50 protein-coding genes and 4 pseudogenes (1 of these 54 cut by a window edge) are annotated in these 57,073 nt (G+C 64.1%); 11 read left to right on the top strand and 43 right to left on the bottom strand.

All coding sequences use genetic code 11. From position 1 onward, the window contains the following. The 11 genes from CV770_RS05035 to CV770_RS04985 all read right to left on the bottom strand — a co-directional run. Positions 1 to 144: the beginning of a phosphatidate cytidylyltransferase gene (locus CV770_RS05035; protein ID WP_104461533.1), read on the bottom strand. Its footprint begins 699 nt before the window's first position; the window shows 144 of its 843 coding nt (coding positions 1-144); the start codon lies at positions 142 to 144; its stop codon lies beyond the left edge, outside the window. Beyond that, positions 141 to 899, bottom strand: coding sequence for an isoprenyl transferase (locus CV770_RS05030; protein WP_104461532.1), 759 nt, complete (start codon positions 897 to 899; stop codon positions 141 to 143). The genes CV770_RS05035 and CV770_RS05030 overlap by 4 nt, the downstream gene beginning before the upstream one ends. A gap of 101 nt (positions 900 to 1,000) precedes the next feature. Beyond that, positions 1,001 to 1,564 (bottom strand): ribosome recycling factor, encoded by a 564-nt coding sequence (gene frr / locus CV770_RS05025; protein ID WP_091965781.1) that lies wholly within the window; start codon positions 1,562 to 1,564, stop codon positions 1,001 to 1,003. Between the two features lie 70 nt (positions 1,565 to 1,634). Then, positions 1,635 to 2,351 carry a UMP kinase gene (gene pyrH, locus CV770_RS05020; RefSeq protein WP_104461531.1) on the bottom strand — a complete coding sequence of 239 codons (717 nt, stop codon included), beginning with the start codon at positions 2,349 to 2,351 and terminating at the stop codon, positions 1,635 to 1,637. Positions 2,352 to 2,411: 60 nt separating this feature from the next. Next, positions 2,412 to 3,335 (bottom strand): translation elongation factor Ts, encoded by a 924-nt coding sequence (gene tsf / locus CV770_RS05015; protein WP_104461530.1) that lies wholly within the window; start codon positions 3,333 to 3,335, stop codon positions 2,412 to 2,414. Positions 3,336 to 3,471: 136 nt separating this feature from the next. Further along, positions 3,472 to 4,467, bottom strand: a complete 996-nt coding sequence (locus CV770_RS05010) for a 30S ribosomal protein S2 (protein WP_091965784.1) — start codon at positions 4,465 to 4,467, stop codon at positions 3,472 to 3,474. 245 nt (positions 4,468 to 4,712) lie between these two features. After that, positions 4,713 to 7,256: a caspase family protein gene (locus tag CV770_RS05005; RefSeq protein WP_104461529.1), complete on the bottom strand. Its 2,544-nt coding sequence runs from the start codon at positions 7,254 to 7,256 to the stop codon at positions 4,713 to 4,715. Between the two features lie 153 nt (positions 7,257 to 7,409). Then, the gene (locus CV770_RS05000; RefSeq protein WP_104461528.1) at positions 7,410 to 7,604 is read right to left on the bottom strand and encodes a hypothetical protein; all 195 of its coding nucleotides are present in this window, start codon (positions 7,602 to 7,604) and stop codon (positions 7,410 to 7,412) included. Positions 7,605 to 7,631: 27 nt separating this feature from the next. Continuing rightward, complete coding sequence (locus tag CV770_RS04995) at positions 7,632 to 8,375, bottom strand: carbonic anhydrase (RefSeq protein ID WP_104461527.1); 744 nt, start codon at positions 8,373 to 8,375, stop codon at positions 7,632 to 7,634. Positions 8,376 to 8,500: 125 nt separating this feature from the next. Beyond that, positions 8,501 to 12,004 carry a DNA polymerase III subunit alpha gene (dnaE, locus tag CV770_RS04990; protein WP_104461526.1) on the bottom strand — a complete coding sequence of 1,168 codons (3,504 nt, stop codon included), beginning with the start codon at positions 12,002 to 12,004 and terminating at the stop codon, positions 8,501 to 8,503. Positions 12,005 to 12,488: 484 nt separating this feature from the next. Further along, entirely contained in the window at positions 12,489 to 13,211 is a 723-nt protein-coding gene (locus CV770_RS04985) for an outer membrane protein (RefSeq protein WP_091965788.1), read from the bottom strand. A 253-nt stretch (positions 13,212 to 13,464) separates the two neighbouring features. Between CV770_RS04985 and CV770_RS04980 the strand changes: the two genes are divergently transcribed. Together CV770_RS04980 and CV770_RS04975 are read left to right on the top strand one after the other, a co-directional pair. Further along, a complete protein-coding gene (locus tag CV770_RS04980) occupies positions 13,465 to 13,782 on the top strand; it encodes a DUF3551 domain-containing protein (protein ID WP_104461525.1) in 318 nt (105 codons plus the stop codon). A gap of 1 nt (position 13,783) precedes the next feature. Further along, a complete protein-coding gene (locus tag CV770_RS04975; protein ID WP_104461524.1) occupies positions 13,784 to 14,050 on the top strand; it encodes a DUF3551 domain-containing protein in 267 nt (88 codons plus the stop codon). A 59-nt stretch (positions 14,051 to 14,109) separates the two neighbouring features. Here the strand turns inward: CV770_RS04975 and CV770_RS04970 are convergent, their stop codons facing one another. Further along, positions 14,110 to 14,748: an HD domain-containing protein gene (locus CV770_RS04970; RefSeq protein ID WP_104461597.1), complete on the bottom strand. Its 639-nt coding sequence runs from the start codon at positions 14,746 to 14,748 to the stop codon at positions 14,110 to 14,112. Between the two features lie 44 nt (positions 14,749 to 14,792). Continuing rightward, the gene (locus CV770_RS04965) at positions 14,793 to 15,254 is read right to left on the bottom strand and encodes a carboxymuconolactone decarboxylase family protein (RefSeq protein ID WP_104461523.1); all 462 of its coding nucleotides are present in this window, start codon (positions 15,252 to 15,254) and stop codon (positions 14,793 to 14,795) included. 109 nt (positions 15,255 to 15,363) lie between these two features. On the opposite strand from CV770_RS04965, the gene pdxR reads away from it, so the two are divergent. Next, positions 15,364 to 16,773, top strand: a complete 1,410-nt coding sequence (gene pdxR / locus CV770_RS04960) for a MocR-like pyridoxine biosynthesis transcription factor PdxR (RefSeq protein ID WP_091965791.1) — start codon at positions 15,364 to 15,366, stop codon at positions 16,771 to 16,773. Positions 16,774 to 16,795: 22 nt separating this feature from the next. Here pdxR and map read toward each other — a convergent pair whose 3' ends face one another. The 3 genes from map to CV770_RS04945 form a co-directional block, all read right to left on the bottom strand. Next, positions 16,796 to 17,545, bottom strand: a complete 750-nt coding sequence (gene map / locus CV770_RS04955) for a type I methionyl aminopeptidase (RefSeq protein ID WP_038948700.1) — start codon at positions 17,543 to 17,545, stop codon at positions 16,796 to 16,798. A gap of 132 nt (positions 17,546 to 17,677) precedes the next feature. Beyond that, on the bottom strand, positions 17,678 to 18,577 hold the full coding sequence (locus tag CV770_RS04950; RefSeq protein ID WP_201759701.1) for a GNAT family N-acetyltransferase: 900 nt from the start codon (positions 18,575 to 18,577) through the stop codon (positions 17,678 to 17,680). Between the two features lie 62 nt (positions 18,578 to 18,639). After that, positions 18,640 to 20,016, bottom strand: a complete 1,377-nt coding sequence (locus CV770_RS04945) for an FAD-binding oxidoreductase (RefSeq protein WP_104461521.1) — start codon at positions 20,014 to 20,016, stop codon at positions 18,640 to 18,642. Between the two features lie 109 nt (positions 20,017 to 20,125). Between CV770_RS04945 and CV770_RS04940 the strand changes: the two genes are divergently transcribed. Further along, on the top strand, positions 20,126 to 21,034 hold the full coding sequence (locus tag CV770_RS04940) for a LysR substrate-binding domain-containing protein (protein ID WP_104461520.1): 909 nt from the start codon (positions 20,126 to 20,128) through the stop codon (positions 21,032 to 21,034). A 141-nt stretch (positions 21,035 to 21,175) separates the two neighbouring features. Continuing rightward, a complete protein-coding gene (locus CV770_RS04935; protein WP_104461519.1) occupies positions 21,176 to 22,483 on the top strand; it encodes a COG3904 family protein in 1,308 nt (435 codons plus the stop codon). A gap of 49 nt (positions 22,484 to 22,532) precedes the next feature. On the opposite strand, the pseudogene CV770_RS04930 reads toward CV770_RS04935, so the two are convergent. The 10 genes and pseudogenes from CV770_RS04930 to CV770_RS04885 form a co-directional block, all read right to left on the bottom strand. Further along, positions 22,533 to 22,694: pseudogene (locus CV770_RS04930) on the bottom strand (MmyB family transcriptional regulator); the annotation flags it as partial. Between the two features lie 24 nt (positions 22,695 to 22,718). Then, positions 22,719 to 23,606 carry an ABC transporter substrate-binding protein gene (locus CV770_RS04925; RefSeq protein ID WP_161499976.1) on the bottom strand — a complete coding sequence of 296 codons (888 nt, stop codon included), beginning with the start codon at positions 23,604 to 23,606 and terminating at the stop codon, positions 22,719 to 22,721. Between the two features lie 215 nt (positions 23,607 to 23,821). Then, positions 23,822 to 24,200: pseudogene (locus CV770_RS04920) on the bottom strand (response regulator). Next, positions 24,197 to 24,472: a PAS domain-containing protein gene (locus tag CV770_RS43165; RefSeq protein WP_245453678.1), complete on the bottom strand. Its 276-nt coding sequence runs from the start codon at positions 24,470 to 24,472 to the stop codon at positions 24,197 to 24,199. The pseudogene CV770_RS04920 and the gene CV770_RS43165 overlap by 4 nt, the downstream one beginning before the upstream one ends. A 59-nt stretch (positions 24,473 to 24,531) precedes the next feature. Further along, positions 24,532 to 25,044 (bottom strand): hypothetical protein, encoded by a 513-nt coding sequence (locus CV770_RS04910; RefSeq protein WP_104461516.1) that lies wholly within the window; start codon positions 25,042 to 25,044, stop codon positions 24,532 to 24,534. A 59-nt stretch (positions 25,045 to 25,103) separates the two neighbouring features. Further along, positions 25,104 to 26,381: pseudogene (locus tag CV770_RS04905) on the bottom strand (DUF1254 domain-containing protein). 267 nt (positions 26,382 to 26,648) lie between these two features. Then, positions 26,649 to 28,175, bottom strand: a complete 1,527-nt coding sequence (locus CV770_RS04900) for a DUF1254 domain-containing protein (RefSeq protein WP_104461515.1) — start codon at positions 28,173 to 28,175, stop codon at positions 26,649 to 26,651. Positions 28,176 to 28,314: 139 nt separating this feature from the next. Next, positions 28,315 to 29,996: pseudogene (locus CV770_RS04895) on the bottom strand (arylsulfatase). Further along, entirely contained in the window at positions 29,993 to 30,970 is a 978-nt protein-coding gene (locus CV770_RS04890; protein ID WP_104461514.1) for a formylglycine-generating enzyme family protein, read from the bottom strand. Before CV770_RS04890 ends, CV770_RS04895 begins: the two are co-directional and overlap by 4 nt. Positions 30,971 to 31,219: 249 nt before the next feature. Then, positions 31,220 to 31,993: a helix-turn-helix transcriptional regulator gene (locus CV770_RS04885; RefSeq protein WP_104461513.1), complete on the bottom strand. Its 774-nt coding sequence runs from the start codon at positions 31,991 to 31,993 to the stop codon at positions 31,220 to 31,222. Positions 31,994 to 32,105: 112 nt separating this feature from the next. On the opposite strand from CV770_RS04885, the gene CV770_RS04880 reads away from it, so the two are divergent. After that, positions 32,106 to 33,185 (top strand): quinone oxidoreductase family protein, encoded by a 1,080-nt coding sequence (locus CV770_RS04880; RefSeq protein WP_104461512.1) that lies wholly within the window; start codon positions 32,106 to 32,108, stop codon positions 33,183 to 33,185. A 226-nt stretch (positions 33,186 to 33,411) separates the two neighbouring features. Here the strand turns inward: CV770_RS04880 and CV770_RS04875 are convergent, their stop codons facing one another. The 11 genes from CV770_RS04875 to CV770_RS04825 all read right to left on the bottom strand — a co-directional run bounded on the left by CV770_RS04875 (position 33,412) and on the right by CV770_RS04825 (position 44,985). Then, positions 33,412 to 34,053: a glutathione S-transferase family protein gene (locus CV770_RS04875; protein ID WP_091967125.1), complete on the bottom strand. Its 642-nt coding sequence runs from the start codon at positions 34,051 to 34,053 to the stop codon at positions 33,412 to 33,414. A 96-nt stretch (positions 34,054 to 34,149) separates the two neighbouring features. Further along, entirely contained in the window at positions 34,150 to 34,854 is a 705-nt protein-coding gene (locus CV770_RS04870; protein WP_018320184.1) for an ABC transporter ATP-binding protein, read from the bottom strand. 7 nt (positions 34,855 to 34,861) lie between these two features. Then, positions 34,862 to 36,142, bottom strand: coding sequence for a lipoprotein-releasing ABC transporter permease subunit (locus CV770_RS04865; protein ID WP_018320183.1), 1,281 nt, complete (start codon positions 36,140 to 36,142; stop codon positions 34,862 to 34,864). Positions 36,143 to 36,232: 90 nt separating this feature from the next. Beyond that, on the bottom strand, positions 36,233 to 37,552 hold the full coding sequence (proS, locus tag CV770_RS04860; RefSeq protein ID WP_104461511.1) for a proline--tRNA ligase: 1,320 nt from the start codon (positions 37,550 to 37,552) through the stop codon (positions 36,233 to 36,235). A 144-nt stretch (positions 37,553 to 37,696) separates the two neighbouring features. Continuing rightward, entirely contained in the window at positions 37,697 to 39,259 is a 1,563-nt protein-coding gene (locus CV770_RS04855; RefSeq protein ID WP_104461510.1) for a copper resistance CopC/CopD family protein, read from the bottom strand. Then, positions 39,259 to 39,789 carry a YcnI family copper-binding membrane protein gene (locus CV770_RS04850; protein WP_091967129.1) on the bottom strand — a complete coding sequence of 177 codons (531 nt, stop codon included), beginning with the start codon at positions 39,787 to 39,789 and terminating at the stop codon, positions 39,259 to 39,261. Before CV770_RS04850 ends, CV770_RS04855 begins: the two co-directional genes overlap by 1 nt. Before the next feature lie 29 nt (positions 39,790 to 39,818). Continuing rightward, entirely contained in the window at positions 39,819 to 40,355 is a 537-nt protein-coding gene (locus CV770_RS04845) for a copper chaperone PCu(A)C (RefSeq protein WP_104461509.1), read from the bottom strand. Between the two features lie 27 nt (positions 40,356 to 40,382). Further along, positions 40,383 to 40,880, bottom strand: a complete 498-nt coding sequence (locus tag CV770_RS04840) for a TlpA disulfide reductase family protein (protein WP_091967131.1) — start codon at positions 40,878 to 40,880, stop codon at positions 40,383 to 40,385. After that, complete coding sequence (locus CV770_RS04835; protein ID WP_104461508.1) at positions 40,877 to 42,088, bottom strand: sialidase family protein; 1,212 nt, start codon at positions 42,086 to 42,088, stop codon at positions 40,877 to 40,879. Before CV770_RS04835 ends, CV770_RS04840 begins: the two co-directional genes overlap by 4 nt. A 26-nt stretch (positions 42,089 to 42,114) precedes the next feature. Beyond that, positions 42,115 to 44,268, bottom strand: coding sequence for a TonB-dependent receptor family protein (locus tag CV770_RS04830; protein WP_104461595.1), 2,154 nt, complete (start codon positions 44,266 to 44,268; stop codon positions 42,115 to 42,117). Between the two features lie 342 nt (positions 44,269 to 44,610). Next, complete coding sequence (locus CV770_RS04825; protein ID WP_091967135.1) at positions 44,611 to 44,985, bottom strand: DUF2946 family protein; 375 nt, start codon at positions 44,983 to 44,985, stop codon at positions 44,611 to 44,613. A 481-nt stretch (positions 44,986 to 45,466) separates the two neighbouring features. Between CV770_RS04825 and CV770_RS04815 the strand changes: the two genes are divergently transcribed. The 4 genes from CV770_RS04815 to CV770_RS04800 all read left to right on the top strand — a co-directional run bounded on the left by CV770_RS04815 (position 45,467) and on the right by CV770_RS04800 (position 49,582). Continuing rightward, complete coding sequence (locus CV770_RS04815; RefSeq protein WP_201759700.1) at positions 45,467 to 45,871, top strand: globin; 405 nt, start codon at positions 45,467 to 45,469, stop codon at positions 45,869 to 45,871. Between the two features lie 138 nt (positions 45,872 to 46,009). Then, positions 46,010 to 47,032 carry a sugar ABC transporter substrate-binding protein gene (locus CV770_RS04810; protein ID WP_018320172.1) on the top strand — a complete coding sequence of 341 codons (1,023 nt, stop codon included), beginning with the start codon at positions 46,010 to 46,012 and terminating at the stop codon, positions 47,030 to 47,032. A 6-nt stretch (positions 47,033 to 47,038) separates the two neighbouring features. Then, complete coding sequence (locus tag CV770_RS04805) at positions 47,039 to 48,541, top strand: sugar ABC transporter ATP-binding protein (RefSeq protein WP_104461506.1); 1,503 nt, start codon at positions 47,039 to 47,041, stop codon at positions 48,539 to 48,541. Between the two features lie 12 nt (positions 48,542 to 48,553). Beyond that, the gene (locus CV770_RS04800) at positions 48,554 to 49,582 is read left to right on the top strand and encodes an ABC transporter permease (RefSeq protein WP_104461505.1); all 1,029 of its coding nucleotides are present in this window, start codon (positions 48,554 to 48,556) and stop codon (positions 49,580 to 49,582) included. A gap of 226 nt (positions 49,583 to 49,808) precedes the next feature. Here the strand turns inward: CV770_RS04800 and CV770_RS04795 are convergent, their stop codons facing one another. The 6 genes from CV770_RS04795 to CV770_RS04770 form a co-directional block, all read right to left on the bottom strand. Further along, on the bottom strand, positions 49,809 to 50,042 hold the full coding sequence (locus CV770_RS04795) for a hypothetical protein (protein WP_146101248.1): 234 nt from the start codon (positions 50,040 to 50,042) through the stop codon (positions 49,809 to 49,811). Between the two features lie 322 nt (positions 50,043 to 50,364). Beyond that, positions 50,365 to 51,399, bottom strand: coding sequence for an ABC transporter ATP-binding protein (locus CV770_RS04790; protein ID WP_104461503.1), 1,035 nt, complete (start codon positions 51,397 to 51,399; stop codon positions 50,365 to 50,367). Beyond that, positions 51,392 to 52,372, bottom strand: a complete 981-nt coding sequence (locus CV770_RS04785; RefSeq protein ID WP_104461502.1) for an ABC transporter ATP-binding protein — start codon at positions 52,370 to 52,372, stop codon at positions 51,392 to 51,394. The genes CV770_RS04790 and CV770_RS04785 overlap by 8 nt, the downstream gene beginning before the upstream one ends. Continuing rightward, on the bottom strand, positions 52,369 to 53,190 hold the full coding sequence (locus tag CV770_RS04780) for an ABC transporter permease (protein WP_018320167.1): 822 nt from the start codon (positions 53,188 to 53,190) through the stop codon (positions 52,369 to 52,371). Before CV770_RS04780 ends, CV770_RS04785 begins: the two co-directional genes overlap by 4 nt. Further along, entirely contained in the window at positions 53,187 to 54,110 is a 924-nt protein-coding gene (locus CV770_RS04775; RefSeq protein WP_104461501.1) for an ABC transporter permease, read from the bottom strand. Before CV770_RS04775 ends, CV770_RS04780 begins: the two co-directional genes overlap by 4 nt. A 60-nt stretch (positions 54,111 to 54,170) precedes the next feature. After that, entirely contained in the window at positions 54,171 to 55,760 is a 1,590-nt protein-coding gene (locus CV770_RS04770) for an ABC transporter substrate-binding protein (protein ID WP_091967155.1), read from the bottom strand. Positions 55,761 to 56,036: 276 nt separating this feature from the next. On the opposite strand from CV770_RS04770, the gene CV770_RS04765 reads away from it, so the two are divergent. Continuing rightward, positions 56,037 to 56,921 carry a hypothetical protein gene (locus CV770_RS04765; protein WP_104461500.1) on the top strand — a complete coding sequence of 295 codons (885 nt, stop codon included), beginning with the start codon at positions 56,037 to 56,039 and terminating at the stop codon, positions 56,919 to 56,921. Positions 56,922 to 57,073 lie beyond the last annotated feature (152 nt).

The raw sequence follows: 57,073 nt of genomic DNA, 5'->3' as shown, positions 1-57,073 counted from the left end.
GGTGACGAGCAGCGCCCACAACCAGCCACCGGCATAAGCGACCGCGATGGTCAGCGGCGCCAGCACCAGCGCTGCGAGGACCCGCATCACCAGATTGTTCGGGGCAGGCTTGGCGCCCGCCGGTGCGGCGTCTTGTTCGCTCACGAGGCAGTTTTCGCGACCAGGCCGCCGAAACGGCGCTCGCGCCTGGCGAATTCGGCGATCGCGCTTTCCAGCGCCGCCTTGTCGAAATCGGGCCAGTGGATCGGCACGAACACGAGTTCGCTATAGGCGGCCTGCCACATCAGGAAGTTGGACAGGCGCTGCTCGCCGCTAGTGCGGATGATGAGATCGGGATCGGGAATGTCGGGCGCATCGAGATGGGCTCCGAGCGTCTCGGCGTCGATCGAGGCAGGATCGCGCCTGCCTTCCGCGACTTCGCGCGCGAGCTTCTGCGCCGCCTTCGCGATCTCCTGCCGCGAGCCGTAATTGAAGGCGACGACGAGCGTGAGGCGCGTGTTGTCGCGCGTCAGATCTTCCGCCTCGTTGAGCAGCGCGCAGATGTCGCCCTCGAGCCCGTCGCGCTCGCCGATGATGCGGACCTTGACGCCGTCGCGATGCAGGCTGGCGAGATCGTTGCGGATGAAGCGGCGGAGCAGACCGAAGAGATCGCCGATCTCGCTCGCCGGACGCGACCAGTTCTCCGACGAGAAGGAGAAGATGGTGAGGTAGCGGATGCCGAGCTCGTGCGAGGCGCGCACCACGCGGCGCAACGCCTCGACGCCGCGGCGATGCCCCTCCGCACGCGGCAGACCGCGTGCGGCCGCCCAGCGCCCATTGCCATCCATGATGATGGCGACATGCGCGGGCGCCTCGGACCGATCGGGTCCTTCCGTTGCAGGCGCGGCGGCGTTGGACATTGAAGGTGGCCTTAAAGCATGATCCGGAAAAGTGCGAAGCGGTTTTCCGAAAAGATCATGCGCTTACAATAACCTGAAGCGCGATGACAATTCATCGCGCTTCAGACGGTGAGGATTTCTTTTTCCTTGGCGGCCAGCAACTGGTCGATTTCGGAGATCGTACCGTCGGTCGCCTTCTGCACCTCGTCGGCGTGGCGCTTCTGGTCGTCCTCGGACATCTCGTGATTCTTCTCGAGCTTCTTGAGCACGTCGAGGCCATCGCGGCGGACGTGGCGCGCGGCGACCTTGGCGGCTTCCGCATATTTATGCGCGACCTTCACCAGTTCCTTGCGCCGTTCCTCGTTCAGCTCGGGGATGCGCAGGCGCAGCACCTGGCCTTCGGTCGCGGGCGACAGGCCGAGGTTGGAATCGACGATCGCCTTCTCCACCGCCTTGACCATCGACTTGTCCCAGACCTGCACCGAGATCAGGCGCGGCTCCGGCACGCTGACGGTGGCGAGCTGGTTGAGCGGCATGTGGCTGCCATAGGCGTCGACCTGCACCGGATCGAGCATCGAGGCGGAGGCGCGCCCCGTCCGCAGGCCGCCGAGCTCGTGCTTGAGGGACTGGACGGCGCCCTGCATGCGACGCTTCACTTCGTTGAGGTCGAAAGTACCCGTGGACATCACGTTTCTCCTTCAAAATCCCGGCGACCGCTCCCGCGATTTTCCCTAAAGGCGCGCGACAGATGAGCGGTCAGCCGGCGACAATGGTTCCGTGGCCGACGCCACGTAGAATCGCGCCGATCGAACCCGGCTCCGCGATCGAGAATACGATGATAGGCAGAGACGTCTCGCGAGCAAGCGCGAAGGCGGTCGCATCCATCACCTTGTAGCCGCCCTCGATCGCCTGCGAATGGGTCAGCCGGTCAAACCGCGTGGCGGCCGGATCCTTCTTCGGATCGGCCGAGTAGACGCCGTCGACATTGGTGGCCTTCAGGACCACCTGGGCGCCAATCTCGGCGGCCCGCAGCACTGCGGTCGTATCTGTCGTGAAGAACGGATTTCCGGTCCCGCCGCCAAGCAGCACGATCCGGCCCTCGGCGAGATATTTGTGCGCCGCAGCACGGGTGAACAGCTCGGAAATCTCGGGCATGACGAAGGCCGACAGCGTGCGCGCCGGCGTGCCCTTGCGCTCGATCGCCGATTCCAGCGCGAGGCAGTTCATCATGGTGGCGAGCATGCCCATGGTGTCGCCGGTCGGGCGCGACACACCGCGGGCGGAGACCTCGACGCCGCGCACGATGTTGCCGCCGCCGATCACGACCGCAACCTCGGTACCGAGCTTGCGGGCCGCGATCAGATCGTCCGCAACCCGGTCGACGGTCGGCTGATCGATGCCAAAGCCTTGCTGTCCCGCGAGATATTCGCCGGACAGCTTGATCACGACGCGACGATAGACCGGATCAGACATGAGCACTTTCCTTGTCCGAGCGCCGCTTCCGGCGGCACGCCGGAAGGAACGTTCCGGCGCTTACTTCTTGCCGCTGGCCGCAGCGACCTCGGCCGCGAAGTCGCTTTCCTGCTTCTCGATTCCCTCACCGAGAGCATAGCGCACAAAGCCGGCGATCTTCAGGGCACCGCCGACCTTGCCTTCGGCTTCCTTCAACGCCTGCGCCACCGACTTGCCGGTGTCGTGGATGAAGGCCTGCTCGAGCAGGCAGACTTCCTTGTAGTAGGTCTTGAGGCCGGACTCGACGATCTTCTCGATCACGTTCTCCGGCTTGCCCTGCTGGCGATATTTGTCGGCGAGCACGTCCTTCTCGCGCTTGACGACCGCCGGATCGAGACCGGACGGATCGAGCGCGAGCGGGTTGGCGGCGGCGATGTGCATCGCGATCTGGCGGCCGAGCGCTGCGAGCTCATCGGCCTTGCCCGGCGATTCCAGCGCCACGATCACGCCCATCTTGCCGGCGCCCTCGACGACCGCGCCGTGGACGTAGCTCGACACCACGCCCTGGCTCACTTCGAGCGAAGCTGCGCGGCGCAGCGTCATGTTCTCGCCGATGGTGGCGATCGCGTCATTGATGGCGGCTTCGACCGTGACGTCGCCGACCTTGGCGGCCTTGATCTTCTCGACATCGGAGCCGGCGTCGAATGCGACCTGGGCGACCATCTTGACGAGGCCCTGGAACTGGCCGTTGCGCGCGACGAAGTCGGTTTCGGAGTTGACCTCGACCACGACACCCTTGGTGCCCTTGGTGAGGGCGCCGATCAGGCCCTCGGCCGCGACGCGGCCCGACTTCTTGGCGGCCTTGGACAGGCCCTTCTTGCGCAGCCAATCCTGCGCCGCTTCCATGTTACCGTCGTTTTCGGTCAGCGCGGCCTTGCAGTCCATCATGCCCGCGCCGGTCGACTCGCGCAGGTCCTTGACCATCGCAGCTGTGATCGTTGCCATCGTTGAAAATCCTTTGTGCCTGCTGGTTCGCCGCGGCGTGGCATCGAAGCGCCCCGCCGCGGTCCATCTCAGGGATTCGCGTCAACTGAATGAAATGGTGGCCGGATCTTGTCCAGCCAACCCATCGCTCTCTTGACTATTCCGCTTCCGCGGTCAGCGCCTTGGCCTTGGCCACCCAGGCATCCGCGCGGCTCGGCAGACCGACTTCTTCGCCGATCTTGTGCGCGGTGTCGTGATCGAGCTCGGCGAGCTGCCAGAAGTGGAAGATGCCGAGGTCGTTGAACTTCTTCTCGATCGCACCCGACACGCCCGGGAGCTTCTTGAGGTCGTCGGCGGTGCCGCGCGGGCCGGCAAGGCCCTGGAAACCGCTCGTCGAGGCGGCCGGCAGCTCTTCGGCGACCGGGCGAACCGAGGCACCGACGTCGATGCCGGAATCGCCCTGGGCGCGCCCGATGCCGTCGATCGCGGCGCGCGCGATCAGGTCGCAATAGAGCGCGATCGCACGGCCGGCGTCGTCATTGCCCGGCACCACATAGGTGATGCCCTTCGGGTCCGAATTGGTGTCGACGATCGCGGCGACTGGAATGTTGAGGCGCTGGGCCTCCTGGATCGCGATGTCTTCCTTGTTGGTGTCGATCACGAAGATCAGGTCGGGCAGACCGCCCATGTCCTTGATGCCGCCGAGCGAGCGGTCGAGCTTGTCGCGCTCGCGCTGAAGCGTCAGGCGCTCCTTCTTGGTGTAGGAGCTGGCATCGCCGCCCGCCAGCACGTCGTCGAGGTGACGCAGGCGCTTGATCGAGGCCGAGATCGTCTTCCAGTTGGTCAGCGTGCCGCCGAGCCAGCGCGAATTGACGAAATACTGCGCGCAACGCTTGGCAGCGTCCGCGACGCCGTCCTGCGCCTGGCGCTTGGTGCCGACGAACAGGATGCGGCCGCCCTTGGCGACGGTGTCGCTGACCGCCTGCAAGGCGTTGTGCAGCAACGGCACGGTCTGCGCGAGATCGACGATGTGGATGTTGTTGCGGGCACCGAAAATGAACGGCGCCATTTTCGGATTCCAGCGGTGAGACTGGTGACCAAAGTGCACGCCGGCTTCGAGCAGCTGACGCATAGTGAAATCGGGTAGTGCCATCGTTCTAATTCTCCGGTTGGTTCCTCCGGAAGCGTGTGAGCAAAACGGAGCGTTGTCGCCCCGGCTGCCACCGGACGGCCTTGTGAGCCATGCTTCCGTGTGAGATGCGGCGCTGTATAGCGCCATTTCGGCCAGAAGCAAGGAAATAAGGGCCTTTCGGGGGCGGATTTCGCCCGCGAGAGGCCCCTTCCCTGAAGACCGGGCCGCTCCCTAGCGCCCCGACCAGCCACTCGACTGGCACTTGACTAGCACCTGGGCTGGTTCGGCGGGCACTTCTTGGCCGCCGGCGGCGGGGGTGCGGGACGCGGCGGAGGCGCGGCCGGGCGCGGCGGAGGTGGTGGCGCAACGGCCATACGCGGCGGCGGCGGCGGTGCCGGTCGAGCCACCGGCGGCGGTGGAGCGGGCCGCGCCATGGGCGGAGGCGCCGGCCGCGCGACGGCAACCGGAGGAGCCGGGCGTGGCGGCGGAGGTGCGGCCATCCGCGGCGGCGGTGCCGTCACCCGTGGCGGGGGTGGCGGCGTGGGCCGCGCCACAGCCTGGGGCCGCGGCGGCGGTGCAGCCGGTCTGGCCGCCTGCGGCGGGGCCGCCGATGGCAGATGCTGGGGCCTGATCGGCTCACGTGCCGCCGAAGGCGGCGGCACGATCGGCCTCCCGGCCGCGGCCGGAGGCGTCGCCGGGGCGCCCGCAGCGGCGGGCGGCGAGCCAGCAGGCTCACGGGTCGCGGACTTGGGGTGATCCGCAGGCCCGGTGCCGGGCGGCGTCTGTGCCACCGGCGGCTTGGGGGGCTGACCGGGCACAGCAGTCGGATTTGTCACGGTGGGCGCAGCCGTTGCCGGCGCGGCAGCCGTTGGCGCATTGGAATGGGCAGGCAGCGTTGTGCCCGGAGCAGCCGTCGTGCCGGGAGCAGCCGTGGTCGGCGCCCCCGGACGAGCCAGCGGAGTCGCACCGGGTGCGGTCGCCGTCGGCGGCACGGGCCTTCCGCCCGGCAAAGGCCCCGCCCCCGCTGGCGGCGCCGGCGGCCCGCCATGGGCGCCAGGAACCGGCAGCGTGTTGGCCTGGGGCAGCCTGGTCTGCGGGGCAGGTGTTGGCGCCGTCTGTGGCGCGATGGATGGCGCCGCCGTCGGCGCGACTGCCGTCGGCGTCGCCGGAGGCGTCCCGGGCCTCGCCGTCGGCTGGATCGTCGCGCTCGGCGGCATCGGCGCCTTGCCCTGCTGGATCAGCGCGGCGCGCTGCACGACCGCCTGCGGCACGGCAGGTCCGGCCGGGTTGGCACGGCCGGCGATCGCTGGCGCCAGATTGCCCGGTCCTGCCCCTGCCCCCGCAGCGGGTGCTGGTGCAGGCGGGCGGTTGATCACGGTGTTGATCACCGTCGTATTATGGATGTTCTGGTAGATGATGTTGTTCGGCGGCGGCGCGACATAGACCGGCGGCCTGACGAACACCGGGATCGGCACGAACACCGGCTGCGGCAGCACGAACAGGCCGACCACGGGCAGTGGCGGCGGCAGCACGACGAAATCCGGCGGCGGCGGCGGCAGATAATAGACCGGCGGCGGCGGAGGCGGTGCGAAGCCGAAGTCGGGATCGCTGAAATACAGCACCGGACGGTCGACATAGACCACCTCCTCCGGCGGCGGTGGCGGCACGTCGTAGTCGATCATCGCAAAGCTCGGCGGCGGCTCGGCCGGCGCGGTGAGGATCGCGAGGCGCCGACGCGCGTCCGCCGCATGCGGCCCGCGCGGATAGCGGCGCAGATACGACCAATAAGCTTCCGGCGTGTCGTTCCGGAAGGTGCGCCGCCAGGTGATCGCCTCGCGGCGCGCCGCGACGATCGCCATCACGCGCTTGGCCATGGGATCGCCGGGATAGGCCGCAAGAAACTCCTCATAGGCCGGCAGCGTGTCGCGCTCGAGTGCGGCGGCATAGGCATCCCGCACGCCGAGATCGCGGATCGGCTTGCTCCGGATCGCGGCGACCTGGTCGGGCGCGGACTCCGGCGGCGGCGCGTCGGGCCCGCGCTCGAAGAACGAGAATGGCGCCGATATCTTCTGCTCGTTCCAGGGCACTTGCGCGCCCTTAGAGGCCTCGTTGACGCGCAGGCGAACGCGGTCGAACACCTCAGGCAGCGGCAGGCCGCCGGTCCGGATCATCTCGGCCAGCGACTGGGCGTAGATGCCGTAAGGCCCCGCCTCCTCCGGCGCGACCGTGCCGGGTGCGGCGTTGAACGCGATCAGCATGTTCGGCTCGGGCTCGACCAGCGCCAGACCGCTCGCGATCGGCTGGCCGCCCTCGATGAAGGGCTGCGCGCGGGCCGCGTCGAGCACGATGATGTTGGCCTTGAGCGGGATCGAAGCGAGTTGGCGCACGTAGTCGCTGATCCGCAAGGCCTCGGTCGGAACGTCGGTGTCGCGGGTGATGTTGGATTCGACCGGGATGAAATAGTTCTCGCCGGCAAGCTGCATGCCGTAGCCGCCGAGATAGATCATCGCGACCGTGCCCGGCCCCGAGGCCTGGGCCTTCTGGATGAAGTCGCGAAAGCTCTTGCGCAGCGTGTCGCCGTCGAGATCGCGGGCACCGACGACGTCGAAGCCGGCCGCCTGCAGCGTCTGCGCGATCAGGCCGGCGTCGTTCGCAGTCGTTGCCAGCGGCGACTTGGCATAGGCGCCGTTGCCGACCACGAGCGCGATGCGCTTCTCCTGCTGCTGCGCGTTTGCTGCGCCCGGCATACCGGCGGCAAGGGCCACGATCGGCAGGAGAAGGCAAATGAAGGTTCGAAACGTCCCACGCATGGCTTGCTTGCCCGCTACTGTAGTTGAGGTGCCACCACGCATGAGGCGCGCAGCCGGCTGAACGGCGGTTGAACGAAATGCTCGGATTGAGGCAGTGGCGTGGCCACGCGGCTGCTGGCGTCAGCTTCAGGTCAGCCTCAAGTCGGCCTCACCTTACTCCACAGCTTGCAGCTCGGCGAGCTTCGTTCGCGCGGTCGCCTCGTCCAGCGCAACGAGCTCGGCCGGCCCGGGATTCGCCTCTCCTGCCGTCGCGATGGAAACGGCTACAAGCCCGACCAGGCCGCCGAGGACCGCGCCGCCCGTCGCGGCATCGTGCTGGCGCGATCGGGCCTCGGAGCTGCTGCACACGACGCCCGATGCTCCAAACGCCGGGCTTTAGCCCTGGGCGATCAACTCGACGGTCCCCGTGTTCAGCCGGTAGATGCCGCCGACCACCTTGAGCTTGCCCTGTTCGACCGCTGCGTTGAGAAGCGGGGCGGCCGATTTCAGCTTGGCAACGTTGTCGATGACGTTCTGGCGAATGGCGTTGTCGAGCGCGTTCCCGCTCTGCTTGGCCGCCGTCTTCACCGAAGGTGCGATCGCGGAGACCAGTGTGGGGATGTGTCCGGGCAGCGGCTTGTCGTCCTTCAGCGACTTGATGGTCGCATCGACCGCGCCGCAATTGTCATGGCCGAGCACCAGGATGAGGGGTGTGCCGAGCACGGCAACGGTATATTCCATGCTCGCGACCGTCTCGTCGCCGGCAAAGTTTCCGGCGACGCGGCACACGAACAGATCGCCGCGTCCGCTGTCGAAGGCATATTCGGGCGCGATGCGCGAATCGGCGCAGCTCAAGACCGCCGCGTAGGGATTCTGGCCGCTGACCAGAGCCTCGCGCTCATGCTTGAAATCGTGGCGGCGCGACACACCCGACACGTAGCGCGAATTGCCCTCCATCAGCCGCTTGAGCGCAGCATCGGGTGACAGCACGTTCTGGGGTTTGGGTGGCGCCTTCGCCTCCTTGGCCCACGCGGTCCCGCCAAACGCCGCCGCCCCGAGCGCCGAGGCGGCAAGAAGCATCATTGAGCGCCGGGAGGGAGCAACCGATTGATGCAGATTTTCAGAGCATTTGTCGCACATGGCTGTCTCCTGGCTTCCCGCCGAACGAGATTGTCGAAACAACAACTTATAGCTGCGTGCCAGCGACTTCGAAACCGCGCGCGGGCCAAATAGTTAAGCTTTGGTTTGCGGCGGTGCCGACAGTATCAGAGCTGCTGCACGTCCACCACGCCCGCGACCGCCTTGATCGCGCCGGCAATCTGCGGCGAAACCTTGAAACGACCGGGCAGCTTCATCTCGACCTCGGTCTCGAGGTCAAGCATCATCACCAGCGAGACCTCGCCGTCGCCGTTGGAGCGCGGTGCGATGCCCGGACTGCCGACCTTCGGCGCAGCGCCATTCGAGGCGGCCATATCGGGCCCGGCCAAACGCTTGGCGATCGAGTCCAGCGGCTTGGTATCGCGCACGAAGATGCGCAGGCCCTTCTGCGTCTTGGCGGCGGCGTCATCCAGCGGCTCGGCATGCAGCACGCGGGCGCGAACGTCCTCGCCCTGCAGCTCGGCGCCGAGCTGCAGCAGCACGGCAGCGCCCGGCTCCAGCACGTCGCGATATTGCGCGAGACCTTCGGAGAACAGCACCGCCTCGAAGTGGCCCGTGGGATCGGAGAGCCCCATGATGCCCATCTTGTTGCCGGTCTTGGTGCGCCGCTCCATGCGCGAGACCACGGTGGCCGCGACCTTGCCGGCGGTGGCACCGGTCTTCACCGCGCGCGAGAATTCCGCCCAGCTCTGCACCCGCAGCCGCTTCAGCACGGTGGCGTAATCGTCGAGCGGATGGCCCGACAGGAAGAAGCCGACGGCGTCGTATTCGCGGCGGAGCTTTTCGGCCGGCAGCCAGGGCTCGATCTGCGGCAGCATGATGGTCGGCGCATCCGCCGACATCCCGAACATGTCGTTCTGACCGATGGTCTCGGCCTGATGCGCGCGCTGGCAGGCGGCCAGGATCGAATCCGCGCCGGCGAAGACACGGGCGCGGTTCGGCTCCAGCGTGTCGAAGGCGCCGGCGGCCGCGAGACTTTCGATGATGCGCTTGTTGATCGCGCGCGGATTGACCCGCGCGGCGAAGTCGGCGAGCGAGGTGAACAGCCCGCGCTTGGTCCGCTCCTCGATGATCTGCTCGATCGCCTGGATGCCGACGCCCTTGAGCGCTGCGAGCGCGTAGTAAATGACCTTGTCGCCGACCTCGAAGGTCGCGCCGGAACGGTTGATGTTCGGCGGCTCGACCTTGATGCCGAGGCGCTGCGCCTCGGAGCGGAATTCGGAGAGCTTGTCGGTGTTGTTCAGATCGAGGGTCATCGACGCCGCGATGAACTCCACCGGATAATGCGCCTTCATATAGGCGGTGTGATAGGACACCAGCGCATAAGCCGCCGCGTGGCTCTTGTTGAAGCCGTAGTCGGCGAACTTCGCCAAGAGCTCGAAGATGGTCTCGGCCTGCGCCTTCGGCACGCCGTTCTTCACCGCGCCCGCGACGAAAATGTCGCGCTGCTTGTCCATCTCGGCGCGGATCTTCTTGCCCATGGCGCGGCGCAGCAGGTCGGCGTCGCCGAGCGAATAGCCCGACATCACCTGCGCGATCTGCATCACCTGTTCCTGGTAGATGATGACGCCGAACGTCTCCTTCAGGATCGGCTCCAGCACGGGATGCAGATATTCCGGCTCCTCGTCGCCGTGCTTGCGCGCGCAATAGGTCGGGATGTTCGCCATCGGACCCGGGCGATACAGCGCCACCAGCGCGATGATGTCCTCGAAACGGTCAGGCCGCATGTCGACCAGCGCGCGCCGCATACCCTGGCTTTCAACCTGGAACACGCCGACCACCTCGCCGCGCGCCAGCATCTGGTAGCTCTCGGCATCGTCGATCGGCAGCGTCGCGAGATCGACGTCGATGTTGCGCGGTTTGAGCAGCTTACAGGCGACATCGAGCACGGTCAGCGTCTTCAGGCCGAGAAAGTCGAACTTCACGAGGCCCGCCGGCTCGACCCATTTCATGTTGAACTGGGTCACCGGCATGTCGGATTTGGGATCGCGGTAGAGCGGCACGAGCTCGCTCAAGGGACGATCGCCGATCACGATGCCGGCAGCATGGGTCGAGGCGTGGCGGGTCAGGCCTTCCAAGCGCTGGGCGATGTCGAAGGCACGCGCCACGATCGGATCTTCGTCGCGGAACGCCTGGAGTTTTGGCTCGCTCTCGATTGCGGCCGCGAGCGTGACGGGCGCGGCCGGATTCTGCGGCACCAGCTTGGTCAGCTTGTCGACCTGGCCATAGGGCATCTGCAGCACGCGGCCGACGTCGCGCAGCACGCCGCGCGCCTGCAGCGTTCCGAAGGTGATGATCTGCGCGACCTGGTCGCGGCCGTAGCGCTCCTGGACGTACCTGATCACCTCGCCGCGGCGGTCCTGGCAGAAGTCGATGTCGAAGTCCGGCATCGAGACACGTTCGGGATTGAGGAAGCGCTCGAACAGCAGGCCGAATTTGATCGGGTCGAGATCGGTGATGGTCAGCGCCCACGCCACCAGCGAGCCTGCGCCGGAGCCGCGGCCCGGCCCGACCGGAATGCCCTGGCCCTTTGCCCATTTGATGAAGTCGGACACGATCAGGAAGTAGCCCGCGTATTTCATGCGCATGATGACGTCGAGCTCTAACGCCAGGCGCTTGCTGTAATCCTCGTCCGTCATGCCCTGCGACAGGCCGTGGACCCGCAGGCGATTGGCGAGCCCCTCCTCCGCCTGGCGCTTCAGTTCCGCCGCCTCGACTGCGGCGGCATCCGAGCTCGACGCGGCACCGACGGTGAAGAACGGCAGGATCGGCTTGCGCGTCATCGGGCGGAACGAGCAGCGCTCGGCGATCTCCACCGTCGAGGCCAGCGCCTCCGGAATGTCGGCGAACAGCACCGCCATCTCGGCGCGCGTCTTGAAGCGATGATCCGGCGTCAGCTGCTCGCGCTCGGTCTCGGCGATCAGCCGCCCGCCGGCGATGCACAGCAGCGCGTCATGCGCTTCGTAATCGTCGGTCGCAGCGAAATACGGCTCGTTGGTCGCGACCAGCGGCAGTCCCTTGGCGTAGGCGAGGTCGATCAGGCCGCTTTCGACCCGCCGCTCCTTCTCGGTGTTGTGACGCTGCAATTCGATGTAGAGGCGGTCGCCGAACAGGCCGGCCAGACGCTCGCAGCGCAGGGCGGCGAGCTCGGCATGACCGCCTGCAAGCGCCAGCGAGATCGGCCCGTCGGGTCCGCCCGTCAGTGCGATCAGCCCGTCGGTCTCGCCCTCGAACCAGTCGAACTTGACGAACGGAGCGTGGCTATCCGGCGATTCGAGGAAGGCGCGCGAGTTGAGCCGCATCAGGCTGCGATAGCCGCGCTCCTGCGCGGCCAGCAGCACCACGCGCGACGGCCCCATCGCGTTGCGCGCATTCGGGTCCTGGTCGCCGAAATCGATCGCCAGCTCGCAGCCGACAATCGGCTGGATACCGGAGCCCGCCATCTTGTCCGAAAACTCCAGCGCACCGAACAGATTGTCGGTGTCGGTCAGCGCCAGCGCCGGCTGGTGGTCCTTCTTGGCAAGCTCGGCGAGCTTGGCGATCTTGATCGAGCCCTTGAGCAGCGAATAGGCCGAGTGAACGTGAAGGTGGACAAATCCGGCGCTCGGCATGGTCGCGTGACGGCCTCTTGTAGATGGAATGGAGCGGTCGCCGGCTCCTCAAGGCATCACTCGCCGTTTGCCTTCGTTTGCCGACTCGCCTCGCAATGGTGAGGTGTCGCAGCTTCAGAGTCCACGCCGGAGCGGCCAATTGGCCGCGTCGTCCTGCTTTTCCCCAAGGGGGTACCGGTAAAGGGGAGCAGCGGTTTACAAAACCGCTGCTCCTAGAGCTGCGGTATGACCTGCGCCCAGATCGCGATCATCCCGACGAACAGCGTGATCGACGCCAGTGCGGCGGCCTCTTCCACGAAAACCCTGAACATGGCTTGCTCCCTTGTTGGAACGTATGAAGAACATTGTTCTCATTTCGTTCTCAAGAGTCAAGCGTGGCGGACAACCTCCAGGAGCAATGGTTAACTCGCTGAATTCACGCAACAAAAAAGCCCCGGCCTAAGCCGGGGCTTTTCGAGGATCGCTCGATGACGAGCGATCAGTCTCAGTAACGGCCGAGGATCGGGCCGCCGAACTTGTAGTTCAGGCGGACGAGACCCATGTCGACGTCCTGCTTGACGCGCTCGACAGCGCCGCTGGCAAAGGTGATGTCGTGGTCGCCGAGGAAGATGTGATTGTACTCGACGCCGACCGTCCAGTTCGGAGCAAACCCGTACTCCAGGCCCGCGCCAACCGTGGCACCCCAGCGGGTCTCGTCAGCCCGGTCGAGGTTCGCACCCGTGACGGTGCTGTAGACGTCGTACTTGTTGCTGACGACAGCCGCACCGCCCTTTGCGTAGAGCAGGACGTTGTTCCAGGCGTAGCCAACCTGACCGGTGATCAGACCGAACGAGTCGACGCGCGTGCGATTCCGGAATCCGGTGATGCCGCTGATGTTGTCACCCGAGAAGTCGGCCCAGTTGCCCTGGCCTTCGATGCCGAACACGAACTGGCCGGACTGCAAACGATAACCGACCTGACCACCGACGGTGCCGCCGGTCGAGTTGTGCGAGCCTTCCGCACCGAAGCCGACCAGGTTCCACGACGTGTCCGCCGAACCGCCGCCGCCGTTGACGCCGATATAGAAGCCGCTCCAGTCATAGACCGCGGCGATCGCCGCCGGCGGCGCCTTGGTGTACGGCCGAGCTGCGAGGTCGGCAGCCAGCGCCGGCGCAGTCGCGCTCAGCGCGACAAGGCTCACAGCGGCAAGCAACAAATTCTTCTTCATTTGAGTCCCGTTCCAGTTTCGTCGTTAGGCCCCCTGGCCGCAGCGTGGTGATAACAGTGATCGACGGAATTGCTGTAACCTCGACGCAACAGTTCGCTCCAAAGGCCCGCGCTTCATTAATGAAGATTTATCAGCGCGTTCTGGAAACCCTTTGAAATAAGTGTTTTCTGTAGTTCCATTGTCGGCGACACGAGATAAATTGCATGCGCGCGTAACAACGTCGCGCGCACATTCGCGTGATGGAGAATTGAAGATGCGCAGACGAATTGTCCTCCCCATTGTCGCCACACTTTCGCTCGCACTCGCCACATTTGCACTCTTGTCGAGCGCATCAACACCCGCACGCGCGTTCGGAACGCATCATCCATTCTGCCTCACCGGCGATGAATGGCCGGGCCTGAGCAATTGCAGGTTCGACACCTACGCGCAGTGTCAGGCAAGCGCATCGGGACGCGCGCTGACCTGCATCGCTAATCCGTATTTCGCCGGCCAAAGCGACGACCCCTACGCCTATCAGAATCGTCCGCGCGCGCAGACGCCCGGCTATTCACCAGGCTACTTCCTGCGCTGAGATGCGCCACGCTCGCCTCGCACTGGTCGTGATCGGCCTGCTTCTCGTGGGCGGATCTGCACGCGCGCAGACCTACGATCCGAGCTATCCAGTGTGCATGCAGATCTACGGCCCGGTCGGCTATTTCGACTGCCGCTACGGCTCGCTTGAGCAGTGCCGATATCTCGCCGTCGGGCGTTCGGCGAGTTGCGTGGTGAACCCGTATTTTCCGCAGAAGAAACCAACGCGCCCTCGCCGCTCGAGCGCGCCGCCTCGCCCCGGATCCTAACCGTTCAGTTTCCGGCGGAGATAGGGCGGCGTAGGCGTGCGGCGAATGCCGTCATCAGCTCAGCTCTGCCAGGGCGTGCTGCGGATGCGCGTGCACGCATTCGGCTTGCGGAAGCTGGGATCGTGATCCTCGATGTAGTCGAAATTGACCGTCCCGAACGTCGTCTGCGGCTTCTTCAGCGCCGAGCAAGTCTGCACCTTCAGGAACTCGTTCTTGAAGTCACCGCGCGGAAACGCCGAGATCACCTGGTCGCGCTGTTCCGGCGTGTAGTCGTCATACCCAATGCCCACGACGTCCACCAGGACACCAGCGTTGGTGAGCGCGATTTCCGGCCGCATGAATTGCGGAATGCCGGGCGTGGTGTGCAGCGCGATTGCCTCCCACACCAGATCGGCTTGCGGCTCGGCGATGCCGCGCGCCCGCAAGAACTCACGCGCAGCGTCGGCTCCGTCAACCTCAAATCGCTTTGTCTGCGTGTGGTAATGGTCGACGAGGCCGAGATCGTGAAACAACGCCGCGACGTAAAGAAGTTCGGGATCGAATTTCAGCTGCTGACGCAGCCCCTTCATGGCGCCGAAGACGTAGACCCGGACGGAATGGTTGAAAAGCATGTCGTCTTCGTAGCTGCGCACCAGTTCAGCCGCCTCGCGCGCCAGCTTGCTGTCGGGGATTTTGACGCCGGAAATCACGCTCATCATCTTCAAGCTCCTGCTTTGCATTTCGGCTGATGCCGCGCGATCCGTCAGGCCGCCTTATCGAGCGCGGCCTGCGGAGTATTCCGGAAGCTGATCGACATGCGATTGTACGCATTCATCAGGCTGATTGCGATCGTGAGATCGACAAGCTCGCGCTCGCTGAAGACCTTGCGGGCGGCTTGATAGGCTTCATCGGGCACGTTGGTCTCGGCGACGCGGGTGACAGTCTCGGCCCAGGCGAGGGCCGCGCGCTCGCGTTCGTCGAAGAGATCGCCGGCCTCGGCCCAAGCCTGCAGCAGCGCGAGCTTTTCGACCTTCACACCGCCCTTCAGCAGATCCCGCGTGTGCATGTCGAGGCAGTAGGCGCAGTTGTTGATCTGCGAGACGCGCAGGTAAGCGAGGGTCACCAGCGTCGCGGGAAGCCCGCTCTGCATGACGTAGCCATAGACGCCGCCCAGTGCCTTCGCGCCTGCCGGTGCAATGTGGTTGTAGTTGAGACGTTCACTCATCCGCTTTCTCCTTGATGATCGAGGGAGCCCCTCTTTCCTCCCTCAGATGCCCCTGCCGTGGTCTATAAAAAAGAACCAAGAACGCGAGAAAATCGTGTACCAAGGATCAATGACCAGATCGCTGCGGCTGAAGCTCGACCGGTCGGCGAAGACGCCGCTGGCGGAGCAAATCCACAGGGGGATCAGGGCCGCCATCGAGCGCGGCGTGCTCGCCCCGGGCGCGCGCCTGCCCTCATGGCAGGATTTGGCGGCCCAGCTTGGCGTCGCGCGCGGCACCGTGCGCTCAGCCTATGAAAAGCTCTCATCGGCCCAACTGATCATCGCGGCCCGCGCGACAGGCACGCATGTCGCCGACCGACCATCCATTCCCGTGCGTCGGGACAAGGCGCCGGACCCCGGCTCGTTCATGGAGATGTACCAGGAGCTCACGGCGGGGCCGGCGATCTTCCAGATGGGCGTGCCTTCGCAGGAGACCTTTCCTGCGACGCTGCTGGCGCGAATGCGCGCACGGGCGGTTCGCGTCGAGATGAGCGCACCTGCGATCTACCCCGACCCGCGCGGCGAGCTGGGCTTGCGACGCGAGATCGCGGCCTACCTTGCGCTGGCGCGCGGGATCGAATGCGCACCGTCCCAGATCATCATCACCAGCGGCTTCAGCGGCGGCCTTGGCCTGGCGCTCCGTGTCCTCGACCTCGGGCAAAGGAAGAAAGTCTGGATGGAGGATCCCGGCTTTCCCTTCACCCGGCACGGCCTCGAACTTGCGGGATTGTCGATCGTGCCGATCACGGTTGACGCGGATGGGATCGATGTCGATGACGGCCTGCAACAAGCGCCCGACGCCGCGCTGGTTGTCGTGACACCGGGGCAGCAGGCGCCGCTCGGATCCACGCTGTCACTGGCACGTCGATCGCGCCTGCTCGACTGGGCGAACCAAAACAACGCGTGGGTGATCGAGGATGACTATCTCAGCGAACTTCAGCTCAAGGGCCGGGCCACGCCGGCACTCGCCTCGCTCGATCGCGCCGGCCGCGTCATTCACATTGGCTCCTTCAGCAAGACCGTAACCCCTGCCCTACGGCTCGGCTTTGTCGTTGCACCGGCCGCTCTGGCGTCGCGATTTGCCGAGACCGCAGCGTGCCTCGCGCCGGCACCCGGACCCGCGGTGCAGCTCGCCACGGCAGACTTCATCCGCGAGGGCCATTATCTGCGGCATTTGCGACGCACCAAGCGCGCCTACACCGCGCAAGGCGATGCATTGCTGAAGCAGCTTCGAACGCGCACCACAAACGTTGCGATTGCAGGACTGGCCGCGGTCCTGCGCTTGCCGGACGGAGCGCCTGATCTTGCCATCGCCAGGCAAGCTGCATCGTTCGGACTGGCGCCCACGCCGCTCTCGCTCTGGTATGCCTCGAAGGCTTCGGCGCGCCCGGGACTGTTGCTGGGCGTCGCGACGTCTCCACTCAAAAGGATCGAGGCATCCTGCGACCGGCTCCTTCAGATCATCGACCGCCTGACGTGATCCGGCTCCCGCGTCGGCGGCCTTAACCCGCCAGCGTCACGATCAAAGGTCCGTTGCGGGTGGCGATCACGGTGTGCTCGTATTGAACGGTCGGCGCCTCGGGACTGCTGTAGAGCGTCCATGGGTCGTCGCCATTCTCCGCCCATTCGGCACCCATGGAGAGGAACGGCTCGACGGTGAACACGAGGCCATCGTTCATGATGCGGCGTTCGGAGCGGTCGGGCCAGGTTGCAATCTCCGTCGGCTCCTCATGGAGCGACAGGCCGACGCCGTGACTGGCCAGATTCCTGACCAGGCTGTAGCCTTTCTTCCGCGCAAAGGTCCCGATCGCCTGGCCGATCCCGGCAATCGGCTTGCCGGCGCCGACCTGCTGCAGGCCTGTCCACATCGCCCGCCGGCCATCCCGGCAAAGACGTTCGATCGCGCGGTTTACGGGGGGAACGGCGAACGAGGCTCCCGTATCGGCAAAGAAGCCGTTCTTCTCGGCTGACACGTCGATGTTCACGAGGTCGCCGCGCGCGATCCGCCTCTCGCCCGGGATGCCGTGAGCGATCTCCTCGTTCACGCTGATGCAGGTCGCCCCGGGAAAATCGTAGGCCAGCTCCGGGGCCGAACGCGCGCCGGCAGCCTCCAGCAGCTTTCGCCCGATCTGATCGAGCTCGGAGGTGCTCATGCCCGGCTCAATCGCCTTCCCCATCGCCTCCAGCGTATTAGCGACGATGCGACCGATCTCTTTCAGGCGCGTCAGGTCGTTGTCGTCGGAGATTGTCATGTCAGGGCTCTTGTCCGGGAGGCCCGGACATAGCCCCTGCGAGGTCGGCTTGCAAACGCAGCGTGCGCGCCGAAATCGTTCGCACAGCCGAGTCAGCGTTCCGCCAACGCAGGATCGCAAGTCCTGCCAAGTCTACATGAAGCCCGGATTACGCGGAAGGTAACTAACCCAATCTCCGAACTGTCGATTGGACATCAGCAGCATCGGCAACGTCAGTTGCATGCCGTGGTCGATCGCCACCTTGAGCGCCGGCTCGCTCGCGCCCGGCACGAAGGCCGAGATGGTTGGAGCATCGCTCCGTGCCGCGAGCGACAGCGCAGCCGCCAAGGCGGGGCCAACCAGATCCGGCCGGCGGACCGCGAGCGGGCCAATGTGTCCATCCGAAACGTAGACATACCCGACGCACTCACGGCCGGCGTGAATGGTGAACCCGTTCGTCGTGCTGTCGCCCAGGAGATATCGATGATGCTTCGCTCTGGAAACGCCGAGAGCGCTGACATCAATGGGCACCAGGTCCTCGAACCGGGCCGTCGCGGCGGCAAGAGGCTCAAGACGCAGCAGCGGCTCGGCCAACCGTAACGCCAGGCGGTCACTGGGCACGCTGACCATGTAGATCGGACAGCGCGGGAATAGTCCGTGACGGATGTAGAGGCCTTGCGACACGTTGTTGAAGGTGAAGGTGATCAACGCTTTGACGGATGCTCCGCGCGTTGCCGCGTGAGCGAATGACTTGCCGAGCAATTGATTGCCGATGCCGTCGCTCTGGCGATCAGGCGCTACGAACAGCTGCGCCAAGAACCAAAGCTCGCCACACACCCAACTCCACGCGAAGCCGACAATGTCTCCGTCGTCATCGGCAACCCATAGACCTTCGGGATCATCCGCAAGCGAGAAGGCCTGAAAATGCTGCGGGCGGGAGGAAGCCATCTCGCCGAACCCCCGCCGTTCCGTGAGTTCGTTGATGCTGGCGACCACGATCTCGTCGGCTCTCGCCAAATCGTCGCTACAAGCGGGTCGGCACACGACAGCCATTCTCGAATCCTCCCGAGGAGATCAACACGGCCCATGGGAGCGACGAAATCCTCAACCGGCCATCAGGCCAGGGGCCGGATGTTCTGGTTCATGCGGAAGAAGTTGGTCGGGTCGTATTTCGCCTTGATCCGCTGCAGGCGCCGGTAGTTCGGTCCATAGGCGGCCGCGACAGGATCGCCCGTCTCGTCATCATCGAGATAATTGACATAGCGGCCGGAGGCGAAGAAGGGCCGCATCCTTTCGTAGGTGTCGCGCGCCCAGGACATGCAACGGCTGGTATCGCTGGCCTGCATCCACTGCGCGAGAATCAGGAAATTATAGCCCTCCTGCCGATGCGGAAATGCCGTATCCACGGTATCGACGCGGGCCGCCGCGCCGTGGACGTGTTCGACCAGAAACTGCCCCATGGGAGTCGGGCAGCGCGCGAAACATTCGATCATGGTCGCAATCGCGCCATCACTGAGCTCCGCGAGAAAGTTCGATTTCCAATAGTTGAAAGCGCCTTTCGGATAGTTGGCGTCGAGCATGCGGTTGAGGTCGCAATAGGGAATCGGCCCGACTGCATCCAGGATCGGAGTCCCGAACTGTTTCAGCGGCCGCACCGCTCGTTCGGCATCCGCCAGCGGACCGCAGTGGCTGGTGACCAGGACCGCGACCTCCGTGCCGGACCCGTCCGGCGCATGCGTCAGGGATGCGAACAGCATGTGCTCGTCCGCGAGCGACCGCGTGCTGGTCCGGAAGAATTCGAGCACGTCACGGGAGCGTTCGATGGGATGGACGATCGGGCCGCCGGTAATGATCGGTCCGACGGTATGAAGATCGTATTCGAGACTGGTGGCGATCCCGAAGTTTCCGCCGCCGCCGCGGAGGGCCCAGAACAGATCGGGCTCCTCTTGCCTGCTGGCGCGCAAAACCTTGCCATCGGCGGTGACGAGTTCGACGGCCCGCAGATTATCCAGTGCCAGACCGTACTTGCCCATCAGCCAGCCCAGTCCTCCGCCGAGGGTGAGGCCGGCAATCCCGGTGGTCGAGACCACGCCGCCTGTGACCGCAAGTCCGTGAAGTTGCGTTTCGCGATTGAGCTCGCCCCAGGTGGCCCCACCCTGCGCCCAGACGGTCTTGCCGACCGGGTCGACCCGGACGCCCTTCATGGGCGAGAGGTCGATCATGATCCCGCCGTCGATGGTTGCGCGTCCTGCTACATTGTGGCCACCGCCGCGAACGGCGACCTCGAGGCCGAGCTTGGTCGCAAGAGCGACGGCGTCGACGACGTCGGCCACGCTGCGGCACCTGGCGATCAATGCCGGCCGCTTGTCGACCAGCCCGTTATGGACCTTTCGCGCTTCCTCATAGCCCTCGTCCGCCGGTTTGAGCAGTTGCCCTCCAAAGGAGGCGCCAAGATCGGCGGCAGCGCTGGCGACAGATGCGATGGACGACATGACCTGATCTCCTCAGCTTGACCCGCCATATCCTTGACCGCGCACTATCTCCGCGCAAATCCGAAGAATTCAGGTGACGATGAATTAGTTTCACCTAGACTGGGCGGGCATGCACAAGCTCCCGCCCCTGATCGAGCTTCGCGCTTTTGAAGCCGCCGCCCGCCATCTGAGCTTCAAGAAGGCAGCGGCAGAACTCGGCGTGACGCCAACAGCGATCAGCCATCAGATCGGGTTGCTCGAGCAATACTGCGGTCGCGCTCTGTTTCGCCGCAGACCACGGCCGCTCTCGCTGACCGATGCCGGAGCGCGGCTTTTCCCCGCCATACGCGGCGGGCTCGAGGTGTTTGCCGCGGCCATCGCGAGCGTCAAGCAGGAAGGCGCCCAACAGCCGCTCCGGGTGACGACGACCAACGCATTCGCCAGCCGCTGGCTCGTGCCTCGCCTGCCCCTGTGGCGCAAGTTGCATCCCGACGTGCCGCTGGAGATCATCGGCACTGACACGGTGCTCGACCTGCAGGCCGGAGACGGCGACGTCGCCATTCGCTACGCGACCGGCCGAGTACGGCCGACAGATGGCATCGTCGAAGATCTCTTCAGCGATACATTCTGGGCCGTCTGCAGTCCGCGCCTGCTTGCAGCGGGGCGCTTGATGCGACCGGTCGACCTCGCAAATCACGTCCTGATCCACTCCTACTGGTCACCGGCCGATCGTGAGCCGCCCACCTGGCAGCGATGGCTCGCCGCGGCTCAGCGCAGATGGCGTGAGGTTCCCCCGTTCAAGGACATGCAGCATCTGAGTTTCCGCGAGGAATTGCACGCCATCGAGGCGGTGATCGCAGGACAAGGAATAGGAGTGTTCAGTGATGTGCTCACGGCACACGACCTCGCCGCCGGTACGCTCGTGAAGGCGTTCAAGTTGAGCTTGCCTGGCTACGGCTTCCATGTGGTCAGTAAGGCAGGCCATCCGCGCGCGAGAACCATCCACGCCTTTTCGGAATGGTTACGGTCAAATCCTTGATCCGCGTCCCTGCGCGTTCGAGATGTCCACTCCAGATCCCGGCGAAATAAACGTGAACCGTCATGCCACCGCAAGTTGTGATCACGCCGATCGTCGTATAGCGTCAGTCACGGTCCCTCACCATACGTAGTCGATCGCTTCATGCTCGCCCGAATATTGCTTCTGCTGGCCTTGCTGTCGCTTCCCGGCGCATTGCGTGCCGAAGCAGCGCCGGCCGAGAAACCCGGCTTTGCCTCCAGGCTGACGATCCATCTCGCCAAAGGCGCGCCCGACGCGTGCGGGCCGGGCTGCGACCGCTGGATCGCGATCGAGGGCCAGATCGATCAGGACGCAGCGTCCCGCATTCGCCGCTTCCTCGCCGGCGTCAAGGACCTGCAGCGCCCGATCTACCTCCATTCGCCCGGTGGAAACGTTGAGCAGTCCTATGTGATCGCCCGGCTGCTACGCAGCCGCAAGGCGATCGCCCGGGTTGGCCGGACGATCGCGACGGCGTGCACCGCGGGCACGCAGATCGACGGCGCATGCCTGAAGATCAAGAATGCGACCGGCGAGGTCGAGGCCGAACTCAGCACCTATCATGCGATGTGCAACTCGGCCTGCGGTTACCTGTTTCTCGGAGCGACCTCTCGCGAGGTTGCTCCCGACGCCGCGCTGGCGGTCCATAACTCCAGGCTCATCCTCCGGTTTCGAGGCAATCCCCCTCCGGAAGTGGTCGCCGAAGCGCGGCGGCGCCGGATCGCCGGCGCCGACCGCGACCGCGCCGCGTTCATTGCGGCGATGGGAATCAGCCGCGAGCTCGATGCACTGATCAGCACCGTGAAGTTTGAAAGCCTGCACGTGCTGACGCGGCCCGAGCTCTACCGGTTCGGAATCGACACGCGACCGCTGGCCGAGACGATGTGGCGGCTGGAAAAAGGAGCGCGACCGTTCATCAGCAAGATCGCCGCGGTGAAGAAGGAGAGCGGCGCCTCGTTCCGGACCATGGAATGGCGCCTCTATTGCGAAAACAAGAAGCGCGTGCCGCTGATGTTCGCGGGTGAGATCGACGCATCGACCGCCGGCAAGAAAACGATCCTGATCGCGGCCAGCGCCGACATGAGCAAGGAAGCCGGAGGGCCTCCGGTGCGGTTCGGGAAGTACGAGGTCTGGAACGGCGCCGTCGACCCCGACATGGTCAAGGCAGTGCTGGCCTCGCACTCCCTGCAGGTGCGGGAAACCACGCCGGAACCAGAGGGAAAGGCTGACGTCACAAGCTTCAAGATCGACACGACCGGTTTGGCGTCGGTGTGGACGCAGCTCGGGACGTCGTGCACCTCGGTGGCGACAGGCCCGGCAAAGGCTTGGCCAGCGAATTCTCTGCGGCCGACACCCTGGACGGACAGTCCATGGACAGTCGGCGGTACCCTGCCGAACGTCAGCGCAACGCCTGCGGCCACGCCCGCGCCGTAGTGCGCAGGCTTGCAAATCAGTCTTCAAGAGCTGAAGCCTGCCCCCTCCCTCAGCCCTCGACCGGCGTGTAGATCACGAGCTTCAGCGCGGGATCGTCGTTGGCCTGGAAGCTGGTGTGCTCGAACCGGAGCACGCCCCTGGTCGGGTGGTTCATGGTCTTGAGGCCCGAGGCGGTGCTGCGGATGTCGTGGGCTTTCCACCATTTGACGAATTCTGCGAGCGCAGCGACCGCGCTTCATTCGATCACCTCATCGGCGCGAGCAAGCAGCGCCGGCGATGGCTCGATCTCGAGCTGCTTCGCGGCTTTGAGGTTGATCACGAGTTCATAGCGCGTTGCGGCCTGAACAGGCAGATCGGCAGGTTTCTCGCCCTTCAGTACCCGATCTACATATGACGCCGCTTGTTCGTACAGCTGGACGCTGTCAACGCCATAGGAGGCGAGCCCCCCTCTCACGGTGTTGTCACGCAGCCCATAAATCATCGGCAGCCGAGATTCAGCAGCAAGCTTCACGATCAGGTTGCGATACCGGCCCATGATTGAACCCGGCAGTTGGATGGCGCCCGATCCCGGGACGTATTGTGCGCTTTCAAAGAACTGCTTGATGTCGGTCTCGTCACTCACCGCGCTGATGGATACCTGCAGGCCGGCCGCAGATGCCGCTTGCGCCACCGTTGGAAGGAGGGTTCTCGACGCGGGCACCGTAGGGTCGTACATCACAGCGACCACCTTCACATCCGGCTTAAGCGCGCGAAGCAGTTCCAACCACTTTCCTGCCAACGAAGTCTCGAACATCATGAAGCCCGTGATGTTGCCGCCCGGATGCGCAAGCTCCGCCACCAGTCCGTCGACGACGGGATCGATCGTCTCCGCAAATACGATCGGAATCACGCGCGTGACGCGTTGCAAGGCCCGCGCGACCTCACCATTGCCGGCGAGCAATGCGTCGGGATCGGCGTCGACGAGCTCGCGCGCGTAGCTGTCGAGCAATTCGCGGTTGCCCGCAGTCCAGCGGTAGTCGATCCGGACGTTGCGGCCTTCGTTCCAGCCGAGCCTGCCGAATGCGCCCAGGAAGGCCTTGATGCGGAGCTGCCCTTCCGCGCTGCTCTCGGGCAACTGCATCATGATTCCCAAGTGCCGCATGCGACTGGCGCTCACCGCTATGAGCGGCCAGGTACATGCCGCGCAGGATGCGGTTGCGATAAGGAGGCGTCGATGTATCTGCACGTCTGGCATCGCCGCACTTCTCAATCACCCCTCTGTTATTTCCGCACGGTCGGTTTGGCGGATGCTGTGCTCGGACTAGGCGCCAGTTCGTATCCTCGCCTTGCGAGCCCCAGTCACAGGCAGTTTTCGATCTCGGACCGCAGCAAGCTGAAGTCGATCGGTTTGGTCACAAGTTTCGAAGCGCCCCGTTCGAGGGCCGCGCGTTGGGTCTCCTGATCGCCATAGGCCGTGATCATGATCACCGGGATCTCGGGATGTAACTCCTTCACCTTGGGCAGCATTTCCAAACCCGTCATCCCCGGCATGTTGATGTCGGAGAGGATCAGACTGGGTGATGGGTCGACCCGCACCCGCGACGCGTGCAAGGGCATCGGCCGCCGACTTTGCAAATTCCATGTTGAAGCGCTGCGCGCGCAGATCACGACGGAACTGCTGGCGAAACAGGGGCTCGACGTCGGGCTCGTCATCGACGACAAGGATGCACGCACTCAATTCCGGCCTCCGGCATCTGCAGCTGCCCTGCGCGGCAGCGTAATGATGAACTCCGTGAACACGCCCGGCTCGGTTTCGACGTCAATCGTGCCGCCGTGTTCGCGAACCGAGCGTCCGAGGTGATCCTCGACAGAAATGCCGCATATTTCGGTAATGCGCTTGTTGATCCGCAAATATCGGCAGTCGGGTGAAAGGACGGCGAAGCCAATGGGTGCGGTGTCGTACACGAGTTGCAGCGCGGGCGCCTCGTCGAGGCTCTGCGACGATTTCACGGCAGCCACTTTGCGACGAGGATTCCCGGGCACGGGTGTGAGACTCCCTCTTACACCTTTCAATGTCCGGCAGTGGCCGGTTTCGCCGGAATCGCGTCCAGCGCCCGCCGAGCCGCGCTGAACGCAAGGATGGCGCCCGCGAGATAAACCGCTATGAACGCCGCCTGCGCCAGCAACCAGGCGTTCTTTCCCGCAGCTACCGGCGAGTAGTAGAAGCTCGGCCAGATAGCATCGAAGACGAAGTAGCCCGGATAACCTACGGCGAAGACGCCAAGCAGGCCGACGATGCACAACCACAACGCTGCAGAGTGCTCCATGCTGTCTTGCGGTGCCACGCGCGCCGCCAGCATCAAGGTAAGGCCAAGCGCGACCATCCCAAGTGCGCCTGCCTGAACCGCTGCGACCGAGAGCGTCCACGGACAGGCCCACCACAGCGTGATGTTCTGCATGAACAACTGACCATTGGGCCAGCGCGCCCCCGCGCAATAGTGTCCGATGATGCCGAAGGTCAGGAAGACACCGAAAATGAAGAGGCCAAGCCCCCATTTGGCGAAACGTGAGCCGGTCGTCATTGGTTTACCCCTTTCCATGTCGTTGGGTACCCAGCTTGGTGCCGCTCCGATTCCTCTGTTCACTGCCGGCCAACTGTGCCGCTGCCATCTACGACCTTCTCGACGTCCGTCAGCCTCCACGACTTGTCGTAGAGGGCCTTTGTCGGGCCGTAGAGACGGAAGATCAGTTCGAACTCTCGCTTCGGGTCGGTGGGTACCCAGTTCGATTCCTGGCCGGCCGGCGCCGCGGGGCCGAAGTACACATCGATCGAGCCGTCCGCGTTCTTCTTTATCTCCGGAATTTGGGACGAGCGGCTCGCCCGGGACACATTGCGGATCAGCGCGTGCGTATCGCCGTCTTATGCGGTCGCCGACCAGTACTGTTCGACCGGCACGTTGGGCGGCACCTTGAGGCGATAATTCTTGCCGCCGTCGAGCCGCTTGCCTTCGCCGTCCTGGTTGGTCAGCAGATAGAACTGTCCGACGCCCAGCGCCTTGATGGCGATATAGCCATAGGTGTAGGCCAAGGCACGATCGTCCACCGGGTAGTCATTGAGATCGGACAGGTCGTTGCGCCACATATTGACGACCTCCGGCACGACAATCGCGGCCCAGTGGCTTGCATCCCAGTAGGACGCGAAGGGCGGGAAGAACTTGTCGTATCTCGCCTTGAGCAACGCGTGGGCTTCACGGATGCCTGCTTCGAGCGCCGCCTTGGTTTGCGCATCGGGTTTGAACGGCATGCCCTTTTCGATACCGATCGATTTGAGCTGGCTTATCATGACCCGGTCGCGGTCGAGCCAGGGCTCCTTCTGGATCACCCGGTTCAAATTCTCGAAGAAGCTGAAGTCGTATTTGAGTGTGGAATCGAAAATCACCTCCTGGGCGTCGGTGAAGATGGTTGCCGGCGGATTGTCGGCCTGCGACAGCGGATAGAATTTCGCCCGTTTGCCATACGCAACCGACGTCGCAACGTCCGCGCTGCCATGGCTCTTGAGATTCGAGCGCAGCAGAATAATGCCACCAAAGGTATCGAATTTCAGCGGCGTGTAGCCTTGCGGAACCGATCCCGAATAGCCGGGTGGCAGCATGAGGTACTTGCCTCCCTTGCCCTTGTCGGTGCCGTAGAGTCCCGCGTCCGCGAGCGGCATCTGCCAGGTGTTGATAATGTTGATGTTGAACGACCCATCATCTTCGGCCGGTGGAACCTCGAGAACGAGCGGACCAGCGTCCTTGGTGTTGATGAACACCATGAAGTAGATCGAGTCCGGATTGGGCGTCAGCGTCTGGTTGTGCCAATCGAGCGGACGACCCCAGTACAGGATCTGGTTCTCCTTGCCCGCGGTCTTCGCGAACATCTCCTGCAGCATCAGCTCGGCATTGACCGCAGGCATGCCCCAGATCGCGGCCTCGACCGCACGCCGCTCGATGCTGCGTTGCTCAAGCTCCGTTGGGGAAGGATTTTGCGCAAACGCCACCGTCGCCGCACCCATGAAAGCGCATACCGCAAGGCTCAACGTTGTCAGGATGGCGTTTCTCATCTGGCTACTCCTTCCGCGTTGGACCACCCCGCTATCGATGTCTGGTCGCGGCCGGCTTCGATCGAAGCCGGCTTCTCGCGACCGTTACTTCTGACCGACGGTGCTGCCGTCGCCGGCTTTGACCTCTTCGAAGTCACCCGGCTTCCAGCTTCCGTTGAATGCTGGCCCTTCCGGCCCGTACAGGCGGAGGTAAACGAACCAGCCCTGGCCGGGATTGGTCTTGATCCACAGGCCTTCTTTGCCAGACGGCGCTGTGGGGCCGAAGTAGAGATCGGTGCTGCCCGTCTTCGGGACGTCCTTCAGTTCAACCAGCGACCGCAACGCCGCCTTGTTCTGGTCGGTCTGGATCATTGAACGCGTCTTGGGGTCGTACACTGTGACCGACCAGAACAGTTTTTGCGGCACGGGCTGCGGCACGCTCAACTTGTAGGTCTTGCCGCCGTCGAGGAACGCGCCCTCCTTGTCGCGCTGTCCCTGCCAATACAGCGAGCCGGCGCCTTCCTTGCGTCCGAACATCTTCGGTGAAGCGCCAGTCGCCTGCGAGAACCAGTGATCGCGAGCCTGAACATCGATGCCACCAGGCGCTTCGAAGTCGCCGTTATCGGAAACCAGTCCCGCCCATTCCCACTTGCGGTCCGGCCAGACGATCCGGTCGGGCCGGCTGCTGTCGTAAGCGGCCACCAGCATGCGGTCTCGTCCGGTCCTGGCTGCTCGTTCCAGAATCGCCTTCATGCGGGCGTCCGGCGCAAACGGTTTGTCCTTCGCAATGCCGAGCGCCATCAGCATCCCGTACATCGGCCGGAATTCCTCGGAAGCCGGCTCGTCTTGCACGATCTTGTGCAGCTTTTCCCAATATTGAAGGTTGTCCTCCCATTTCAGCGGGCTGGCATCGAACGGTTGGTCCGTCTTGTCGACGAACGCGTAAGTGGGTGGGTTGGCGGATTGGGAGAGCGGATAGACCTTGATCTGCCGTATCGCCTCCAGCGCGCCCTTGATGTCGCCGCCCGATGGCAGGGCACGTGACCCGAAAAAAACGAACCGCGTGTTTGAGCGGGACGCGTGGTACCCGGCCGGCGCTTCACCCGTGTATTCGGCCGGCAGGACCAGGTGTTTGCCCCCCTTGCCGGCCTCCGGGCCGGTAAGGCCCATGTCGGCGATCCAGCGGAAGTTGTGATCGTTGAAGAGGCCGATGTAAGGGCCGGGTGGCAACTCCACGACGGTTGGCCCGGACTCCTTCAGGTCGAGCACCGCGAACACGTAAGGCGTATCGGCGTTGCCGGTGAAGAACACGTTCTTCGGCCCGCCCGAGAACAGCAACCCACCCTTATTGTCCTGCGCACCGGTGTCGCGCGCGCCTTGGAAAATGCCTTCCAGCGAGACGGTGGGATAGAAGAACTGGTACGCCTGCACGGCGCGCTCGAAGTCCTCCTCATCATGAACGCGCTGCGCCGTCGCCGGCACGGGGAAACCGCGCTCAAACGTGTAGGAAGATTCACCAGTTGACGTCGTCGCTTGTTGAGCGTTTGCCGGTGATACCAGCATGAAAACAGCAGCAAGTGCTGTGGCTGCAAGCAAGGTGTCGCGTCGGGTCAGAGTTGCTTGATCGCTCATAGTGTCCTCCCGTTGCGCTTGAGTGGGATGATGATCCAATGATTGCCGAAATCGTGTCTTGAACTGACCGCATAGGCTGGTAGCTGCATAACCAGCCTATGCTCGCTTCTGCCTTGCGCCGTAACGCGATCGGCATTTTTCAGCCGCCGTGCGCATGCTCCAACTGCGTCATGATCTGGTCGACGCTGAAACTCGATGGCTTTTGCCGTGGCGGGAAGTCCTTGAACGTCCCGACAAACTGCGCCACCAACGCTTGCGCCGGTACGAACAGGAACGCCCGCTGGATCGTCCAGTCGTAATAGGTGTTCGAGGTTATGTCGGCGCGCTCGTAGGGGTCGGAGCGCAGGTTGAACAGCTTGGGCACCCGGCGGCAGACAAAGGGCTCTGCCCACAGATCGAACGTGCCGGGTGTCTTCTGCTCACAGAACACTACTTTCCAGTTTTCGTAACGGATCGCCACGAGCTGGGCATCGTCGTTGATATAGAAGAACTCCTTGCGCTCGGACTTCTCCTGCTGGCCGGTGAGGAAGGGCAGCTGATTGTAGCCGTCGAGGTGCACCTTGAAGTTCTTGCCCATCGCATCGTGGCCGGTCAGCAGCTTCCTCTTGATGTCCGGCTCACCGGCGGCGGCGAGCAGCGTCGGGAACCAGTCAAGTGCCGCGAAAATCTCGTTGCTGACGCCGGGCTTGATGCGGCCGGGCCAACGGATCATCGCCGGGACCCGATAGGCGCCTTCCCAGTTGGTATTCTTCTCGCTGCGGAATGGCGTCATGGCGCCGTCCGGCCACGAGTTCATGTGGGGCCCGTTGTCCGTGCCATAGATAACGATGGTGTCGTTCGCGATGCCCAACTCGTCCAGAGTCTTGAGCAGATCGCCGACCTGGCCATCATGTTCAAGCATGCCGTCGAGGTACTCGGTCAAGCCGCTGCGGCCACGATATTCGGGCCGGACATGCGTATAGAGGTGCATGCGGGTGCCGTTCCACCAGCAGAAGAACGGCTTGTTGGCCTGAGTCTGGCGCTTGATGAAGTCGATTGCCGCACGGACGTTTCGTCATCAATCGTCTCCATGCGCTTTTTGGTAAGTGGGCCGGTGTCCTCGACTGTTTGCATGCCAAGCTTGCCGAAGCGGGGATCGACCGTCGCATCGTCTCGGTCAGTCGCCTTGCATTTGAGCACGCCGCGCGGACCGAACTTCGCCTTGAAAGCCGGGTCCTTCGGGTAGTCGTCGCGCTCCGGTTCTTCCTCGGCGTTGAGATGATAAAGGTTGCCGAAGAACTCGTCGAAACCATGCATCGTAGGCAGAAACTCGTTGCGGTCGCCGAGATGGTTCTTGCCGAACTGGCCGGTTGCGTAACCGAGCGGCTTCAGTGCTGCGGCAATGGTGATGTCTTCCGCCTGCAAGCCGAGCGTGGCGGCCGGCAAGCCGACCTTGGTCATGCCGGTGCGCAGCCCCGATTGCCCGGTGATGAACGATGAGCGGCCTGCAGTGCAGCTCTGCTCCGCGTAATAATCGGTGAACATCAACCCTTCGCGCGCGATGCGGTCGATGTTCGGCGTTTTGTAGCCCATCAAGCCGAACGTATAGGCACTGACATTCGCAATACCGACATCGTCGCCCCAGATGACGAGGATGTTCGGTCGCCGACCGGACGGCGCCGGCGCCTGAGCCTGGGCCTGAGCGACCGGCTCCAGCGGACCCGCCGCCAGGGCGGACGCCGCCGCGAGCGCGGTGCCGCCGAGCAGGATCCTGCGGCGATCGAGCGCGCGCGATTTTGCTTCGGTCTTCGGATCGGTCTTGTCTCGGCCTTTGGCAGTCATGACATTCTCCCTTCACGAATGACGCATCGGAACCCCACATGGCTGGTGGACGTGTCGACCGGTTCGGCATGGCGCGCGGCCGGGCGATAGCGGCGGCAATAGTTCGGCGCACATAGGTGCGAGCCGCCCTTCAGCACCTTGCGTGGAATCCGGATCTTCGGCTGGCACGAATCGTAGCTGTCCGTCTCGGAACCCCCACGTGGGTTGACGGGAATGCAGCACGGCTTGGCGGCGTCGGCTTCGTGCTTCGCCGACCACCAGTCGCAGGTCCACTCCCACACGTTGCCGATCATGTCGTGCAGGCCGTAGCCGTTCGGCGGAAACGCCGTCACCGGCGACGTGCGTGCAAAGCCATCCTCGCAGCGGTTCTCGCGCGGGAACTCGCCCTGCCAGATGTTCGCCATGTGCTTCCCGCCGGGGCTCAGTTCGTCCCCCCAAGCGAATTCTGCGCCGTCGAGGCCGCCGCGGGCGGCGAACTCCCACTCGGCCTCCGTCGGCAACTCCTTGCCCGCCCAGTGCGCGTAGGCCTCTGCGTCCCGATAGGCGATGTGCACGACTGGATGGTCGTCGAGCCCCTTGATGTTACTCTTCGGCCCGTAGGGATGTCGCCAGGCTGCTCCCTTCGTGAATTGCCACCATTGGCTCCAGTCGCGCAGTTCGGCGACGCGTGACGGCGGCGTAAACACCAACGATCCGGCGTAGAGCATGTGCTTCAGTGCGCCCGGATAGTCCTTGGGATCCGGCGGGACCTCGGCGAAGGTAACGTAGCCGGTCGCCCGCACGAACTCCTTGAACTGGCGATTGGTGACCGGCGTGCGATCGATGCAGAAACTATCGACACTCACTCCGTGGGCGGGCGCTTCCTCCGGATAGTGGCTATTGGACCCCATCGCGAAGCCCCCGCCCGGAACGAAGACCATTCCAGAGGCATCGTGCTTATGGTCATTCCAATTGATAACGTCCTGCAGCGACATCAGGGGAGTCCCCCCGTAGCGCACTTGCAGAGCCATGATCGTTAGACGGCGACCGGCTCGCCTGGCCACGGTCGTTGCTCTGAAGTCGAGCAAAGCGCGGGATAGACCGTTGATCTATATCAACGCCGTGATTTGTTCCTATCCGGAACCGCTTCCGCACTGGAACCAACTGTCAGCCTGACCTGGCCGCTTTGTGCCAGGAGCCATCCCGCACCAACTGATCAAGATGCACATCCGACCGCCGCCACCCTACACCGGCGTGTAGATCACGAGCTTCAGCGCGGGATCGTCGTTGGCCTGGAAGCTGGTGTGCTCGAACCGGAGCACGCCCCTGGTCGGATGGTTCATCGTCTTGAGGCCCGAGGCGGTGTTGCGGATGTCGTGGGCTTCCCACCATTTGACGAATTCCGGACTGCCCTGGCGCAGCCGCGTCAGCAGCTCCGTGAAAGCGGGATCGCCGGCCCAGACGTCGTGATTGGCGCGGAACATCGCGACCATGCTCCTGGCGACGTCGGTCCAGCTCGCGCCGTAGAATTTTCGCGTCTGCTTGTTGGTCATCACCAGCAGCAGCGTATTGCGATCCTGCTCGGGCAACTGACCGAAGGCAAAGACCTCCTCGGCCGCCGCGTTCCAGGCCAGCACATCCCAGCGGCGCCCGGTGATATAGGCCGGCTGGGGCAGGCTCTCGATCATCCGCCGAATGGGCGGCGGCACGATCTCGCGCGTGAACGCCCCCTTGGCGCCGTCGCGCGCCAGCGCCTTCAAATGCGCGTGCTCGGTCTTGCTGAGGCGGAGTGCGCGGGCCAGCGCGTCGACGGTGGTCACCGATGGGCTGACGGTGCGGCCCTGTTCGAGGCGGATGTACCAGTCGACGCCGATGCCGGCGAGCTGCGCGACCTCCTCGCGGCGTAGCCCCGCGGTGCGCCGGCGCCGGCCGATCGGAAGGCCAACCGTCTTCGGCGACAGCTTTTCGCGGCGAGACCTCAGGAAGTCGCCGAATTCAACGCGGCGCGGATCGGCCATGGTGTGTCGCTCCCGCATGGAGGGTCTTTGGAATACTAGGATAATACCAGGCCTTCTTGGCCCCTCCAAGGCGGCGCATATGGGATTCACCGCGACTGTGAGGTGAACATCCATGAAAGCTGCCGTACTCAAATCCCTTGGATCGCCGCTGGTGATCGAGGACGTTCCGAAGCCGACCATCGGCACCGGCGAGGTGATCGTCGACATCGTCGCAACCCGCGTGCTGTCCTATATGAACGAGGTCTTCAGCGGGGAGCGCAACTATGCGCTCGATCTCCCGATCATCCCGGGACCCGGCGGCATTGGCCGGGTGCGCGCCATCGGTCCGGATGCCACCAAGCTCAGCGTCGGCGACTGGGTGTTTTGCGACCCGACGGTGCGCTCGCGCGACGACACCGTTGCGCCCGATATCGCCCTGCAAGGGCTCACCGCTGCCGGGCCCGGCGGCATGCGGCTGCAACAGCATTTTCGCCACGGCTCCTTCGCCGAGCAAATGAGGGTGCCGACCGAGAACGTCAAAACTCTCGGCGCGATCACGCCGAAGGAAGCCACACAATGGTGCGCGCTGGGCACGCTGCTAGTGCCTTACGGCGGCTTCCTCGCTGCGAACCTTAGAGCAGGCGAGACCGTGCTGGTGAGCGGGGCCACCGGCAATTTCGGCAGCGCCGCCGTCTCGGTCGCGCTGGCGATGGGCGCGGCTTGCGTGGTCACGCCCGGTCGCAACGAGAAAATCCTCGCCGACCTCGTCCGCCGCTTCGGCAGCCGCGTGCAACCGGTCAAGCTTACGGGCAATGAAGATCACGACCGCGAGGCGATGAAGCGCGCAGCGCCCGGCCCGATCGATTGTGTGTTCGACATCATGCCCCCCTCCGTGAGCCCCGACGTCGTGCGTGCAGCGATCATGACAGTGCGTCCCTATGGACGCGTCGTGCTGATGGGCGGCGTCGGCATGGCCGGCGGCGCGGGCCTCGAGCTTCCCTACCCCTGGATCATGCGCAACTGCATCAGCATCCACGGCGTCTGGATGTACCCGCCGGATGCCGCGAGCCGTCTGATCGCGCTGGTGCGTGCGGGGCTGCTCAGGCTGGATGAATACGAGACGACGGCCTTCGACCTCGACCACGCCAACGAGGCGGTCGCGCACGCCGCGGCCAATGGCGGACCGTTCAAATTGACGGTGATCCGGCCTTGAGTCCTAAAGCGCGATGCGATGAGGATGAATCGTCATCGCGCTTTAGGTTGTTGTTCAAGCATGATCTTTTCGGAAAGTCGCTGCGCACTTTTCCGGATCATGCTTTAGGGGCGCGGCGGAGCGCCGTCGCCGATTTTTTTCGTCAGTCCGGCCAAGCACTTGGCTACTGTGCATGGGGTTGTTTTCGCATTTTTGTTAGGGACGTGAGCCGCCCTTCAAGCGAGCACTACAATCCCGGTGATCTCGCCGCCCAGGCCTTGGTGGCCTGGCAGCTTTCCATCGCTCGGACGTAGGCAGGGCGTGCCGTCGTGCGGGCGAGATAGTCCCGCTCGGTAGAACCGGGGACATAGTTGCCGGTTCGCAGGCCGAGCAGGAGGGCGTAGCTCACCGAGATATCGGCGGCCGTGAATCGGTCGCCGGCGAGATAGGGGCAATCCGCGAGGCGGCGGATAACCAACCCCAGCCGGCTCTCGAAGGTCTGGAGTGCCCAGCGGGTAACCCGGGCATCTCGCTCGGCTTCGGGCGCCAGTTGGCGACCGACAATGACGGCGTTCATCGGCCCGGCGAGCCCGGCCTCGCCCAAGTGGAGAAATTGCAGATAGGAAGCGAAGGCGGGATCGCCCGGGGCGACGGCTAGCGAACCAGAGCCGTGACGGGCGAGCAGATACTCAAGAATCGCGATCGATTCGACCATGATCGTCTCGCCGTCCTGCAGTGCCGGAATGAAGCCGGCGGGGTTGATCGCGAGGAAATCGCGATCAATCTCGGCTGCGAGCAGATCGACCGGGTGCAGCCGGTAGGCCAATCTCAATTCCTCGAGTAGCCAGACAACACGGAAGCCGCGACCTTCGCCATAGACGGTGAACATGGTTGAGCGTTCCTGATTGGGCTCGATGTACTAGCTCGCAGAGGTAAGCCAGACGCGCAACGGGCTATCGACAGCGCATCTTGCGCTCACGGCTTGTTACTCGAGCTCGACCACCTGGCCGTTCGACAGCGACACCCGCCGGTCCATCCGGCCGGCGAGCTCCATGTTGTGGGTCGCGATCAGCATCGAGACCTTGGTCGCCTTGACCAGCTGCATCAGCGCCTGGAAGACGTGATCCGCCGTGTGCGGATCGAGGTTGCCGGTCGGCTCGTCCGCAAACAGCACCCGCGGCGCGTTGGCAACCGCGCGCGCGATCGCGACGCGCTGCTGCTCGCCGCCGGACAGCTCGGCCGGGCGATGGGTGATGCGGTCGCCGAGGCCGAGATAGCCCAAAATCTCCTTGGCGCGCTTGACGCTCTCGGACTTCTTCAGGCCGCGGATCATCTGCGGCATCATGACGTTCTCGAGCGCCGAGAACTCCGGCAATAGCCGGTGCGACTGGTAGACGAAGCCGATATCGGTGCGGCGGAGCTGCGTGCGCTCGATGTCGGGCAGCTGCGAGGTCGGCGCACCCGAGACATAGACCTCGCCGGAATCGGGCGCTTCCAATAGCCCCGCGATGTGCAGCAGCGTCGATTTGCCCGAGCCCGACGGCGCCACCAGCGCCACCGACTGTCCGGCCCACAGCGCGAGCTTGGCGCCGTCCAGGATCGTCAGCGGCACCTCGCCCTGCAAGTACTGCCGCTTTATCTCGTGGAGATAAATGACCGGTACGTCTTCCGCCCCCTGCTGCTGCTCCATCAACCCCTCACTCGTACCGCAGCGCTTCGACGGGATCGAGGCGCGCGGCGCGCCACGACGGATACAGCGTCGCCAGGAACGACAGCGTCAGCGCCATGATGACGACGGCCGTGGTCTCGCCGACGTCGATCTCGGCGGGCAGTTTCGACAGGAAATAGAGTTCTGGCGAGAACAGCTCGGTGCTGGTCAGCCAGGACAGGAATTGCCGGATGGATTCGATGTTGAGGCAGATCACGAGGCCGACGACAAAGCCGACCAGCGTGCCGACCACGCCGATCGAGGCGCCCGTGATCAGGAAGATGCGCATGATCGAGCCCTGCGAGGCGCCCATCGTGCGCAGGATCGCGATGTCGCTGCCCTTGTCCTTCACCAGCATGATCAGGCCGGAGACGATGTTCAGAGCTGCGACCAGCACGATCATGGTCAGGATCAGGAACATCACGTTGCGCTCGACCTGGAGCGCGTTGAAGAAGGTCGAATTGCGCTGCCGCCAATCCACCAGGAACACCGGCCTGCCCGCAGCCTCCGTCACGGCCTGGCGGAAGGCGACGATCTGATCGGGGTTGGTGGTGAACACCTCGATCGAGGTGACGTCGTTGCTGCGATTGAAATAGGCCTGCGCTTCCGCGAGCGGCATGAACACGAAGCCGAGATCGTATTCGGACATGCCGATCTCGAACACGGCGACGATCTTGTACGGCTTGATGCGCGGCGTCGTGCCCATCGGCGTGACCGCGCCCTTCGGCGCCACCAGGGTGATGCTGTCGCCGGCATGCAGCGACAGCTGGTCGGCGAGGCGCCGGCCGATTGCGACGCCCTGCCCGTCGTCAAAACCCTCGAGCGAGCCCTGCTTGATGTTCTTGGCGATCGAGGTGAGGTTGTTGAGGTCGTCGGAGCGAATGCCGCGCACCAGCACGCCCGAGGCATTCCACGGCGAGGACGCCAGCGCCTGGCCGTCCACCACGGGCGCGGCAAGCCGGATGCCTTTGACCTGGCTGAGGCGGTCGGCGACGTCCTTCCAGTCGGTCAGCGGCGATTCCAGCGGCTGGACCAGGATGTGCCCGTTCAGCCCCAGGATCTTGTCGAGCAACTCTTTGCGGAAGCCGTTCATCACGGCCATGACGATGATCAGCGTCGCCACGCCCAGCATGATGCCGAGGAAGGAGAACCCGGCGATGACCGAGATGAATCCCTCCTTGCGGCGCGCCCGCAAATAGCGCGCCGACAGCATCCACTCGAATGGCGCAAAAGGCGCGGTCTGTACGGTTTCGGTCATGGTCTCATCCATCGCTCGATAATCCCATGATTCGGGGTCAATTGTGGCCGGATTGGCGGCCGCGATATCGGGCGATGAACAATATTCAGCCGACCAGGCTTATCAGCCCACAAGTCTTGCGACCGCGTCCGCAGGCGACATGGTCTCGCGGGAGCCGTCGGCTCGCCGCTTGATCTCGACCTTGCCGTCAGCGAGCCCCTTCGGCCCGATCATGATCTGCCAGGGGATACCGATCAGGTCGGCTGCGGCGAATTTGGCGCCGGCGCGCTGGTCGGTGTCGTCATAGAGCACGTCGACGCCCTTGGCCGTGAGCTCGGCATAAAGCTTCTCGCAGGCCGCATCGACGGCCGCATCGCCCTGCTTGAGGTTGAGAATCGACACGCGGAACGGCGCGACCGCCTCCGGCCATTTGATGCCGGCATCGTCATGGCAGGCTTCGATGATCGCGCCGAGCAGGCGCGAGACGCCGACGCCGTAGGAACCGCCATGGATCGGCACGTCGACGCCGTCGGGGCCCGCCACCAGGGCCTTCATCGCGTCCGAATATTTGGTGCCGAAATAGAAGATCTGCCCAACCTCGATGCCGCGGGTGTTCACCCGCTTGTCCGCGGGCACTTCCTGCTCGAACCGCGCAGCGTCGTGGACGTCTTCCGTGGCGGCGTAGACCGAGGTCCATTGCTTGATGATCGGCGTCAGGTCGCTGTCGTAGTCGACGTCCTCGCCCGGCACCGGCAGGTCCAGCACGTCGCGATTGATGAAGACGCCGGATTCGCCGGTTTCGGCAAGCACGATGAACTCGTGGCTGAGGTCGCCGCCAATCGGGCCGGTCTCCGCGCGCATCGGGATCGCCTTCAGCCCCATCCGCGCAAAGGTCCGCAAATACGCGACGAACATCTTGTTGTAGGCGACGCGTGCGGCGGTTTCGTTGAGATCGAAGGAATAGGCGTCCTTCATCAGGAACTCGCGGCCGCGCATCACGCCGAAACGCGGACGCTGCTCGTCGCGGAATTTCCATTGGATATGATAGAGATTCAGCGGGAGGTTCTTGTAGGACTTCACATAGGCGCGGAAGATCTCGGTGATCATTTCCTCGTTGGTCGGCCCGTACAAGAGCTCGCGCTTGTGGCGGTCGGCGATGCGTAGCATCTCCGGACCATAGGCGTCGTAGCGGCCGCTCTCGCGCCAGAGGTCGGCAAGCTGGAGCGTCGGCATCAACAGTTCCAGCGCGCCGGAGCGGTCCTGCTCCTCGCGCACGATCTGCTCGATCTTCTTCAGCACGCGGAAGCCGAGCGGCAGCCAGGCATAGATACCGGCGGCCTCCTGCCGGATCATGCCGGCGCGCAGCATCAGCCGATGCGAGACGATCTCCGCCTCTTTCGGATTTTCCTTCAGGATGGGCAGAAAGAACCGCGACAACCGCATGGTAATACTCTGGGAATCAGTGATGGGTTGCAGTGAAACCGGATTGAGAGCGAAAACACAAGACCGGGAATGAGGAAAAGCCGCTAACGCAGCGGAATTCCTGTCATTTTTCCGTCGGACTTCAGGTTCAGCCCAAGCTGCGTCTCACGGCGGCGTGACGTCGAGTTCATCTTCGAGCGTGATCTGCTCGAAGTCGGTCACCAGCGCGTCGATCCGCACGTGCCAGCGGCCGGCAAAGGGCAGCTCGACCTTGCGCACATGCCAATAACCGTCGGGCCCAAGCGAGGCCCTTCGCTCCATCGGCTCGATGCCGCGCTCGGGCAGACTCAGGGTCAACGTCGCCTCCTTGGCCGTCAGCGGCGTTGCCTCGCCGGTCATGAGCTGGAGCACGACATCATTGGCCCCCGCCTTGCCTGGCGAGACCAGGACCTGGAACATCGCCTTGTCGCTATGGATGTGGATCGCCAACGGCGTCTCCGGCACGATCGTCCGCGGCGGCGGTGTGAAGCGCCAGCCGGCGACCACGGCGAGGATGACGAGAGCAATCGTACTTTCCAGCAGGATCGAGCGCTTGAGCGCGGGCGTCCCTGTCTCGTTCCGGGCCAGAGCCGGAGTCAGCCGGAACCGATTGAGCGCGGCCAGCGCCAGCAATCCCGTGACCAGAACTAGCTTGACCGAGAGGATCAGCCCGTAGCGGGTCTCGACCAGCGCTCCAGGCTTTTCGAGCTGCACGATCGCGAGTGCGAGGCCGGTCAAGGCCAATACGCCGACTGCGAGCGCAGCAATGCGGGAAAAGCGGTTCACGATCGGGAGCGTCGCAATCGTCGGCTTCGACACCAGCGCCACGAGCGGCGCGAGAGCACCGATCCAAATGGTGACACCGAGGCCGTGGAGAAAGATTGCAGGCCGGGTCAACGCCTCCGGCGGTGCCGTTGCGGCGTGCCCGGTCATGGCGAGCGACAGACCGACGCCGACCAACGCCATGATCGCAAGAGCACGCGCGTACCACGCGCTGCGCAGCGCCATCAACGCGAGTAGCATCGCAAGCACGGCAACCAGCAGCGCAGGGCCGGCGCTGGTCGCGAGCGCGACTTTCCAGGGAGCAGCGGTCGCAAGGGCTGCCAGTGGCAACCCGAGGAGATCGAGGCCCAACGCGCCGACGGACGCCACCGCGCTTGGGATGCCGATGGCGAGCGCCATGCGCGGCACGGCCATGCCGGTCATCGACCACGCAACCCAGCGCGCGAAGAACACGCCGCCGACGCCGATGAACAGCCCAACGTACAAGCCGACGCGCGCCAGCCAGATCAGCGCGTTCAACCCGCCGTCCACGGCGGCGGCAGGCTTCGTCGCGGTCGGCATGCCAATCGAGAAGATCACCGATCCGGTGACAGGATGGCCGTCCTGCGAGATCACGCGATAGCTGACGACCGCGGTGCCCTCAGGCAGATCCACCGGCATCACGACCGAAATGGTTTCGCCCGATGCACTGACGCGCGCATCATCCCGCGCCCTGCCCGCACCATCGATCAGCCGGATCGCGCCCGGCGTTACCGCCTCGTTGAAGCGCAGCTCCACCGCCTTGGGCGCGGTCGCGAGCATGCTGCCGCTCGCCGGCTCGACCGAGACCAGCGCCGCATGCGCCGACGCACCGCTTGCGAAGCCGGCAACGAGGAGCAGCGTCGCAAGCGCGGCGAACAGGCGCATCACGGTTTTGGCAACAGTTTCACGCCCGGCGCCGGCGATTTGCCCTCGGACTTGCCCTCATGTGAGTGCCCTGCCCCCGCCGCCGGAATGTCGATCCAGCGGCTGACGCCGGCCTCGCATTCCTGAACGACAGGGAAGTACAGCACTGTGTTCGGCTTCAGGCTGTCGGTCAGGAAGGTGCTGAGGACGAACTCGTCATAGTTCTTGTCCGGCAGCTTGCCGCCGGACCACGCCACCTCCTTGACACCGGAGGAGAGCTTGTTGCCGTGATAGTCGTATTCCCCGGCATATTTGCCCTCGACGACATCGATGGTCCAGCCGGCCTTCGGCATCGGCTTCACCGCGATGACCCCTTCCGGAATCTGCACCCGGATTTTCACCGTCGGCGAGCCTGCGCAGCCATGCGGCACGGTGAAGACGGCCTTGTAGGACGTGCCGACCGTGGCTTGCTTGGTCTCGAGCGACACGTGCGCCGCCGCCGGCGAGGCGGCGAGCGCGGCAACCAGGATCAGGCAGGATTGCTTCGACATGTTCGGCCTCCCGAGAGTCCAGATCACTCTCATTTCATCTTCATTCCCGAGTGATCCGGCATTTTCTTCATGTCCATATGACCTGAATGCCCGGCATCGCCAGGCGCCTGCGCGCCGACGCTCTGGACGTCGAGGGACACCGCGACCTTGCCGGCCTTCTCGAATTGCAACGTCACCGGTACCTTGTCGCCCTGCTTGAACGCGCCCTTCAGCTCCTGGAGCATCAAATGATTGCCGCCGGGCGCGAGCTTCACCGTCTTGCCGGGATCGATGGCGAGCCCCTTGTCGAGCGGGCGCATCTTCATCACGCCATTGTCCATCGCCATCTCGTGGATCTCGGCCTTCCCCGCGATATCGGCGGACACGCTGACCAGTCTATCGGCCGCCGTGCCCTTGTTCTCGATGGTAAGATAGCCGCCGGCGACCTTGGCGCCGCCCGGCGTCGCCCGGCTCCAGGCCTGCGAGACGACGAGATCGCCGGCCTTGACGTCGTCGGCGAGCGCCGGTGCTGCGGAGATCGCGAGAGCGAACGCAGCCAGCAGCACGTTTTTCGAGATTGTCTTCATGTCGGTATTCCCTTTGCAGACTGAACTTCAGTGTTTGGAGCGTTGTTGCGCTGACCATTTTTCGAGATCGGCAATTTCAGCCGAGCCTTCGATCGTCGTGATGGCTCCTTCCCGGGAGATCAGCATTGTCCTGGGGATGTCGCCCTGCCAGGCCGGATCGATCTCGAACCGCAAGCGCTCGACAAAGCCGTCGTTGAAGATGAAATTTTCGGTCGACGCCAGACCCGCCTTGTCGAGCATCGATTGCGTGGCGGCCGGCAAGTTCGGCACGAGATCGGCGCTGACCGTGACGACGTCGACGTCAGGATGATCCTTGGCAAACTGCCCGAGCAGCGGCAGCTCGACCTTGCAGGGGCCACAGGTCACACCCCAGAAATGCACGAGCACCGGACGGCCGGCGTGCCCCCTAAGAACGCTTTGCCAAGTGCCGCGTTCGAATGGCTTCAGAGCTGGAGATGCGCCGAGCGCAGCCGCCGATGCGATCAGAACGACAAGGCTGGCAATGCCTGCAAATCGAAATCTCATGGTTGGTCCTCGATAGCCGTGAGCCGATAGCCATCCGCCTTCGTCATCCACGACAGGTAGGTCTGCTTGCCGTTGGAGACCAGCAAGGGATGGTCGGACGTGTCGGTCGTGCTGGATATCGTCTTCGGCGGCGACCACGTCTCGCCATCGTCGCGGGAGATCGTCATCTGGACCGAGGTCTTTTCGCCACCGAACTCCTTCCAGACCATTACCGTCCCCGCCGCGCCCGCGAGCACGAAGGGGCGCGTCGGATTGCGATCCGGCCGCCCCAACGCCATCGGCGAAGAGAACGTGCGGCCTTCGTCGCGCGAGTGAGCGTAGAACAATCCCTTCCGCGCCTTCCCGTTGGTGTACCAGGCGACGTGATAGGTTCCGTTCGGCGCAACGGTGAGGCTCGGCCCGTGGTGCGGACAGGCGTTGATCTGCCAGTCGTCGTTGCTGACCCGGCGGACTTCGCCTGGCGTCGCGACGTCCGTGAAGGTCATCACCGCGTGGTCGCGCACGCCGCCCTCAAAAATGTTCCTGAAGATCACGACCGGCCGCCCGGACGCAGCGAATGCCAGCCCCAACCGGCAGCATTCGCAGGTGCCCTCACGCGCCAGCTTCGCTTCTGCGTAGGTGGTGCCGCCGTCGCTGGACGACGTGAAGAACAGCCCGGCTCCCTCGTACTTCTGTCCCGCTTCCTTCGCAAAAATGCGATTGCGCTTGTCCAGCCACGCCGCAAAGACTGTTCCATCCTGATCGAGCGCCAGCGCCTCGAAACGTTGGCTCTCGTTGCTGGCGGTGATCGGCTTCAGCTCCGCGAAGCTTTTCCCGTCATCGGTCGAGCGCGTATAGAGCACCTGACCGTTGAAGGCCTCGTCCCTGAAGGTCGAGAACGCGAGCGCGATGCCGCCCTTGCGGTCGACCACGATCTTCGGCCGCGCATCCGGGCCCCAATCGAGATTCAGCCGTTTCGTCGTGACCTGGGTGGGCGTCGAGAAACTTCGGCCAGCATCCTGCGAACTTGCGACCGAGACCTGCCCTCCCGCCATCCAGACCAGCCACAGCGTGCCGTCCGAACCGAAGGCGGGCGTCGCCTTGGTCGCACAGCGCAGCGTCGGCTCCTCGCACGCGGCCTCGGACACGTGCGGGCCACGCATCTGCCCCTGCGCGGCGCTTTGCAGGCAGACGCAGGCGACGATCCCAAGCAAGCCAGTTCGGATCATGGCCCTATTCCCTTCGAGAGCCCGGATCATTTGAAGGCCACCTTCATACCCGCAACGAACAGGCGTGGCGAGCCCGCATAGATCGACCCCGGTGCCGTGCTCGCGAGCGTGCTCCCAGGAATTTGTAGGCCGGCCGCCGTCACCGTGTTTGCGATGTTGTTTGCCGACGCAACATAAGTGCGATCGAATACGTTCCTGACTTCGAGAAATAGATTGAGTGACCTGAAGGTGTCGGACAGCAGGTCGGTCTTGTAGTGGACGTTCACATTGACCAGCTCGTAGCCCGGCGCTTTCAGCAGATTCGCGTTGTCCATGTAGAAAGAGTCCTTCCACTGGACCTCGACGAAGCCCCCGAGGCCTGCCAGCGGCCCGGCGAACTCGTCATAGCCAATGCGAGCCGTCAGCTCGTTGGGCGAGATACCGGGAATTTTGTTGCCGGCACGGTTGAAGCTAAACACGGCGCCATTGGTGATGTTCTCGACATACTCGGTGTAGACCTCGTCGAGATAGGTGTAGGCGACCATGAACCGCCAGCCCGGATAGAATTTCCAATCGGCGGCAAGCTCGATGCCCCGATGCTCCGATCGCGGCGCGTTGAACGAATAGTTTACACCCGGGACCGACGTCGCTTGGTTGACGATCTCGTTACGGAAGAACTCGTAAAAGCCAGTTGCGCTGAGCTTGAGCGCGCTATTCGGCGTCCAATCGAAACCGAGATCGTAGCCAAGATTCTTCTGGGCTTGGAGCTGCGTATTGTTGCCCGACAATCCCGTCTGAGCGACAAAGAGATTCGAGACCTGCGGAGTGCCATACCCCGTGGCAACGCGTGCCCGGAACAGCCATTCGTTATTGAGATTGTAGAGCAGCGCCAACTCTGGTGCAGTATTTTGAAACTGCCGGTCCGCGGTCGTCGGCGTTGTCGTGGTGATGCCAGTTGGACCAGCATACGAATAGGCCGTATTGGTGCCCTTGAGCAAGGTTGTCTCCCAACCGATACCCGCAACGGCCGTTAGCGACGACGTAAGCTTGAGCTCTTCCCTGGCACGAACACCATAGTTGGTGGTCTCGCTGTAGAGATTGCTCGACAGCCTGCCGAGCGTCGCGTTACCTCCCGGCATCACGTTTCGCGTATCGCTCGATGCCGTCAGGGTGTTGTAGAAGGCGCCGAAGAACGCGGTGGACTCCAGGCCGAGAATCTCTCCGCGCTTGGTGAGATCACTCATGTAGTTGTAGGACGGGAAGTCGCCGATCGAGCTGGTGGAGCCAGTTGGCTGACTGATGTTCCGGTCGTCGAACACGAACTGGTTGCGCCAGGTCGTGGTGTTGTCGAAATCGTGCTCCCATCGGCCCCCGACGATGGTGCGGCGGTCGTTGCGGCCGAGCCCGGCCTGCACGGCCGTCTCCGTATCGGTTCCGGCGGTCGCGTTGAAGCCATTGTTGAACAGCCTGACCGTACCGCATCCGGGCGCGGCCGTGGCACCGGTCGCGCAATCCTGCTGGAAGGGATTTTGATAGTATTGGTTCAGCGTGGAGCGAAGCGGCAGCCGCGCGCTGAGATCGTTGTTGATGATCTTGACCGTGAAGCGGTCGTCCGGCGTCGCCTTGAGCGTGCCGAGGAAGTTGACGGTCTGCGTGTTGAACCAGCTGTTGCCGATATAGCCGTCGCCTCGGGTGTCGCTTGCGAACAGCGAGCCCTCGAAATTCCCGACCTTCTTGCCGGCCGCCACGTAATTGTTGAGGTAGCCATAGCTGCCGCCGTCGACACCGTATTCGACGCCGTCGATCGTGCCGCCCGGCCGTGTGCGAAAATTGAGCGCGCCGCCGGTCGCGTAATTGCCGTAGAGCGCCGACGAGGGGCCGCGGATCACGTCGATCGCACCATAGGCGTGGGGGTCGATCAGGTCGCTGCGTGACAGGCCGTCCGGCTGCGTCACGGGGAAACCGTCGTCGAAGATCACGAGATTGCGGATGCCGAAACCGTTCCGGGCGTTGGATCCGCGAATCGAGATGCCGAAATCGCGCGGACCATTACCCTGCTTGATCGAAATGCCCGGACTATCCCGCAAGACGTCGCTGACCGAAAACGACGGGCGGTTTTCGAACTGGCTGCGATCGATGGTCGTCGCGGTCTGGCCGGCCGGCGCCTGATTGAGACCGGCCCGCACTGCGCCGGCGGACATCGTTTTGTTCTGCCCCTGGGCGCCATCGGTCGCGATCGGCGCGACCGGCCTCGCTGCGCGCGTCGCCGAAGCGGAACGCAGCCGCGCTGGCCGGGTGAGTGGTTTGGGACGGGACGTCTTAGGCGCCTCGACCGTCACTGCGGGAATCGCTTCCGGGGCAGCCTGGGCAAGCGCGTCTGAACCGATCGGGGACACCAGCCCGAAAAGCACGGGCAAGCCCGCACTTCCGATCGCACGAATGCGTAACATCTTTTGAATTCCTGACATCCGGCGCCTCGGCCGGTCCATTGAGCACGCCATCGGCGGCAACGGCGCGCGCCAACGGTTCGGTTTGTCGCTACGTCAGGAAAATTGAGGTGGGGCGCGGGCCTGAGCGCTCGAACCCTTGGGAGCGCCGATGGCGGACGCATCCGCCGGCTGCCACACCACGCGCGCGGCATGGCGGAAGGGAATCGAGAGTGCCGCGTGCGTCGGCGAATCGAGCGACGCGCCCGCCTGGGCGAGGCAGCACAGGGCGCACGCGCCCGCATGCGCGGTCGGGGTGCCCGTCCGATCGTCGAGGCCACCCTGGTCGCTCGCACTGTGGCAGATGACGGCGGCAGACAGCGGATCGGCGATGGCTTGGCCCGTCGCCCAACAGGCGGCGATCGGCGCCAGCACCTGCATCACCAAGGCGAGCAGGACCAGGGGTAGGAATTTCTGTAACCGCGCGCGCATCTGCCGAACCGTTCGTTCGTCTGCTAACTAAACACCGCGCCGGGCCCAAGTCGAGATCAGTTCCGCCGCCTTCTTGGCCCAGCGCAAATTTGTCGGAAAAGCGTGGTCGGACGACCTCACCATGGGCTCGGGGTCCGGAATTTGAGCCAAATCAAACCGCCCGACATCCACAGATTTCTTATATTTGTCATATACTTGCGGGGTCAAAAGCCCGATCATTTCGTCTATTGCTCGAATTTTGAACATTCGTTGCCGAAAATGATGACAAGTGAGAAAAGTTGATCTAGCATCCCCCTTGCTCAGGCTGGCCGTGAGGTCGAAGTCTGGTGGTCCAAGTCTCGGGAGGAGCCCCTGACGCGCAAAACGCAGCGTCGCCCCGTCAATCAAGAGCAAATCTTAGAATCGGGGATAATAGGGTCGACACAATTTTTGAGCGGGGCCAGGGCCCCGCTCTTTTTTTGTCCGCATGGCACTTTCGCCGATGAATATGTCCTCCAATCCGGTCGAACTCAGCTTTGAACTCGCGGCCTCGCGCTGCGCGGATCTCACGCCCATCGTCTACCAGCGCCTGTTCGACGAGCATCCCGAAACGCAGGCCATGTTCCGCTCGGAGGGCGGCGACCTCGTGAAGGGATCGATGCTCGCGCTGACGATCGAGGCGATTCTCGATTTCGCTGGTGAGCGCCAGGGGCATTTCCGGCTGATTGCCTGCGAGGTTGCCTCGCACGACGCCTATGGCACGTCACGCCAGTTGTTCGCCGCGTTCTTCACCATCATCAGGGATACGCTGCGCGATCTGCTCGGCGATGAATGGTCGATCGAGATTGCGCAAGCCTGGGACAAATTGCTCGTCGACATCGACGCACTCGCCGGCACGACGGCCTGACGCTTTGCGCTGCACCACGCGGCGTACTGCGATGGCGCGTGTGATTGCAGATTGAGTGGCATCAACTCTTGTGAGACACTTTCGACATCGGTTGCGCAATCAATGACGCGCCGACGATAAAATTTATGGGAGCGAGCGATGTCCGGGACGAAAGATTTCTCGACGACGAGGCGCGATCTACTTCAGGCGGCTGCGACCGCCGGCGCCGGAGCTGCCCTCCTCGGCAGCATGGGCATAAACCCCGCATTGGCCGCCGAGGTCGGGCGAAGCGAGAAGCCGCTGAAGGCGGCGTTCTCCAATGCGGGCCTGCAGGCCACATGGTGCGCGCAAGGAAAGCAGGCCGCCGAATTCTGGGGCAAGCTGTTCAACGTCGAAGTCACCTGGTTCGACGGCCAGCTCGACGCCGTGAAGCAGCGCGCGGCCATCGACAACATGGCCTCGCAGAAATGGGATTTCGTCGCGATCCAGGCCTTCGGCATCGGCACCCTCACCCAGCCCGTGCAGAAGATGATCGACGCCGGCACGCCCGTGATCGACATGGACACGCTGATCGCGCCGCTCGACCAGATCAACGTCCACTCCTTCCTCGCCCCCGACAACGAGTTCATGGGCGCCTCGGTGACCCAGGCGCTGTGCAACGCGATGGGCGGCAAGGGCAAGATCATCATGACGCAGGGCGCGCTCGGCCACACCGGCGCGCAAGGGCGCGCAAAGGGCTTCACCAACACGGTCAAGCAATTCCCGGGGATCGAGGTGCTCGACACCCAGCCGGCCGACTGGGACGTCTCCAAGACCGCGCGCCTCTGGGAAACCTATCTGACCAAGTATCCGCAGATCGATGCGGCGTTCTTCCACAATGACGACATGGCACTCGCCGCTGCCAACATCATGAAGGCGCGGGGCCGCACCAACATCCTGATCGGCGGCGTCGATGCCATGCCGCCGGCGATCCAGGCGGTGAGCGAAGGCCGCATGTTCGCGACCGTCCGCAATCCCTCCTGCCGCATCCATGGCGGCGCGATCATCGCGGGCGTGTCGGCCGTAGTTGGCGGCGAGAAGAGCGGCCAAGGCATCCCCAAGAACGTCGTCACCGACGGCCCGGTCGTGACCAAGGCCAACGCCGCCGGGATGCAGTGGATGCAGGATCACTTCCTGATCTGAGCTTCCATGCCCGAGGTGCGTTCGCCCATCCTTGAACTGCAGGGCATCACGAAGAGCTTCGGCGGCGTCGAAGCGCTTCGTGGTGTCGACTTCGCACTCCATCCCGGCGAGATCCACGGTCTCGTCGGCGAGAACGGCGCGGGCAAAAGCACGCTGATGAAGATCATCGCCGGCGTGCACACTGAGTTCTCCGGCCGCTTGCTGATCGACGGGGCGGAGACGCATTTCCGCTCGGCGCGCGATGCGCACGCCGCCGGCATCGCCATGGTGCATCAGGAGCTCAGCGTCGCGCCTGATCTCACGGTCGCCGAGAACGTCTTCCTGGGCAACCAGCCGACCAACGCCCTTGGCCTCGTGCAATGGCGGCGCATGGCGCGCGAGGCCGGCGAGCAGCTCGCCCGCTTCGGCATCGACGTCGATCCGATGAGCCGGCTGGGTGACTTGCCCATCGGGCTGCAGCAGCTGATCGAGATCGCGCGCGTGCTGTTCTCCGGCGCCCGCATGGTCATCCTGGACGAGCCGACCTCAGCCCTCTCCCCGCCCGAGGTCGAACGCCTGTTCGCAACGCTCCGCCGATTGCGCGAAGAAGGCACCAGCATCGTCTTCATCTCGCATTTCATCGAGGACATCCTGCGCGTGTCCGACACGGTGACCGTGTTCCGCAACGGGCGGAAGGTCGCCGAGACCGCCAGCGCCGCCACCAGCAAGGGCGCGCTGATCGAGGCCATGATCGGGCGCGGTGGCGAGGCGCTCGAGCACAGTTACACCGACGACCTGATGCTGCCGCAGCCGAGCGACAGCTCGGTGGTGCTGAAGGTCGACCAGCTCTCGCTGGCCCGCAGCCTGAAGGACATCTCCTTCGAGGCGCGCGCCGGCGAGGTGCTCGGCATCTACGGCTTCATGGGCTGCGGCCAGCAGGAGCTGTCCCGCATCCTGTTCGGCAAGCTGAAGCCGGACGGCGGCACGCTCGCCGTGGACGGCTCGTTCAAGACCTTTGCCAGCACGGCGGCGGCGCGACGCGCCGGCGTGGCGCTGGTGCCCGAGAGCCGCCGCGACATGCTGTTTCACCAGGAGCCGGTCTACAAGAACATCTCGATCAGCATTTTGGACCGCATCTCATCCCTGCTGCTCAAGCCGGCGCAGGAGCGCGATATCGCCCAGCGCCAGGTCGAGCAATTGCAAATCCGGCCCCCGGTGGTCGGCCTCGATCTCGGCATGCTCTCCGGCGGCAACCAGCAGAAGGTCGCCCTGGCAAAATGGCTGACCTATCCGCCCAAGCTCCTGGTGCTGTGCGAGCCGACCCGCGGCATGGATGTCGGCGCCAAGAACGACGTCGTCAACATCGTCCGCGACCTCCGCGCCAAGGGACTTGCGATCATCGTACTGTCGACCGAGCCCGAAACGGTGCTGTCGCTGGCCGACCGCATCCTCGTGCTCAAGCGCGGTGCACTGGTGCGGGAATTCAGGAACGAGCCGGTCAGCAAGGACCGCCTGCTGGAAGCGGCGTGACGGAGAAGCACAATGGCGAGCAGTGAGACGGCTTTGGCGGCGGGGCAACGGGCGCGCGGGCTGGCGCCCTTCCTGCGCTCGCAGATGCGCAACATCGCCCCGTTCCTCACCCTGATCTTCCTGTCCGTCTTCTTCGCCTTTGCCAGCCCCTCCTTCGCGACGCTCGACAATCTCGGCAACATCCTCACGCAAGTGTCGGTCACGGGCATCATCGCGGTCGGCCTCACCTTCGTGATCCTCTGCGCCGAGATCGACCTCTCGATCGCCAGCATCGCCAACGTCACCGGCATCGCCGTCGCCTACTTCACGCTGCAGGAATCCTACGTCAACATCGCCAACATCCCGCTGCCCGGCGCGGTCGCGATCATCCTGTCGATCCTGCTCTGCGCCCTGCTCGGCCTCGTCAATGCGCTGGGGCTGACCGTGATCGGCATCCCCTCCTTCATCATGACGCTGGCGATGATGCAGATCGCCGCCGGCATCTCGGCGCTGCTGGTGCGCGGCCAGATCGCCTACAAGGTGCCGAGCCTGATCACCACGCTCGGCTCGGGCTCGATTGGCGGCATCCCATGGCTCGTCATCATCGCCGCGCTGATGCTGCTCGGCGGGCATCTGGTGCTGACCTACACGCGCTTCGGCCGCTACGTCTACATGGTCGGCGGCAACCGCGAGGCGGCCGAATATTCCGGCCTCAACGTCAAGCTCATCCTCGGCGCCGTCATGGTGATCTCGGCGGTGTGCTCGGGCATCGGCGGCATGCTCGGCGTCGCCCATTTCGGCAGCGCACAGCAGAACGAGTTCGACACCTATCTGCTCGACTCCATCGCTGCCGTCGTGGTCGGCGGCACCAGCCTGTTCGGCGGCCGCGGCGGCATCGGCAACACCATCGTCGGCCTTTTCGTTCTCGGCGTTCTCAATAACGGCCTCGACCACGTCAACATCGACAGCTTCCTGAAGATCCTGATCCGCGGCCTGATCCTGCTGGCAGCGCTGGTCATCAACGTCTATGCGCAGCGGCTGAGGGAAAAGGCGGCGGACTAGACAGCCCTCAAAACAAAAACTGCGAAAACAACCCCATGCACAGTAGAAACTGTGAGAGAATTCAGCCGCTTGCCAATCCGCGAATGCGTGAGTGCCACCGCACCGAAATTTTGACTCGTCGGGCAAAACACGAGCAAGTTGTCACAATCGCGGCGCGTGCGGGTTTGGAGCGTTCGATAGGAACGTCGCGATAGTGCGCGGCCCTCGTTGTGAGTTAATGACGGACTCACCGCCTGCGAACAAGCCCCCGCCTTGCGCGTTTGCCAATCCATATGGCGTGCCGGACACAGGCATAAGTGGTGAGTAGAACGATCAGCAGGCCTATGATCCAGTGGCCAGCCGCAAACACAGCAATGCAGAGCAAGCAGACGACGAAGATCACGCAAATCCACACCAGCGTAAAGCCCGCATAGGTCCGGCCGGTCGGGATGTTGCTTACGTTGCGTGCCATGGCTTCCATTCCAGCCAGTCCCCTTATCTATACATCAAGAGCCAGCAGACACTCGCAAACGCGCACCGTCAGCGACGAACCGCGATAGGTTAAGAGCCGATGATCAGAACTGTTAAGGTTGCTGTGCAAATCGCCTGGGCTGTTTCGATCATCGGCGTCTGTGTAGCGATCGGCGGCGTCTATGGTTGGACTCACCACGCCTGGCCGGGCGCCATCGCACTCGGGACCGTCGGATGTTGCACAGGAGCAGCGCTGGCAGCGTCACCTCTGGCGTTTCTCGAAATCTTTCACGGCGGATGGTGAGTGGGCAACGCGCTTGCGCTTCTGCGTGCTAATCGGCCAACGCCATCCGCCCCGCGATCTCATCCGCCCGCCAGCACCGCACTGCATGCCCGTCGGGCCGCGTCTCCAGCGACGGCCCGGGCTCGCTCCGGCACACAGCCTCGGCGTACCGGCATCTTGGGCTGAAGGCGCAGCCGTTCGGCGGATTGAGCGGGTTGGGAAGGTCGCCGCCTGTCGTCGCCAGCGGGGCGTGGTGCAAGGGATCAGGGATGGCGGCGATCAGGGCTTGCGTATAGGGGTGCGCCGGGCGTTCGAAGATCTCGCGCCAGTGGCCGTTCTCGACGATGCGGCCGAGATACATCACCGCGACGCGGTCGCTCATGTGCTCGACGACGCCGAGATCGTGGCTGATCATGATGTAGGAGAGGCCCAGCGTGTCCTTCAATTCCAGCAGCAGATTGATGATCTGGGCGCGGATCGAGACGTCGAGCGCCGAGACCGGCTCGTCGCAGATGACGATTTTGGGGTTGAGGATCAGCGCGCGGGCAATGCCGATGCGTTGGCGCTGGCCGCCGGAGAATTCATGCGGGTAGCGGCCGGACTGTTCGGGCCGCAAGCCAACATGCCGCAGCATGGTCGCCACGCGATCCTCGATCTCGCTTTTCGCGGTGACGCCGTGCACCCGCAGGGGATCTTCCAGCGTGCGGCGAACGGTCTGGCGCGGATTGAGCGAGGCGTAAGGGTCCTGAAACACCATCTGCACGGTGCGCGCCAACGCCCTCCGATCGCCGGATTGCCTGCTCCTCACGACCTGCCCGTCCAGCATGATACGGCCGCGCGTCGGCGTCAGCAGACCCAGGATCGACAATGCGACCGTCGACTTGCCGGAGCCGGACTCGCCGACGAGGCCAAGGCATTCGCCGCGCTTCAGCTTGAGATCGACGCCGTCGACGGCCCGGAGCATCCGCTTGCCGCGGCCCAGCAGGCCGCCACCGAGCGGAAAGTGAACCGCGAGATCCTCGACGCTGAGGATGAGGTCATCGTCCAGCCTTCGCTCATCCAGCATGTTTTGCGGCTCATGCATGGTGATGGCACCTGACCAGACCGCCGGCCCCCAGCAGATCCGTCTCCGGCACGACGGTCCGGCAGATCTCGGTCGCCTGCGGACAACGCGGATTGAATCGGCACCCCTCAGGGAAATTCGTGATGGCCGGGACGACGCCCGCGATCTCCTTGAGCCTGGTGCGGCCGAGTGCGGCCCGGCTGCCGAGCCTCGGCAGCGAGGCGACCAGGCCTTGCGTATAGGGGTGCGAGGGCGCTCGAAAAATATCGGCCGAGCCGCGCTCCTCGACGATGCGGCCGGCATACATCACGGCGACGCGGCGGCAGACGTTCGCGACCAGGCCGAGATCATGGCTGATCATCAGGATGGCCGTTCCACGCTCGGCGCACAAATTCCGCATCAGCTCGATGATCTCGGCCTGCACGGTCACGTCGAGCGCGGTGGTCGGCTCATCGGCGATCAGGAGATCCGGACCGCAGGCGAGCGCAATGGCGATCATCACGCGCTGGCGCATGCCGCCGGAGAGCTGGTGCGGGTAATCGTTGACGCGGCGCTCGGGCGCGGGGACGCGGACGCTCGCCAGCGCCTCGACCGCCAGCCGGCTGGCTTCCCGCCAGCTCTTGCCCTTGTGGAGCACGAACATCTCGGCGATCTGCCGGCCCACGGGCGAGACCGGGTTCAGCGCCGTCATCGGCTCCTGGAAGATCATGGCAATGCGGTTGCCGCGCAACTCCCGCTGCCTTGCGGCGGAGAGGTGCTGGATCTCCTGTCCTTCGAACCGGATGACGCCGCCGCCGATCGAGAGCGGCGGCCGCAACAGCCCGATCAAGGCCAGCGCCGTGATGCTCTTGCCGCAACCGGATTCGCCGACGAGGCCGAACGTCTCGCCGCGTGAGATGCGGAACGAAACGCCCTCGGCCGCCGCGACGCGCCTCGATCCGTCATCGAGATCGATGCGCAGGTCCTCGACTTGGATCAGCGGCGCGCCGGTCATGTCCGCCGGCTCCGCGATTGGGGATCGAGAATGTCGCGCAGGCCATCGCCGAGCAGGTTGAGGCCAAGCACCGTCAGGAAGATGGCGAGGCCCGGAAAAACCGAGAGCCACGGCGCCGTCGTGATCTGCTCGCGGGCCTCCGACAGCATGCTGCCCCAGCTGGGAAACGGCGGACGGACGCCGAGGCCGAGGAACGACAATGCGGCTTCGGACAACACCGCGCTGCCCATGCCCAGCGTGCCGATGACGATGATGGGGCCCAGCATGTTCGGCAGCAGCTGCGTGATCATGATGCGCAGATCGCCGTAGCCGAGCACGGTCGCCGCCTGCACATAGCCCTGGCTCCTCAGCGACAGCGCCGAGGCTCGCGCGATCCGGCACGTGAAGGACCAGTTGGTCAGCCCGAGTGCGATCAGCAGGCTGGTCAGGCCGGGTCCGAGCACCGCCATGATGGCCAGCGCGAAGATCAACGAGGGGATCGCAAGCATGAGATTGGTCAGGGCGTTGACGACATCGTCCCACCAGCCGCCAAAATAGCCGGCGCTCAACCCCAAGGCCACGCCGATGACGCTGTTGATGAGCTGCGAGATGATACCGACCGTCAGCGAGACCCGCGCGCCGTAGACGACGCGGGAATAGATGTCGCGGCCCTGGTCGTCGGTGCCGAACCACCAGGTCCAGCTCGGGGGCTCCTCCGCGTTCATCAAATTGGCGTCCATGACGGGATCGGTGTGCGCCAGCCAGGGCGCGAGCAAGCCGACCAGGATCGCCAGCGCGAACAACACCCCACCGATGACGAGATTGGCGCGAAGCTTCATGCGTATCTGATCCTGGGATCGATCACGCCGTAGAGCACGTCGATCAGCAGATTGATCGCGAGAAAGGCCAGCACCACCACGAGAATGGAGCCCTGGACCGCCGGAATATCGCGCTGCAAGACACTGTCGACCAGCAATGAGCCGATGCCCGGCCACGAGAACAGCTTTTCGACCACGACCGCCTGCCCCATCAGCGCGCCGAATTGCAGGCCGACGGTGGTGAGAATGATGACGAGCGCATTGCGCATGACATGCCACTTCACCACCCGCGTCTCGCTCATGCCCTTGGAGCGCGCGGTGCGGACGAAATCGGCGGTCATGATCTCGAGGACCGCGGCGCGCGTCGTCCGGGCAAACAGCGCCATCGGCGAGACGCCGAGGGTCACGGCCGGCAGAAGCAGATATTTCAGTCCGCCATCGCCATAGCCGAAACTCGGCAGCCAGCCGAGCTTCAACGCGAACAGGTACATCAGAACCAGTCCGAGCCAGAATTTGGCGATGGAAAGGCCCGACACCGCGACGACCATGGCAAGCGTATCGACGATTCCGCCCGGTCGCAGGGCTGCGATGAAGCCAAGCGGCACGCCGATCACGACCGAGAACGCCATGGCCGCGAAGATCAGTTGCAGCGTCGGCCAAGCCCGCTTGGCGATCATGGTCGTGACAGGCTCGCGGGTGCGGAACGAGGTGCCGAAATCGCCGGTCGCGAGCTTGGCAATGTAGACGCCGAAACGTACGTAAACGGGATCGTCGAGGCCGAGCTGCTTCTTCATGCGCAGCTCGACCTGCGGATCGCTGTCGTCGCTCATCGAGGAGACGATGCTGCCGGGAACCACGCTGAACAGCACGAAGACCAGCAGCACGACGGCAAGCACGGTCGGAATGGTCTGCAGCAGGCGACGGAACAGAAAGGAGAGCATCGGCACTTTTCCTCTCTCCCTCCATCGTCTGTGGCGACGGAGGGAGCGCGAGAGCGCATGTCACTTCGCGGGCGAGGTCTCGTCGACCCAGAGGTCTTCGACGTTCTGATGGGTCAGCTCCGTCGCGTTGAGCTGAATCCCCTTGAGCCACGGCTGCACGGCCATGACCGCCTTGTTGTAGTTGAAGAACCAGACCGGTGCCTCCTCATAGAGCAGCGCATTGGCCTTTTGCAGCAGTTGGGCGCGCTTTGCTGGGTCGTCGGCCTGCCCGGCCTCGTCGACGATCTTGTCGAAATCGGCGTTCTTGAAGATCATGTAGTTGCAGGCTGGCTGCGGCGTCGACGAGTGGAAGCATTTGAGGGCCGCCTGCGGATCCGGGCCGCTCGCCTGCGAATAGATGAAGGCCTGGTAGTCGCCGGTGCGAACCACCTCCGCCAGCACCGCGGTCTCGACCTGCTTGACCTTCGCCTTGATGCCGACCTTGTCCAGCATCGGGATCACGGCCGAGACGATCGGCAAGCCCCAGCTCTCGTTCTGGCTGGTGGTCCATTCGAATTCGAAGCCGTTGGGATAGCCGGCCTCGTTAAGCAACTGCTTGGCCTTGGCGGGATCGTAAGCGTACGGCTTCATCGCCTTGTCGTAAGCGGGCGAGGTCAGCGGCAGCCAGCTGGTGGCGCGATAGGCCTTGCCCTTGACCAGCTTGTTGATGATCAGGTCGGTATCGATCGCGTAGTTGATCGCCTGTCTCACGCGCTTGTCGGCGAACGGCTTGAATGATGGATTCATGCCCATGTAGCGCGTGAAGACCTCGGCGACCTCGACGATGGTGCCCTTGAGGTTGGCGTCGGACTGGTAGGCCACATATTGCGCGGGCCCGAGCACCGAGGTGTCGACCTCCTTGTTGCGGAAGGCGACATCGCGGGCCGCGGCCTCGCCCATGATCGCCACGACGATCTTGTCGGCGTAGGGCTTGCCGGGCTTGTAGAACCGGTCCCACCGCTCCAGGACAATGCGCGATCCCGGTACGTGCTCGACGAATTTGAAGGGCCCGAGACCGATCGGCTTCTGGATGAAGCTCTCCTTGGCACCCTCGTCGGCGGGATAGATCGATGTCAGCGCGGTGAAGAAGTAGAAGCCGGGATCGACTTTCTCGGTCAGCTTCATCTCAACGGTGAAGTCGTCGATCTTCTTCAGCCCGGAGATCTCCTTGGCCTGGCCCTTCTCGACCGCGGCCGCGCCCTCGATCACGCGGACAAACCGCGCGCCGGGATAGGCCTTGGTGCCGTCCATGATGCGGGTGTAGGACCAGATGATATCGTCGGCCGTCATCTTGCGGCCATTGTGGAAATAGGCGTCGTCGCGCAGCTTGAAGGTGTGAACGAGTCCCCCGCCCGAGACCACATCCTCCTTGGCAAGCTCCAGGACCGGCTTTCCTTCCGCGGAATTCCAGATGTAGAGCGAGCGGTGCAGCGCCTTGGCGTAGATCTCATCCTGGGCGCGCTGCGTGGTGTGAATGTCCAGGCTCGTGAAACTCGAGCCATAGGGCGCTGTCATGCGGATGGTTCCGCCCTTGCGCGCTGTCTGGGCCTCCGCAGATCCAGCGAGCGCCAGTCCCAAGCCCGCGACGATCGCCATCATCCTGAACATCATGTGTCCCCCACCAACGCAGGTATTCCGATCAGGGATTTGATCATTCGCAGCCCGTCGAATGCAAGCTTCGTTTTTGATGGAGACCGATGTCAGTTCCGGAAGGCGGCTCTTCGACCCGGAAGTAAGGTTGCATCCGCCCGGCGATGCAAGCCGTCGATTGACGCGGTGCGTCATCGGGCGACCAGGGATAGTGAACATTTTCCGTGATCGACGCGACCAAGCTCAGGATCGTTATCTGAGCCCCAGGGATCTTGGAAAACAAGGATCGCGCAAAAAATGACCCGCCGAACGCTAGGTATCCTGCTCGCCGGCAGTCTGGTCGCCGCGACAGCGGCGATGGCGATCCCCGTCACGCCGGACCCTGCCCGCGACGGCCCGACGAAAAACATTCAAATCAATTGGTCCCACACCAAGCGATCAAACGGGTTTGTCGACGATACATGGTGGGCACTCAGGGGCCGTTGCGCCCCGGACTATCTTGGCGAGCGCCTGCTCTGCGACACTGTCGGGCTTCTGACACAAGCCACGAGCCGGACATTCGAGGCCAAAATGTCCGACGACATGGGCCTGCCGCTGGTCGACCGTTGGGCCCTGATGACCGCGAAGAATTCGCCCTTCATGAGGTCGGCTCACGTCGAGACGCCGCTCGGTCTCGAGGCCGTGCTCGGCTTCTATCGCGCTGCACTCGAAAGGCGCGGCTGGACCGAGAACGACGGTGCGGTCGTCGAGCCCGACAGGGCCGTTGTCGCCTTCACGACGTCAGACGGGCCGGCGCTGCTCCGGCTCGTCCGTCAGGACAACACAACGATCGCCGACCTTGCGCTGCGCAAGCCGTTGGCCGCCACGGCCCGCATCCAGCCGGCGCCGGGACAAGTGATGTTGTTGCTCGGCAACAAGACGGATGAAGCGGCCGACATCACCGTCAATGAGCGAACCATCCGACTGGCGGCTCACGCCGGAGAGGAACTGATCGATTTTGACGCCGCCGCGGATGAGTTGCCTGATAGCCAGAAGATCGATCTGCCGCCGGGCACGTACAAGGTCACCCTGAAGCTCAAGGGCAGCGCGGCGCAGAAGCGGGAGTTCGAAGTCGCGGCCAACGAGACCTGGGGTCTGCTGGTCGGCCCCGAAGGCGCGCCGCTGCCGATACGGATGTATTGAGGGCCGCGGCGTCTTGGACCGTCATCCTTGTAAGTCTCGAATCGCTGGATCGGATAGAGTGTCCGGTGCGGTAACGGACGGGAGACCGCTTCATCCAAGGGCTTTGAAGCCCGTACCTCAGCGCGGCGCCCCGTCCGTTGTTCCATTGAACC

It is taken from the genome of Bradyrhizobium sp. AC87j1 (assembly GCF_002936975.1).
Classification (GTDB): Bacteria; Pseudomonadota; Alphaproteobacteria; order Rhizobiales; family Xanthobacteraceae; genus Bradyrhizobium; species Bradyrhizobium shewense.
Note: the sequence above shows the minus strand (reverse complement) of the source record. Positions and strands in the feature narration are given on the sequence as shown.

Coding starts and splice junctions, on each gene's coding strand:
- CV770_RS05030 (WP_104461532.1), bottom strand. CDS start 899: ATGTCCAACGCCGCCGCGCCTGCAACGGAAGGACCCGATCGGTCCGAG.
- frr (WP_091965781.1), bottom strand. CDS start 1,564: ATGTCCACGGGTACTTTCGACCTCAACGAAGTGAAGCGTCGCATGCAG.
- pyrH (WP_104461531.1), bottom strand. CDS start 2,351: ATGTCTGATCCGGTCTATCGTCGCGTCGTGATCAAGCTGTCCGGCGAA.
- tsf (WP_104461530.1), bottom strand. CDS start 3,335: ATGGCAACGATCACAGCTGCGATGGTCAAGGACCTGCGCGAGTCGACC.
- CV770_RS05010 (WP_091965784.1), bottom strand. CDS start 4,467: ATGGCACTACCCGATTTCACTATGCGTCAGCTGCTCGAAGCCGGCGTG.
- CV770_RS05005 (WP_104461529.1), bottom strand. CDS start 7,256: ATGCGTGGGACGTTTCGAACCTTCATTTGCCTTCTCCTGCCGATCGTG.
- CV770_RS04995 (WP_104461527.1), bottom strand. CDS start 8,375: ATGTGCGACAAATGCTCTGAAAATCTGCATCAATCGGTTGCTCCCTCC.
- dnaE (WP_104461526.1), bottom strand. CDS start 12,004: ATGCCGAGCGCCGGATTTGTCCACCTTCACGTTCACTCGGCCTATTCG.
- CV770_RS04985 (WP_091965788.1), bottom strand. CDS start 13,211: ATGAAGAAGAATTTGTTGCTTGCCGCTGTGAGCCTTGTCGCGCTGAGC.
- CV770_RS04980 (WP_104461525.1), top strand. CDS start 13,465: ATGCGCAGACGAATTGTCCTCCCCATTGTCGCCACACTTTCGCTCGCA.
- CV770_RS04975 (WP_104461524.1), top strand. CDS start 13,784: ATGCGCCACGCTCGCCTCGCACTGGTCGTGATCGGCCTGCTTCTCGTG.
- CV770_RS04970 (WP_104461597.1), bottom strand. CDS start 14,748: ATGATGAGCGTGATTTCCGGCGTCAAAATCCCCGACAGCAAGCTGGCG.
- CV770_RS04965 (WP_104461523.1), bottom strand. CDS start 15,254: ATGAGTGAACGTCTCAACTACAACCACATTGCACCGGCAGGCGCGAAG.
- pdxR (WP_091965791.1), top strand. CDS start 15,364: ATGACCAGATCGCTGCGGCTGAAGCTCGACCGGTCGGCGAAGACGCCG.
- map (WP_038948700.1), bottom strand. CDS start 17,545: ATGACAATCTCCGACGACAACGACCTGACGCGCCTGAAAGAGATCGGT.
- CV770_RS04950 (WP_201759701.1), bottom strand. CDS start 18,577: ATGGCTGTCGTGTGCCGACCCGCTTGTAGCGACGATTTGGCGAGAGCC.
- CV770_RS04945 (WP_104461521.1), bottom strand. CDS start 20,016: ATGTCGTCCATCGCATCTGTCGCCAGCGCTGCCGCCGATCTTGGCGCC.
- CV770_RS04940 (WP_104461520.1), top strand. CDS start 20,126: ATGCACAAGCTCCCGCCCCTGATCGAGCTTCGCGCTTTTGAAGCCGCC.
- CV770_RS04935 (WP_104461519.1), top strand. CDS start 21,176: ATGCTCGCCCGAATATTGCTTCTGCTGGCCTTGCTGTCGCTTCCCGGC.
- CV770_RS04925 (WP_161499976.1), bottom strand. CDS start 23,606: ATGATGCAGTTGCCCGAGAGCAGCGCGGAAGGGCAGCTCCGCATCAAG.
- CV770_RS04910 (WP_104461516.1), bottom strand. CDS start 25,044: ATGACGACCGGCTCACGTTTCGCCAAATGGGGGCTTGGCCTCTTCATT.
- CV770_RS04900 (WP_104461515.1), bottom strand. CDS start 28,175: ATGAGCGATCAAGCAACTCTGACCCGACGCGACACCTTGCTTGCAGCC.
- CV770_RS04890 (WP_104461514.1), bottom strand. CDS start 30,970: ATGTCGCTGCAGGACGTTATCAATTGGAATGACCATAAGCACGATGCC.
- CV770_RS04885 (WP_104461513.1), bottom strand. CDS start 31,993: ATGGCCGATCCGCGCCGCGTTGAATTCGGCGACTTCCTGAGGTCTCGC.
- CV770_RS04880 (WP_104461512.1), top strand. CDS start 32,106: ATGAAAGCTGCCGTACTCAAATCCCTTGGATCGCCGCTGGTGATCGAG.
- CV770_RS04875 (WP_091967125.1), bottom strand. CDS start 34,053: ATGTTCACCGTCTATGGCGAAGGTCGCGGCTTCCGTGTTGTCTGGCTA.
- CV770_RS04870 (WP_018320184.1), bottom strand. CDS start 34,854: ATGGAGCAGCAGCAGGGGGCGGAAGACGTACCGGTCATTTATCTCCAC.
- CV770_RS04865 (WP_018320183.1), bottom strand. CDS start 36,142: ATGGATGAGACCATGACCGAAACCGTACAGACCGCGCCTTTTGCGCCA.
- proS (WP_104461511.1), bottom strand. CDS start 37,552: ATGCGGTTGTCGCGGTTCTTTCTGCCCATCCTGAAGGAAAATCCGAAA.
- CV770_RS04855 (WP_104461510.1), bottom strand. CDS start 39,259: ATGCGCCTGTTCGCCGCGCTTGCGACGCTGCTCCTCGTTGCCGGCTTC.
- CV770_RS04850 (WP_091967129.1), bottom strand. CDS start 39,789: ATGTCGAAGCAATCCTGCCTGATCCTGGTTGCCGCGCTCGCCGCCTCG.
- CV770_RS04845 (WP_104461509.1), bottom strand. CDS start 40,355: ATGAAGACAATCTCGAAAAACGTGCTGCTGGCTGCGTTCGCTCTCGCG.
- CV770_RS04840 (WP_091967131.1), bottom strand. CDS start 40,880: ATGAGATTTCGATTTGCAGGCATTGCCAGCCTTGTCGTTCTGATCGCA.
- CV770_RS04835 (WP_104461508.1), bottom strand. CDS start 42,088: ATGATCCGAACTGGCTTGCTTGGGATCGTCGCCTGCGTCTGCCTGCAA.
- CV770_RS04830 (WP_104461595.1), bottom strand. CDS start 44,268: ATGTCCGCCGGCGCAGTGCGGGCCGGTCTCAATCAGGCGCCGGCCGGC.
- CV770_RS04825 (WP_091967135.1), bottom strand. CDS start 44,985: ATGCGCGCGCGGTTACAGAAATTCCTACCCCTGGTCCTGCTCGCCTTG.
- CV770_RS04815 (WP_201759700.1), top strand. CDS start 45,467: ATGAATATGTCCTCCAATCCGGTCGAACTCAGCTTTGAACTCGCGGCC.
- CV770_RS04810 (WP_018320172.1), top strand. CDS start 46,010: ATGTCCGGGACGAAAGATTTCTCGACGACGAGGCGCGATCTACTTCAG.
- CV770_RS04805 (WP_104461506.1), top strand. CDS start 47,039: ATGCCCGAGGTGCGTTCGCCCATCCTTGAACTGCAGGGCATCACGAAG.
- CV770_RS04800 (WP_104461505.1), top strand. CDS start 48,554: ATGGCGAGCAGTGAGACGGCTTTGGCGGCGGGGCAACGGGCGCGCGGG.
- CV770_RS04795 (WP_146101248.1), bottom strand. CDS start 50,042: ATGGAAGCCATGGCACGCAACGTAAGCAACATCCCGACCGGCCGGACC.
- CV770_RS04790 (WP_104461503.1), bottom strand. CDS start 51,399: ATGCATGAGCCGCAAAACATGCTGGATGAGCGAAGGCTGGACGATGAC.
- CV770_RS04785 (WP_104461502.1), bottom strand. CDS start 52,372: ATGACCGGCGCGCCGCTGATCCAAGTCGAGGACCTGCGCATCGATCTC.
- CV770_RS04780 (WP_018320167.1), bottom strand. CDS start 53,190: ATGAAGCTTCGCGCCAATCTCGTCATCGGTGGGGTGTTGTTCGCGCTG.
- CV770_RS04775 (WP_104461501.1), bottom strand. CDS start 54,110: ATGCTCTCCTTTCTGTTCCGTCGCCTGCTGCAGACCATTCCGACCGTG.
- CV770_RS04770 (WP_091967155.1), bottom strand. CDS start 55,760: ATGATGTTCAGGATGATGGCGATCGTCGCGGGCTTGGGACTGGCGCTC.
- CV770_RS04765 (WP_104461500.1), top strand. CDS start 56,037: ATGACCCGCCGAACGCTAGGTATCCTGCTCGCCGGCAGTCTGGTCGCC.